The sequence below is a fragment of the Luteibacter sp. NPDC104163 genome (genome assembly GCF_055584245.1).
On record NZ_JBVJMK010000016.1, the window covers coordinates 1 to 57,671 of the forward strand.

At 66.1% G+C, this 57,671-nt stretch carries 50 protein-coding genes (1 of these 50 running past the window's edge); 38 read left to right on the top strand and 12 right to left on the bottom strand.

Annotated features, from left to right (window positions below; genetic code table 11):
* Positions 1 to 230: 230 nt before the first annotated feature.
* The 4 genes from ACZ6YI_RS16835 (at position 231) to glpK (ending at position 5,274) form a co-directional block, all read left to right on the top strand.
* Positions 231 to 1,004: a DeoR family transcriptional regulator gene (locus ACZ6YI_RS16835; protein ID WP_465779671.1), complete on the top strand. Its 774-nt coding sequence runs from the start codon at positions 231 to 233 to the stop codon at positions 1,002 to 1,004.
* 359 nt (positions 1,005 to 1,363) lie between these two features.
* Complete coding sequence (gene glpD, locus ACZ6YI_RS16840; RefSeq protein WP_465779672.1) at positions 1,364 to 2,878, top strand: glycerol-3-phosphate dehydrogenase; 1,515 nt, start codon at positions 1,364 to 1,366, stop codon at positions 2,876 to 2,878.
* A 42-nt stretch (positions 2,879 to 2,920) separates the two neighbouring features.
* Positions 2,921 to 3,760 (top strand): MIP/aquaporin family protein, encoded by an 840-nt coding sequence (locus ACZ6YI_RS16845; protein WP_440324110.1) that lies wholly within the window; start codon positions 2,921 to 2,923, stop codon positions 3,758 to 3,760.
* 11 nt (positions 3,761 to 3,771) lie between these two features.
* Positions 3,772 to 5,274: a glycerol kinase GlpK gene (gene glpK, locus ACZ6YI_RS16850; protein ID WP_465779673.1), complete on the top strand. Its 1,503-nt coding sequence runs from the start codon at positions 3,772 to 3,774 to the stop codon at positions 5,272 to 5,274.
* 115 nt (positions 5,275 to 5,389) lie between these two features.
* Here glpK and ACZ6YI_RS16855 read toward each other — a convergent pair whose 3' ends face one another.
* Both ACZ6YI_RS16855 and ACZ6YI_RS16860 read right to left on the bottom strand, forming a co-directional pair.
* Entirely contained in the window at positions 5,390 to 6,112 is a 723-nt protein-coding gene (locus ACZ6YI_RS16855) for a hypothetical protein (RefSeq protein WP_465779674.1), read from the bottom strand.
* Positions 6,113 to 6,293: 181 nt separating this feature from the next.
* Positions 6,294 to 7,229, bottom strand: a complete 936-nt coding sequence (locus tag ACZ6YI_RS16860; RefSeq protein ID WP_465779675.1) for a carbohydrate kinase family protein — start codon at positions 7,227 to 7,229, stop codon at positions 6,294 to 6,296.
* A 339-nt stretch (positions 7,230 to 7,568) separates the two neighbouring features.
* On the opposite strand from ACZ6YI_RS16860, the gene ACZ6YI_RS16865 reads away from it, so the two are divergent.
* The 15 genes from ACZ6YI_RS16865 (at position 7,569) to lpdA (ending at position 26,605) form a co-directional block, all read left to right on the top strand.
* The gene (locus ACZ6YI_RS16865; protein ID WP_045831253.1) at positions 7,569 to 8,615 is read left to right on the top strand and encodes a rod shape-determining protein; all 1,047 of its coding nucleotides are present in this window, start codon (positions 7,569 to 7,571) and stop codon (positions 8,613 to 8,615) included.
* A gap of 38 nt (positions 8,616 to 8,653) precedes the next feature.
* The gene (gene mreC, locus ACZ6YI_RS16870; RefSeq protein ID WP_465779676.1) at positions 8,654 to 9,673 is read left to right on the top strand and encodes a rod shape-determining protein MreC; all 1,020 of its coding nucleotides are present in this window, start codon (positions 8,654 to 8,656) and stop codon (positions 9,671 to 9,673) included.
* Positions 9,670 to 10,161 carry a rod shape-determining protein MreD gene (mreD, locus tag ACZ6YI_RS16875; RefSeq protein WP_465779677.1) on the top strand — a complete coding sequence of 164 codons (492 nt, stop codon included), beginning with the start codon at positions 9,670 to 9,672 and terminating at the stop codon, positions 10,159 to 10,161. Before mreC ends, mreD begins: the two co-directional genes overlap by 4 nt.
* The gene (gene mrdA, locus ACZ6YI_RS16880) at positions 10,158 to 12,173 is read left to right on the top strand and encodes a penicillin-binding protein 2 (protein ID WP_440326639.1); all 2,016 of its coding nucleotides are present in this window, start codon (positions 10,158 to 10,160) and stop codon (positions 12,171 to 12,173) included. The genes mreD and mrdA overlap by 4 nt, the downstream gene beginning before the upstream one ends.
* A gap of 26 nt (positions 12,174 to 12,199) precedes the next feature.
* On the top strand, positions 12,200 to 13,291 hold the full coding sequence (rodA, locus tag ACZ6YI_RS16885) for a rod shape-determining protein RodA (RefSeq protein ID WP_465779740.1): 1,092 nt from the start codon (positions 12,200 to 12,202) through the stop codon (positions 13,289 to 13,291).
* A gap of 197 nt (positions 13,292 to 13,488) precedes the next feature.
* Positions 13,489 to 14,475, top strand: a complete 987-nt coding sequence (gene mltB, locus ACZ6YI_RS16890) for a lytic murein transglycosylase B (protein ID WP_465779678.1) — start codon at positions 13,489 to 13,491, stop codon at positions 14,473 to 14,475.
* A 140-nt stretch (positions 14,476 to 14,615) separates the two neighbouring features.
* Positions 14,616 to 15,950, top strand: coding sequence for a septal ring lytic transglycosylase RlpA family protein (locus ACZ6YI_RS16895; protein ID WP_465779679.1), 1,335 nt, complete (start codon positions 14,616 to 14,618; stop codon positions 15,948 to 15,950).
* 42 nt (positions 15,951 to 15,992) lie between these two features.
* Complete coding sequence (locus ACZ6YI_RS16900) at positions 15,993 to 17,216, top strand: D-alanyl-D-alanine carboxypeptidase family protein (RefSeq protein WP_465779680.1); 1,224 nt, start codon at positions 15,993 to 15,995, stop codon at positions 17,214 to 17,216.
* A gap of 11 nt (positions 17,217 to 17,227) precedes the next feature.
* Complete coding sequence (locus ACZ6YI_RS16905) at positions 17,228 to 17,518, top strand: DUF493 family protein (RefSeq protein WP_440329814.1); 291 nt, start codon at positions 17,228 to 17,230, stop codon at positions 17,516 to 17,518.
* 159 nt (positions 17,519 to 17,677) lie between these two features.
* Positions 17,678 to 18,346: a lipoyl(octanoyl) transferase LipB gene (gene lipB, locus ACZ6YI_RS16910; protein WP_440329812.1), complete on the top strand. Its 669-nt coding sequence runs from the start codon at positions 17,678 to 17,680 to the stop codon at positions 18,344 to 18,346.
* 12 nt (positions 18,347 to 18,358) lie between these two features.
* Positions 18,359 to 19,360 carry a lipoyl synthase gene (gene lipA / locus ACZ6YI_RS16915; RefSeq protein WP_440329810.1) on the top strand — a complete coding sequence of 334 codons (1,002 nt, stop codon included), beginning with the start codon at positions 18,359 to 18,361 and terminating at the stop codon, positions 19,358 to 19,360.
* A gap of 25 nt (positions 19,361 to 19,385) precedes the next feature.
* On the top strand, positions 19,386 to 21,707 hold the full coding sequence (locus ACZ6YI_RS16920; RefSeq protein ID WP_465779681.1) for a carboxy terminal-processing peptidase: 2,322 nt from the start codon (positions 19,386 to 19,388) through the stop codon (positions 21,705 to 21,707).
* Positions 21,708 to 21,912: 205 nt separating this feature from the next.
* Positions 21,913 to 22,758: a mechanosensitive ion channel family protein gene (locus ACZ6YI_RS16925; RefSeq protein WP_465779682.1), complete on the top strand. Its 846-nt coding sequence runs from the start codon at positions 21,913 to 21,915 to the stop codon at positions 22,756 to 22,758.
* Positions 22,759 to 23,047: 289 nt separating this feature from the next.
* Entirely contained in the window at positions 23,048 to 24,733 is a 1,686-nt protein-coding gene (gene aceF, locus ACZ6YI_RS16930; RefSeq protein ID WP_465779683.1) for a dihydrolipoyllysine-residue acetyltransferase, read from the top strand.
* Positions 24,734 to 24,748: 15 nt separating this feature from the next.
* Positions 24,749 to 26,605, top strand: coding sequence for a dihydrolipoyl dehydrogenase (lpdA, locus tag ACZ6YI_RS16935; protein ID WP_465779684.1), 1,857 nt, complete (start codon positions 24,749 to 24,751; stop codon positions 26,603 to 26,605).
* 259 nt (positions 26,606 to 26,864) lie between these two features.
* Here the strand turns inward: lpdA and ACZ6YI_RS16940 are convergent, their stop codons facing one another.
* Complete coding sequence (locus tag ACZ6YI_RS16940) at positions 26,865 to 27,320, bottom strand: REP-associated tyrosine transposase (RefSeq protein ID WP_465779685.1); 456 nt, start codon at positions 27,318 to 27,320, stop codon at positions 26,865 to 26,867.
* 257 nt (positions 27,321 to 27,577) lie between these two features.
* Between ACZ6YI_RS16940 and ACZ6YI_RS16945 the strand changes: the two genes are divergently transcribed.
* Entirely contained in the window at positions 27,578 to 28,906 is a 1,329-nt protein-coding gene (locus ACZ6YI_RS16945) for an APC family permease (RefSeq protein ID WP_440328147.1), read from the top strand.
* A gap of 129 nt (positions 28,907 to 29,035) precedes the next feature.
* Positions 29,036 to 31,159: a beta-agarase gene (locus ACZ6YI_RS16950; RefSeq protein ID WP_465779686.1), complete on the top strand. Its 2,124-nt coding sequence runs from the start codon at positions 29,036 to 29,038 to the stop codon at positions 31,157 to 31,159.
* Here the strand turns inward: ACZ6YI_RS16950 and ACZ6YI_RS16955 are convergent.
* The 4 genes from ACZ6YI_RS16955 to ACZ6YI_RS16970 all read right to left on the bottom strand — a co-directional run bounded on the left by ACZ6YI_RS16955 (position 31,136) and on the right by ACZ6YI_RS16970 (position 33,361).
* The gene (locus ACZ6YI_RS16955; protein ID WP_440328151.1) at positions 31,136 to 31,318 is read right to left on the bottom strand and encodes a DUF2061 domain-containing protein; all 183 of its coding nucleotides are present in this window, start codon (positions 31,316 to 31,318) and stop codon (positions 31,136 to 31,138) included. The genes ACZ6YI_RS16950 and ACZ6YI_RS16955 overlap by 24 nt on opposite strands.
* 233 nt (positions 31,319 to 31,551) lie before the next feature.
* On the bottom strand, positions 31,552 to 31,959 hold the full coding sequence (locus ACZ6YI_RS16960; protein ID WP_440328152.1) for a hypothetical protein: 408 nt from the start codon (positions 31,957 to 31,959) through the stop codon (positions 31,552 to 31,554).
* Positions 31,960 to 31,961: 2 nt separating this feature from the next.
* A complete protein-coding gene (locus ACZ6YI_RS16965) occupies positions 31,962 to 32,429 on the bottom strand; it encodes an Mpo1 family 2-hydroxy fatty acid dioxygenase (RefSeq protein ID WP_440328154.1) in 468 nt (155 codons plus the stop codon).
* Between the two features lie 32 nt (positions 32,430 to 32,461).
* Positions 32,462 to 33,361, bottom strand: a complete 900-nt coding sequence (locus tag ACZ6YI_RS16970; RefSeq protein WP_465779687.1) for a phosphoribosylaminoimidazolesuccinocarboxamide synthase — start codon at positions 33,359 to 33,361, stop codon at positions 32,462 to 32,464.
* A 237-nt stretch (positions 33,362 to 33,598) separates the two neighbouring features.
* Between ACZ6YI_RS16970 and ACZ6YI_RS16975 the strand changes: the two genes are divergently transcribed.
* From ACZ6YI_RS16975 to ACZ6YI_RS17040, 14 genes are all read left to right on the top strand, one after another.
* The gene (locus tag ACZ6YI_RS16975) at positions 33,599 to 33,910 is read left to right on the top strand and encodes a c-type cytochrome (RefSeq protein WP_465779688.1); all 312 of its coding nucleotides are present in this window, start codon (positions 33,599 to 33,601) and stop codon (positions 33,908 to 33,910) included.
* Positions 33,907 to 34,707: a co-chaperone DjlA gene (djlA, locus tag ACZ6YI_RS16980; RefSeq protein ID WP_465779689.1), complete on the top strand. Its 801-nt coding sequence runs from the start codon at positions 33,907 to 33,909 to the stop codon at positions 34,705 to 34,707. Before ACZ6YI_RS16975 ends, djlA begins: the two co-directional genes overlap by 4 nt.
* A gap of 199 nt (positions 34,708 to 34,906) precedes the next feature.
* On the top strand, positions 34,907 to 35,581 hold the full coding sequence (gene rpe, locus ACZ6YI_RS16985) for a ribulose-phosphate 3-epimerase (RefSeq protein WP_247429811.1): 675 nt from the start codon (positions 34,907 to 34,909) through the stop codon (positions 35,579 to 35,581).
* 185 nt (positions 35,582 to 35,766) lie between these two features.
* On the top strand, positions 35,767 to 36,540 hold the full coding sequence (locus ACZ6YI_RS16990) for a hypothetical protein (RefSeq protein WP_465779690.1): 774 nt from the start codon (positions 35,767 to 35,769) through the stop codon (positions 36,538 to 36,540).
* Between the two features lie 22 nt (positions 36,541 to 36,562).
* Complete coding sequence (locus ACZ6YI_RS16995) at positions 36,563 to 37,333, top strand: hypothetical protein (protein WP_465779691.1); 771 nt, start codon at positions 36,563 to 36,565, stop codon at positions 37,331 to 37,333.
* Positions 37,334 to 37,360: 27 nt separating this feature from the next.
* A complete protein-coding gene (locus ACZ6YI_RS17000) occupies positions 37,361 to 38,134 on the top strand; it encodes a hypothetical protein (RefSeq protein ID WP_465779692.1) in 774 nt (257 codons plus the stop codon).
* A gap of 111 nt (positions 38,135 to 38,245) precedes the next feature.
* Positions 38,246 to 38,971, top strand: coding sequence for a hypothetical protein (locus tag ACZ6YI_RS17005; RefSeq protein WP_465779693.1), 726 nt, complete (start codon positions 38,246 to 38,248; stop codon positions 38,969 to 38,971).
* A 555-nt stretch (positions 38,972 to 39,526) separates the two neighbouring features.
* Positions 39,527 to 40,216 (top strand): proteobacterial dedicated sortase system response regulator, encoded by a 690-nt coding sequence (gene pdsR / locus ACZ6YI_RS17010; protein ID WP_440328424.1) that lies wholly within the window; start codon positions 39,527 to 39,529, stop codon positions 40,214 to 40,216.
* Positions 40,217 to 40,304: 88 nt separating this feature from the next.
* Positions 40,305 to 42,302: an ATP-binding protein gene (locus ACZ6YI_RS17015; RefSeq protein WP_465779694.1), complete on the top strand. Its 1,998-nt coding sequence runs from the start codon at positions 40,305 to 40,307 to the stop codon at positions 42,300 to 42,302.
* Positions 42,303 to 42,515: 213 nt separating this feature from the next.
* Positions 42,516 to 47,711 (top strand): autotransporter domain-containing protein, encoded by a 5,196-nt coding sequence (locus tag ACZ6YI_RS17020; RefSeq protein ID WP_465779695.1) that lies wholly within the window; start codon positions 42,516 to 42,518, stop codon positions 47,709 to 47,711.
* 160 nt (positions 47,712 to 47,871) lie between these two features.
* A complete protein-coding gene (gene trpE / locus ACZ6YI_RS17025; RefSeq protein WP_465779696.1) occupies positions 47,872 to 49,347 on the top strand; it encodes an anthranilate synthase component I in 1,476 nt (491 codons plus the stop codon).
* 137 nt (positions 49,348 to 49,484) lie between these two features.
* Positions 49,485 to 50,195 (top strand): SIMPL domain-containing protein, encoded by a 711-nt coding sequence (locus ACZ6YI_RS17030; RefSeq protein WP_465779697.1) that lies wholly within the window; start codon positions 49,485 to 49,487, stop codon positions 50,193 to 50,195.
* 38 nt (positions 50,196 to 50,233) lie between these two features.
* Positions 50,234 to 50,824 carry a hypothetical protein gene (locus tag ACZ6YI_RS17035; RefSeq protein ID WP_465779698.1) on the top strand — a complete coding sequence of 197 codons (591 nt, stop codon included), beginning with the start codon at positions 50,234 to 50,236 and terminating at the stop codon, positions 50,822 to 50,824.
* Positions 50,825 to 50,924: 100 nt separating this feature from the next.
* Complete coding sequence (locus tag ACZ6YI_RS17040) at positions 50,925 to 51,593, top strand: hypothetical protein (protein ID WP_465779699.1); 669 nt, start codon at positions 50,925 to 50,927, stop codon at positions 51,591 to 51,593.
* Positions 51,594 to 51,666: 73 nt separating this feature from the next.
* On the opposite strand, the gene ACZ6YI_RS17045 is transcribed toward ACZ6YI_RS17040, so the two are convergent.
* The 3 genes from ACZ6YI_RS17045 to ACZ6YI_RS17055 all read right to left on the bottom strand — a co-directional run bounded on the left by ACZ6YI_RS17045 (position 51,667) and on the right by ACZ6YI_RS17055 (position 53,467).
* Positions 51,667 to 52,446, bottom strand: coding sequence for a hypothetical protein (locus tag ACZ6YI_RS17045; protein ID WP_465779700.1), 780 nt, complete (start codon positions 52,444 to 52,446; stop codon positions 51,667 to 51,669).
* 1 nt (position 52,447) lies between these two features.
* A complete protein-coding gene (locus tag ACZ6YI_RS17050) occupies positions 52,448 to 52,807 on the bottom strand; it encodes a hypothetical protein (RefSeq protein ID WP_465779701.1) in 360 nt (119 codons plus the stop codon).
* 336 nt (positions 52,808 to 53,143) lie between these two features.
* Positions 53,144 to 53,467: a hypothetical protein gene (locus ACZ6YI_RS17055; protein WP_465779702.1), complete on the bottom strand. Its 324-nt coding sequence runs from the start codon at positions 53,465 to 53,467 to the stop codon at positions 53,144 to 53,146.
* Positions 53,468 to 53,623: 156 nt separating this feature from the next.
* Here ACZ6YI_RS17055 and ACZ6YI_RS17060 point away from each other — a divergent pair, with 156 nt between their 5' ends.
* From ACZ6YI_RS17060 to ACZ6YI_RS17070, 3 genes are all read left to right on the top strand, one after another.
* Positions 53,624 to 54,103, top strand: coding sequence for a DUF4019 domain-containing protein (locus ACZ6YI_RS17060; protein ID WP_440325250.1), 480 nt, complete (start codon positions 53,624 to 53,626; stop codon positions 54,101 to 54,103).
* A 151-nt stretch (positions 54,104 to 54,254) separates the two neighbouring features.
* On the top strand, positions 54,255 to 55,382 hold the full coding sequence (locus ACZ6YI_RS17065) for a hypothetical protein (protein ID WP_465779703.1): 1,128 nt from the start codon (positions 54,255 to 54,257) through the stop codon (positions 55,380 to 55,382).
* A 252-nt stretch (positions 55,383 to 55,634) separates the two neighbouring features.
* Positions 55,635 to 55,973 (top strand): hypothetical protein, encoded by a 339-nt coding sequence (locus ACZ6YI_RS17070; protein ID WP_465779704.1) that lies wholly within the window; start codon positions 55,635 to 55,637, stop codon positions 55,971 to 55,973.
* Positions 55,974 to 56,109: 136 nt separating this feature from the next.
* On the opposite strand, the gene ACZ6YI_RS17075 is transcribed toward ACZ6YI_RS17070, so the two are convergent.
* Both ACZ6YI_RS17075 and ACZ6YI_RS17080 read right to left on the bottom strand, forming a co-directional pair.
* A complete protein-coding gene (locus tag ACZ6YI_RS17075) occupies positions 56,110 to 57,486 on the bottom strand; it encodes a leucyl aminopeptidase family protein (protein WP_465779705.1) in 1,377 nt (458 codons plus the stop codon).
* Positions 57,487 to 57,552: 66 nt separating this feature from the next.
* Positions 57,553 to 57,671 carry the 3' end of an HAD family hydrolase gene (locus ACZ6YI_RS17080; RefSeq protein ID WP_465779706.1) on the bottom strand. 583 nt of this gene lie beyond the right edge of the window, so only the last 119 of its 702 coding nucleotides appear in the window; the start codon falls outside the window, past its right edge; it ends in the stop codon at positions 57,553 to 57,555.

Consider the following 57,671-nt stretch of genomic DNA (forward strand, 5'->3'; position numbering starts at 1 on the left):
CAGAAGTGAAACGCGCATGCGCCGATGGTAGTGTGGCTCAAGCCATGCAAGAGTAGGTCACCGCCAGGGGCTTTATCCCAAAAACCCGGTCTCATCTGAGACCGGGTTTTTTCTTGCCTGAAATTTGCCGAAAGCCCTGTGGGAGCGCGCTTGCGCGCGATGGGTGCTCGCGACACAAGCCATCGCGCGCAAGCGCGCTCCCACAAACACAATGGGCTACTCTTACGCCCATGAACACGGATCTACGCCTCAACCGACGCCAGGAAGAACTCATCGCGATCGTGCAGCGCGAAGGTTTCGTTGGTGTCGAAGAGCTGGCCACGCATTTCGACGTGGCCCCGCAGACCATTCGCCGCGACCTCAACTTCCTCGCCGATGGCGGCCTCATCCGCCGCTACCACGGCGGCGTAAGCGCGCCCAGCAGTGTCGAGAACGTTGCCTACTCGGCCCGACAAACCCTGCAGGCCGCGGAGAAGGACCGTATCGCCCACGCGATCGCGCGGCACATCCCCGATGGATCTTCGCTCTTCATCAACCTGGGCACGACCAACGAAGGGGTGGGGCGCGCGCTGCTCGAGCACCGCGACCTGCGCATCATCACCAACAACCTCAACATCGCCATCCTGCTCAGCGACAACCCCACCTTCGAGGTGATCGTCGCCGGCGGCGTCGTGCGTGGCCGGGATCATGGCGTGACGGGTGAGGCCACGATCGAGCTGATCCGGCAGTTCAAGGTCGACTACGGCATCATCGGTATCTCGGGCATCGAGCTCGACGGCACCCTGCTCGATTTCGACTTCCACGAAGTCCGCGTCGCCCAGACCATCATCGAGCACTCGCGTCAGGTCTTCCTCGGCGCCGACCACACCAAGATCGGCCGCAACGCCATGGTCCGCCTCGGCGACTTCTCCCGCGTGGACGCCTGGTTCACCGACAAGGCCCCACCCGAAGAGCTCGTACCCGTCCTGGAAACCGCCGGCACCCAGCTGCACATCGCCGGCTGACCTGGCCCTTGTGGGAGCGGGGGGGGGGGGGGGGGGGGGGGGGGTGGGGGGGCCCCCCCCCCCCCCCACCGCGCCCACCCCCGCTCCCACACAACAGCCCGCAAGGGTTACTCCGCGCAAGCTCCCACCCGCTCCCGCACGGTACGCTGCCCGGCGGAGCGGCGGGCGTTCTCGCTGCAGTGCAGCGTGCGATGTTCGTTTATGTTCGAATATGCTCCTTTGACGCAGGCGAGTGATGGCCCGTGGTGTGAAATGTTCGTAATTGCGCAACCATTGCGCGAGATTTCGTAAAAACGAACGTACCCGAACGCAGGGTACCCACCCCGGCTCGCTCGCCCCCAAGCTAAGCGGAGCGTGTGATGGTCGAGCAGGTCGATGTCCTGGTTATCGGTGGTGGCGTCAACGGCGTGGGTATCGCGCGCGACGCGGTAGGCCGCGGGCTGAGTGTCTGGCTGTGCGAACGGGACGACCTGGCCTCGCACACCTCCAGCGCCGCGACCAAGCTGATCCACGGTGGGCTGCGCTATCTCGAGCAGTTCGAATTTGCCCTCGTCGGCAAGGCGCTGGCCGAGCGCGAGGTGCTGCTGAGGGCGGCGCCACATATCATCTGGCCACTCCGCTTCGTCCTTCCCCACCAGCCCCACCTGCGCCCCGCGTGGATGATCCGCATCGGGCTGTTCCTCTACGACCACCTCGGCCGCGGCCGGCGCACCCTGCCGGGCTCGCGTCGCGTGCGCTTCGGCAAGCACGTCACGGGCGAGCCCATGCGCCCGGAATTCACACAGGGTTTCGTCTACTCCGATGCCTGGGTGCAGGACGCCCGCCTCGTGGTACTGAACGCCATGGATGCCGTCCACCGCGGTGCGAAGATCGAAACGCATACGAAGTGCATCAGCGCCCGGCGCGACGGCGATGGCTGGATCGCCGAGCTCGAGAAGCGCGACGGTACCCACCACTTCGTGCGCTCGCGTGCACTCGTCAACGCCGCGGGCCCGTGGGCCGCCAGCTTCCTGGATGAAGTGGCCCATGTGAAACACAGCCACACGCTGCGCCTGATCAAGGGCAGCCACATCGTGGTGCCGAAGATCTACGACCACCGCTACGCCTACATCTTCCAGCAGCCCGATCGGCGCATCGTCTTCGCCATCCCCTACGAGCGCGATTTCACGCTGATCGGCACCACCGATATCGAGTACAAGGCGGATCCCTCGCACCCCACCATCGATGCGGAAGAAACCCAGTACCTGTGCGAAGCGGTGAACCGTTACTTCAAGAAGCAGCTCACCCCGAAGGATGTGGTCTGGAGCTACAGCGGTGTGCGTCCCCTCCTGCAGGATGAAGCGGGCAGCGCCTCCGAGGTCACGCGTGACTATCTGCTCGACATCGACCAGACCGGCGGCGCACCCTTGCTCAACGTGTTCGGCGGCAAGCTCACCACGTTCCGCAAGCTATCCGAAGAAGCGATCGACAAGCTGGCACCGTTGCTCGGCAACGACACGCCGGCGTGGACCGCGGATGCGCGGCCGCTCCCCGGCGGTGGTGAACGCGACATCGATGCGTTGACGGATGACCTGCGCGCTACCCGCCCGTGGCTGCCGGAAACCTTCGCCTGGCGCCTTACCCACATGTACGGCACCCGTGCACGCGACCTCCTCGGCGAGGCCAACGGCATCGAGGCGCTGGGTACGCACTTCGGCTCGGACCTCTACCAGGCCGAAGTTGATTACCTGGTCCGCCACGAGTGGGCGACCGAGGCCGAGGACATCCTCTGGCGGCGTAGCAAGATCGGCCTGCGCGTCGGGCCGGACGATGTGCGTCGGCTTAGCGAATACCTGGAAAAACGCGTCCCGAAAGGGAATTCGACCACCCCGTAGCGCCCCCGCGCCACACCCACCATGAAACCGATGGAGAGACGGATCATGCGGCAACAGATTGGCGAACTCATATCAGAAGCGGTCGCGATGTTCATCATCATCGCGTTCGGCGACTCCGTGGCATGCATGTACGTGCTCTACGATCCGAGTCCCTACCTCAATGCCTACTGGGGCGTGTGTATCGCGTGGGGCCTTGCCGTCACCATCGCCATCTACGCCACCGCCTCGGTGTCCGGGACGCACGCCAATCCCGCGGTCACGCTGGCCTTGGCGCTGTTCCGCGACTTCTCGTGGAAGAAGGTGGTGCCGTACTGGGTCGCCCAGGTCATCGGCGCCTTCCTGGGTGCCGCGATCGTCTACGCCCTGTTCGGGCCCGTCATCGACCATTTCAACGAAACGCATAACCTGACGCGCGAAGCAGGCGGTGCCGCGGGCGTGTTCTTCACCCACCCGGGCCTGGCCGTCACGCCGATGCACGCGCTCTCGGATCAGATCATCCTGACCGCGTTCCTGCTGTTCGGCATCTTCGCCATCACCGAGCAGTACAACGAGACCGCGCCCGGCGCCAACAGCGGCGCGCTGATCATCGGCCTGCTGGTCGCCACCATCGGCGCGTCCATGGGCTACCTCGAAGCCTGGGCGATCAACCCCGCCCGTGACTTCGGCCCGCGCCTGTTCGCCTACTTCGCCGGCTGGGGTTCCTCGGCCCTGCCGTCGCCGGACAACTACTGGTGGGTGCCGATCGTCGGCCCGCTGATCGGCGGTGTCATCGGCGGTGGCGCGTACCAGCTGCTCATCCATCCCTTCCTGCCGGCCCGCCAGCGTGCGCTTGAAGAAGCGCGCCAGGCGGCTGGTCGCAACGCATCCAACCCCAACCGTTAACGAGGCCTGCCATGGACAAGAAATACATCCTGGCGATCGACCAGGGCACGACCAGCTCGCGCACCATCCTGTTCGATCACGACGGCAACATCGCCGGCACCGCGCAGCGTGAGTTCCCGCAGATCTTCCCGCAGCCGGGCTGGGTGGAGCACAACCCGCGCGAGATCATGACCAGCGTGCTCTCGACGATGACCGAAGTCATCAGCAGCTCCGGTATCGATGCGTCCTGCATCGAAGGCATCGGCATCACCAACCAGCGCGAAACCGCAGTGGTGTGGGACAAGGCCACGGGCCAGCCGATCTACAACGCCATCGTGTGGCAGTCCCGGCAGACCGCGGACATCTGCGAGCAGCTGAAGAAAGACGGCTACGACCAGATGGTCCGGGAGAAGACCGGCCTGCTGATCGATGCTTACTTCGCCGGCACCAAGGTCCGCTGGATCCTCGACCATGTCGAAGGCGCCCAGGAACGCGCGGAGAAGGGCGAACTGCTGTTCGGCACCATCGATACCTGGGTCATCTGGAACCTCACCGGCGGCAAGGTCCACGTCACCGACTACACCAACGCCTCGCGCACGCTTATCTACAACATCTACAAGCGCGAATGGGATGATGAGCTGCTGAAGATGCTCAACATTCCGCGTGCGATGCTGTCGGAGGTGAAGTCGTCCAGCGAGGTGTACGGCAACACGCTTGCAAAGCATTTCTTCGGACGCGAAGTGCCTATCGCCGGCATCGCCGGCGACCAGCAGGCGGCGCTGTTCGGCCAGGCCTGTTTCGAACCCGGCCTCGCGAAGAACACCTACGGCACCGGCTGCTTCATGCTGATGAACACCGGCGAGAAAGCAGTGCCATCGAAGAATGGCCTGCTCACCACCATCGCGTGGGGTCTCGACGGCAAGGTCGAATACGCGCTCGAAGGCAGCATCTTCGTCGCGGGTTCCGTCATCCAGTGGCTGCGTGATGGCCTGCGCATGCTCGGCAAGGCCTCCGACTCACAGCAGTATGCGGAACGCGCGAAGGACACCGATGGCGTGTACTTCGTGCCGGCATTCGTCGGCCTCGGTGCACCGTATTGGAAGAGCGACGTGCGCGGCGCGGTGTTCGGCCTGAGCCGCGGCACCACGAAGGAACAGTTCATCCGTGCGGCCCTCGAATCCATGGCCTACCAGACGCGCGACGTGCTCGAGGCGATGCAGAGTGACTCGGGCATCGAGCTGAAGGAGCTGCGCGCCGACGGTGGCGCCATCGCCAACGACTTCATGGCGCAGTTCCAGGCCGACATCCTCGACGTCACGCTACTCCGTCCGAAGGTGCAGGAAACCACCGCACAAGGCGCCGCCTACCTTGCGGGCCTGGCTGTCGGCTTCTGGAAGAGCAAGGAAGACATCGCCAAACGCTGGGCCGTCGACCACGAGTTCAAGCCGTCGATGACGAAGGAAACCCGCGACGACCTGTACGAAGGCTGGAAGCAGGCGGTCAACGCGACGATGGGCTTCAAACCCCGCAACTAAACGCCGCTGTTGTGGGAGCGCGCTTGCGCGCGATGGGTAGTGCGAGAGCCCCCATCGCGCGCAAGCGCGCTCCCACAAGTGGGTCCCACAAGCTGGTCCCACAAGTTGGTCGGCGTCAGGCCGAAACCTTCACCGTTTCCATCTCGGTCGTCTGGCGATAACCACGCACGCCCTTCGACGAATACTCTTCGATCACCGACTTCACCGCGCGCTTCGCCGACGGCACGTACCAGTAAGCGCGGTAGATCCGGCCAGAGGCCTGGTGCGGCGGCTGCGCCACGCTAAGCGTGCTCGTCGCTCCGTTCCCCGCCGTGCCGACGGAGCGGTTGCTCGACGAACTCATGCCGGTCGTCATGCCACTCCACGTTCCTTCGGCTTCCACTTTTAGCGCGTGGAACTTGCCCGCGGGCACTTCGATGTCTTCCCAGCCGACGACCACGTAGTGCGCCGTCCAGGTTTCGGTCGAGTACATCGGGTTCGGGTTGTTCGCGGAGTAGGTCACGTCCCACGACTTGCCTTCCTTCAGCGGGAAGGTGAAAGGCTTCTCGACTACCACCGGCTTGCCGCCCGTCTCGCGCGAATGGCTCCAGTCCGTTCCGACGAGCTCTTCAGTCGGCGGCGTGGTCGCCCCGGTGGGCGCCATGTCGATGTACATGGCGGTATCGCTGATCCGCTCCACCTTGCTGTCGATGTCGTGTCGCTCGAACTGCTGGCCCTTCTCGGTGGTAACACGATACGTCCACGCATCGCCGGCCCTGAGGTGCGGCGCGTCGACGCTTTCGGCGTGGATAGCGGGCACGACAAAGAGCAGGCCGAGCACAAGCGGCAAACGGTGCATAAATATTTTTCCCCTGGTGTGGTGGTCCATTCCCCGGGGTGAGTCTAGCGCTCGGTTGGGTGGGTGGAATAGGGGCGCAAGAAACTGCGATGTCGCGCCTGGAATCGCGCGCAGGCGCGCTCCCACATAAAACAAAAAAGGGGGCGGCGCATTGCTGCGCCGCCCCCTTTTTCAAGGCCTTTTAGGCGAGTTCGTAACCGAACTGGTCCTTGAACTCCGTGGCGAACTGCTCGTACGTGAAGTACTGGTTCTGCGTGCCCGGGTGCTCGACTTTCAGCGCGCCCATCAGCGATGCCATGCGGCCGACGGTCGGCCAGTCGTAGCCCTTCATGATGCCGAAGATCAGGCCGGCGCGATACGCATCGCCGCAGCCGGTCGGGTCGACGACCTGGCGCTCGCGTGCCGGCGGGATGGTGATGGTTTCACCGCCTGCGTGGATGATCGAACCGCGCGGGCCGACGGTGACGATGTACGCCTTCACCTTCGAAGCGATGGTTGCCGCATCCCAACCGGTGCGCTGCTGCAGCAGCTGCGACTCGTAGTCGTTGACGATGACGTAGGTGGCCTTCTCGATCATGGCGCGGAACTCATCGCCATTGAACAGCGGCATCGCCTGGCCCGGATCGAAGATGAAAGGCACGCCGCGCGCAGCGAACTCATCCACGTGCTGCAGCATGGCTTCGCGGCCATCCGGCGCAACGATACCGAACTGGTAATCCGGGATATCGCGCACGTGGTTGTCGTGCGCGTTCGACATGGCACCCGGGTGGAACGCCGTGATCTGGTTGTTATCCAGGTCGGTCGTGATGAAGCACTGCGGGGTGAACATGTCGTCGTACTGGCGCACGCCGTCGAGGCGGATGCCGTGCTTTTCCATGTGCGCGCGGTACGGTGCGAAATCCTGGCCGACGGTAGCGACCGGCATCGGCTCGCCGCCGAGCAGCTTGAGGTTGTACGCGATGTTGCCGGCGCAGCCGCCGAACTCGCGGCGCATCGCCGGAACCAGGAACGACACGTTCAGGATATGCACCTGATCGGGAATGATGTGGTTCTTGAACTGGTCCTGGAACACCATGATGGTGTCATAGGCAAGCGATCCGCAGATTACGGCAGTCATCGTGTAAGCAACCCAAATAAGTAAATGTAGGAGCGCGCTTGCGCGCGATGCCCTTAGCCTCGGACTTCTCGGCACCCTCAGGAGCATCGCGCGCAAGCGCGCTCCCACAGGTGTGGAATCCGGTCCGGGGGAGAGTCCCGGCAAACCGGCGGATAGTACCCAAAAACCCCCTCCCGGCGCGACTCCCTATTTGCGTACAGATTTACGGGATCGGTACAGCATCCGCTCTTATCATTCAGACTTACAAGGCTTTCTTAACTTCTCCGCCCTTGCGCCCCAAGGGGTCGCAATCTAGACTCCCGTGCTTACTTTTTCCGGCTATCGGGCGCCTGCCGCATCATGTTTAAGAAGTTCCGCGGTCTCTTTTCGAACGACATCTCCATCGATCTCGGCACGGCCAATACGCTCATTTATGTGCGTGGGCAGGGCATCGTCCTGAACGAGCCGTCGGTCGTCGCCATCCGCCAGGACCGTGGTCCGGGCGGCCCGCGCGCGGTTGCCGCGGTGGGTGGCGATGCCAAGCGCATGCTCGGCCGTACCCCGGGCAATATCGCCACGGTGCGCCCCATGAAGGACGGCGTCATTGCCGACTTCACCATGACCGAGGCGATGCTCCAGCATTTCATCAAGCAGGTGCACCGCTCGCGCATGCTGCGTCCGAGCCCGCGCGTGCTGGTCTGCGTGCCCTGCGGCTCGACGCAGGTCGAGCGCCGCGCCATCAAGGAATCGGCCGAAGGCGCCGGTGCCCGCGACGTCTTCCTGATCGAAGAGCCGATGGCCGCCGCGATCGGCGCCGGCATCCCGGTGCACGAGGCCCGTGGCTCCATGGTCCTCGATATCGGCGGCGGCACCTCCGAGGTGGCCGTCATCTCGCTCAACGGCATCGTCTACTCGCAGTCGGTCCGCGTGGGCGGCGATCGCTTCGACGAGGCCATCATCAACTACGTGCGCCGCAACCACGGCACCCTCATCGGTGAATCCACCGCCGAGCGGATCAAGCTGGAAATCGGTTGCGCCTTCCCGCAGAGCGAAGTCCGCGAGATCGAGATCTCCGGCCGTAACCTCGCCGAGGGCGTGCCGCGCATGTTCACGATCAACTCCAACGAGGTGCTCGAAGCCCTCCACGAGCCGCTCTCGGGCATCGTGGCGGCGGTGAAGGCGGCCCTCGAGCAGACCCCGCCGGAGCTCTGCTCCGACGTGGCCGAGCGCGGCATCGTGCTCACCGGTGGTGGCGCCCTGCTGCGCGACCTGGATCGCCTCATCTCCGAGGAAACCGGCCTGCACGTGGCCGTGGCCGACGACCCGCTCACCTGCGTGGCCCGCGGCGGCGGCAAGGCCCTCGAGATGATCGACCAGCACGGCAGCGACTTCTTCGCTTTCGAATGATGGACGCGCGCGCCGCGTCGGCCTGGGCGCGCTAATCCATGGCCCTTAATCGCGACGATAAGTCGCCGCTGTTCTCGCCCGGCGTGGCGGGCACCCTGCGGCTTATCGTTTACCTCGCGCTCGCCTGCGTGCTGATGGTCCTGGACCATCGCGGCGGCTGGCTGGCCAATGTCCGCTATGGGCTGTCGATCCTGGTGGAGCCGGTGTATCGCATCGCCGGCCTGCCGTCGCAGGGCTTCCAGGCGGCGACGGTGGCTTTCGCCGATCGCCAGCGCCTCACCGAGGCCAACCAGCGCCTGCGCGAGGACCTGCTGCTCGCCAACGCCAAGCTCAACCGCATGGCCTCCGTCGCCGAGCAGAACCAGCGCCTGAAGGAACTGCTGGATACCCAGCACAGCCTCTCCCTCAACGTGCAGCTCGCGCGCCTGATCGGCGTGGACCTCGGCGCGTTCCGTCATCGCATCGTGCTGAACGTCGGCGCCCGCGACCAGGTGAAGGTGGGGCAGGTGGTCATCGATGCGCGCGGGGTCATGGGCCAGGTCATCGAAGTGATGCCTACCACCTCCGTCGCCATGCTCATCACCGATCCGAACCACGCCATCCCGGTGACCATCGAGCGCACGGGCCTGCGTACCGTCGCCTACGGCTCGCGCGGCGGCGACATGCTCACGCTGCCGAACATCCCGGTCTCGGCCGATGTGCAGGCCGGCGACAAGCTGGTCACTTCGGGCCTGGGCGGGCGTTTCCCCACCGGTTTCCCGGTCGGCACCATCCGCGACGTGCAGCAGACCGCCTCCGGCACCTTCCTCTCGGCCAACGCCATGCCAGCGGCGGACCTCGACCGCAGCGAAGACGTGCTCCTGCTCCACGACCTGGCCGAACCCGCCGGGCCGCCCGAACTCGCCCCGAACGCCGGCCCGCCGGCCGACATGGCCCCGGATCCGAACGCACCGCCGGCCGCGCCCGCGCCCAACCCGACGCTGCCGAAGGTGACCGCGCCCACCGCCAGCGGCGCCCCTGCGCGCGCTTCCAGCAGCGCCACGGGGACGACGCCATGAACAAGACCCGCGTCCGCCAGCTCTGGTTCGCCGCCACGCTGCTGCTCTCGCTCGTGCTGATGCTGATCCCGCTGCCCGGCCCGCTCACGCCCTACAAGCCGTACTGGCCCGCGCTGGTGCTGCTGTACTGGTGCCTGCAGTCCGGTGATCGCGTGACCCTGGGCCTGGCCTTCTGCCTGGGCGTCGGCGCCGACCTGTTCGATGGCATGCTGCTCGGCGAGCACGCCCTGCGCCTCACCGCCATGGTGTTCATAGCGCTGCGCTTCCGCTCGCGCCTGCGCTTCTTCCCCATGTGGCAGCAGACCCTGGCCGTGCTGGGCTTCCTGCTCAACGACCGCGTGCTCCTGCTGCTCGTCCGCGTGCTCGGTGGCGATCCGCTGCCGCCGGCGGATTTCTGGATCTCGCCGTTCGTGGGCGCGGCGCTGTGGCCGTTCCTGTTCCTGATCCTCGATGACCTGCGCGCACGCCTGCGCATCCACGAGGCATGAGCCGGCGGCGCGCCTCCATCAAGGAAATGCGTGGTGAGGTGGCGTTGTTCCGCCGCCGCGCACTGGCCGGCTTTGCCCTGATCCTGCTCGGCCTGATCGCGGTGTGCACGCGCTACGTGTACCTGCAGGTCTACCACCACGATGAATTCGCGGCCCGCAGCGAGCAGAACCGGATCAAGCCGCGCGCGATCCCGCCGGCGCGTGGGCTCATCTACGACCGCAACGGCGTGCTGCTCGCCGACAACGTGCCGGCCTTCCGCCTGGAAGTGACTCCCGAGCAGGTCGGCGACATGGACAAGATGCTCGGTGAGCTGGGCGCGGTCGTGCCGCTCAGCGATGACGACATCAGCGTGTTCAAGAAGCAGGTGAAGCAGAGCCGCCGGTTCGAAGGCGTGCCGCTGAAGCTCAAGCTCACCGAGGACGAGATCGGCCGCTTCGCCGTGAACCGCTGGCGTTTCCCCGGCGTGGACGTGGTCCCGTACCTCACCCGCCGCTACACCATGGGCCCCGAGCTCGCGCACGTCATCGGCTACGTCAGCCGCATCGATGCCGACGATCTCGATCGCATGGATGACGAGGAAGAGGCCAGCTACAAGGGCACCACGCACATCGGCCGCATCGGCATCGAACGTTCTTACGAAAAGCTGCTACACGGCGCGCCGGGCTACGAGCTGGTCGAAGTGAACGCGGATGGACGCACCCAGGCCGTGCTCGACACCACGCCGCCGACGCCGGGCAAGAACATCTACCTCAGCATCGACGTGCGCCTGCAGAAGGCCGCGCTGCAGGCGATGGGCGACCGCGCGGGCGCAGCCATTGCCATCGATCCGCGCAACGGCCAGGTGCTGGCCTTCGCCAGCGTGCCGAACTACGACCCCAACCTGTTCGTCAACGGCATCAGCTCGGTCGACTACAAGGCGCTGACCACCGACCCCGACAAGCCGCTGTACAACCGCGCGCTGCGCGGCGTGTACCCGCCGGGCTCGACGGTGAAGCCGTTCCTGGCGCTGGGTGGCCTTGCCCTGGGTATTCGCAAGCCATCGGATACGGTGCTGTCGACCGGTGAGTTCTGTATCCCGGGGCAGAGCCGCTGCTATCGCGACGACAAGCGCGGCGGCGACGGCACGGTGAACATGGTCCACGCCATCGAGCTTTCGACGAATACGTACTTCTACCGGCTCGCGCTGGACATGGGCATCGACCGCCTGTCGTCCTGGATGTCGAAGTTCAGCTTCGGCCAGAAGACCGGCATCGACCTCGTGGGCGAAGTGGAGGGTGTCCTGCCGTCGCGTGAATGGAAGGCCGGGCGTAGCAAATCCGGTTGGTTCCCGGGCGAAACCATCATTGCGGGCATCGGCCAGGGCTACTGGGCGGTCACGCCGATCCAGCTGGCCCACGCCGTCGCCACGTTCGCGGGGCGCGGCGTGCCGTACGCGCCGCACCTGCTGCTCGATACGCAGGATGGCGTCGACAGCCCGCGCGTGCGGCAAGCCTTCCCGCCGACCGGCCCGTCGATCATCAAGAAGCCGGCGGACTGGGATACGGTGAACGAAGGCATGGTCGCAGTGATCAACTCGGGCAGGGGTACCGGTAAGAAGCTCCCGTTCGGGTTCCCGTACATCATCGCGGGCAAGAGCGGCACGGCCGAGCGCTTCTCGCGCAAATCCGATGCCTACGACACCAACAAGAACAAGGCCTACCTCGCCAGCCGCCACCGCGCGCTGTTCATCGCGTACACGCCGGCGGAAGATCCGAAGATCGCCGTGGCCGTGGTGCTCGAGGCCGGCGCATGGGGTGCGGAGGATTCCGGCCCCATCGCGCGCAAGATCCTCGACCAGTGGGTGGTGGATGAAGGTGGCCCGCGTCCGTCCGAGATGCCGCCGGGCCCGGTCGCGACCTCCGACGCGCCGCTGGAAGACGCACCGGCCGCTTCGGATTCGGTGCAGGGCGCCGCGCCTGCGCCGCCGACCAGCAGCGAACTGCCGCCCGATGACAACGGTGAGGACCAGTAACCGTGCTCGAGCAACTCACCGTCCGCATGAAGCGCTTCGGCCTGCGTCTCCTGACGCGGCCGCGGCTCGACCTGCCGCTGCTGCTGGCGCTGCTGCTGCTCGCCGGCGCGGGCCTCACCACGCTGTACAGCGCGGGTGGCGGCAACTATTCGCTGGTGGGTGGGCAGGCCGCGCGCTTCGTGCTCGGTGGCGTGCTGCTGCTGGTCATCTCGCGCATCCCGCCGCCGGTGCTCCGTTCCTGGACGCCGTGGCTCTATGCCGGCAGCACCGCGCTGCTGTTCGTGGTGGCCGCGCTGGGCGAGGGCAGGGGTGCCTATCGCTGGCTCGATCTCGGTTTCATGCGCTTCCAGCCCTCGGAGCTGCTGAAGCTCACCATGCCGATGATGGTGGCCTGGTACCTGCATCCGCGGCAGCTGCCGCCGGGCTGGAAGGACATCATCGTGGTCGGCCTGCTGATCGCCGTGCCGGCCGGCCTGATCGCGGAGCAGCCTGACCTCGGTACGGCGCTGCTGGTCGCTGGCGCGGGCGCCTTCGCCCTGTTCCTCTCGGGCATGGCCTGGTGGCGCATCGGCCTGCTGGTCGGCGGCGCGGGCGCGGCCATTCCAGTGGCCTGGCAGTTCCTCCACGAATACCAGCGCAACCGCGTGCGCACCCTGCTGGATCCGGAATCGGACCCGCTCGGCAATGGGTGGCACATCATCCAGTCGAAGATCGCCGTGGGCTCCGGCGGCGTGTTCGGCAAGGGCTGGCAGCACGGCACCCAGTCGCGCCTCGATTTCCTGCCCGAGCACACCACCGACTTCATCTTCGCGGTGTTCTCCGAGGAGTTCGGCCTGGTCGGCGTCATCGCCATCATGCTGCTCTACGCGTTCATCATCGGCCGCTGCCTGTGGATCGCGATGAATGCGCGCGATACCTACTCGCGTCTCCTGGCCGGTGCGATTGGTATGAGTTTTTTCGTATACGTCGCGGTCAATGGCGGCATGGTCGCGGGCATCCTGCCGGTGGTCGGCGTGCCGATGCCGCTGGTGAGCTACGGTGGCACGTCTGCGGTGTCGTTGCTGACGGGCTTCGGCGTGCTCATGTCGATCCACGCCAATCGAAAACTCCACGATTGATGGCTGAACACGCGCCCGAGCCAGCCCGGGATGCGCCACTTTCGCGTGTTACGCTTCGGCTCATGGATGATGCTCTGCCTGCGCACCGCGCACGACCCGCACGACACGTACAGCACCTCCCCGTGGGAGTGAGCTTGCGAACGATGGCTCTTCGCAAAGAGCGTCGCTCGCAAGCTCACTCCCACAAGTGGGGGGTGATGGCTCTTCTGCTTCCCCTGCTGCTTGCGTTTGGCGCGGCCACTGCCGCCACTGCCCCGGTGGAAACCCACCCCGGCCAGGCCGCGCTGGTGCGCGAGGTGGCGAAGGACACCGGCAAGAGCCCCTGGGCGCTGAACAAGCTGCTCAACGGGGCGAAGATGCAGCAAAGCATCATCGATGCGATGAACCGCCCGGCCGAGGGCAAGCCGTGGAGCGCCTACCGGCCGATCTTCCTCACCGAGGAGCGGATCAGCGCCGGCGCCGACTTCTACCGCACGCACGAAGCACTGCTCGACGGGATCAGCCGCAAATACGGCGTGCCGGCCGAATACATCGTGGCGATCGTCGGCGTGGAGACCTTCTACGGCCGCAACACCGGCAAGTACAAGGTGCTCGATGCGCTGACCACGCTGGCCTTCTACTACCCCAAGCGTGCGCCGTTCTTCCGCGAGCAGCTGAAGGTGCTGCTGGAACTGCCGTCGAACCACCTGGGCGGCCCGCTGGATACGCTCACCGGCTCGTATGCCGGCGCGCAGGGCTGGGGCCAGTTCATGCCCAGCTCCATCCGCGACTGGGGCGTGGATTACGACGGCGATGGCCGCATCGACATGAAGGGTTCGATGGGCGACATCTTTGCCAGCGTCGCGAACTACTTCAAGGAACACGGCTGGCAGACCGGCGGCCCGGTCGCCGCGCGCGCCCAGCCGGATCGCCGTGCGCAGGCGCCGGCGGTCCCGAAGGACTGGCGTCCGGTCGCGCCGGTGGAATCCTTCGTCGCCACCGGCTTCGCACCGGTGCAGCACCTGGATCCAGGCCGCGACGCGCAGCTGCTGCGTCTCGATGGCCCGGCGGGTGACGAATACTGGTTCACGTTCCAGAACTTCTACGTGATCACCACCTACAACCGCAGCCCCATGTACGCCCTCGCCGTCGACCAGCTCGCACGGGAAATCCGCGCGCGCGTGAAGGGACCCGGCGGGCGATGAACACGGGCACCGTGGGGGCGGTGGGAATCAGCTCATGTGGGAGCGCGCTTGCGCGCGATGGGTCTTGTCGCAAGCACCCATCGCGCGCAAGCGCGCTCCCACAGGTCGTTCGGTGGGTTGCGGTTCTCATCGTCGCCCTGGTGCTCTCCGCCTGCGGTGGCGGCCACAACACGCGCTCGCCCTCGGGTGGCAAGCGCGGCGGCGGTTCCGGCCGGCCTTACGACGACATCAGCCGCTCGCAGGGTTCGCGCTACGGCAGCAAGAACGACAGCGTTCCCACCGAGATGCCGGACTTCAGCAAGATCCCGGAGCCGGTGCCGAAGAACGAACCGCGCTCGCTCTACGGCAACAAGTCGCCGTACTCGGTGCTCGGCCAGACCTACAACGTGCTGCCCACGCCCAAGGGCTACGTGGAGCGCGGCATCGCCTCGTTCTACGGGAACAAGTTCCACGGCTACAAGACCTCGAACCTCGAGGAATACGACATGTACCAGTTCAGCGCGGCGCACAAGACGCTGCCGCTGCCGAGCTACGCGCGTGTCACCAACCTGCAGAACGGCAAGAGCGTGATCGTGCGCATCAACGATCGCGGGCCGTTCCATGAGAACCGCATCATCGATCTCTCGTTCGCCGCCGCCGTGAAGATCGGCGTGTGGCCGAGCGGCACCGGCCTCGTCGAAGTGCGCGCGATCGACCCGGGTGATCCGTCGTCGGTCGCCGCGCCGCCGTTCGTGCAGACCACGCCGAAACCTGCACCGGTGACGGCCCCGCCACCGCCCGCGCGTTCCTACGGGAGCACGCCGGCACCGGCGGCGCGTACGGTGGCGACGCCTGCGGCCGTGGCTACCGGGGCCGCCCTGGCCGCGGCCCCGCGCCCGGCACCGAACAGCACCACGGCCACGCCGGTCGCCGTTGGCAACCCTGAGGACGCCGGCCCCGTGCCGGGCATGACCGACGCCTCGGTGGCCGACGCCTTGCCGCCGGGCGCGAGCGGGCAGGGTGCCCGGCCGGCCACGTCGCCTGCTGGCGCTCCCACCGCCATGCGTGGCCCTTCGCCGGCCGTCGCGGGCCCCGTCGCCACGCGTGCCCCGTCGTCGGCTATCCCGGCCCCGGTAGGCAAAACGATTCCCGCCGCCAGGCCGCCAGTAGCCAGTGAGCCCGGCGCGGTGTCGGCCAGCGCCGCGTCCGCGCCGGCAAGCCCTGCCGCAGCGCCCTCGAGCCCCGCCGCCGTGCCCGGCAAACCCAGCATCTACCTCCAGGTCGGCGCGTTCTCCGATGTGGCCAACGCCAACCGCGTGGCCGATCAGTTGAACCGCGCGGGCCTTGGCCCTGTCAGTGTCATCGAGACCAGCCTGGGCGGCCGCAACGTCCGTCGCGTACGGGTGGGCCCGCTGGCCGATGTGGATACCGCTGACAAAGTGACCGACCAGATTGCCGGCATGGGCCTGCCCAGGCCCTCGGTCGCGGTAGACTGAGCCCCTTTTTTCCCGCTTGTTTTTGACTGGACCGCTGAAACGATGAAGCTTTTGCCCCGCTCCCTGTTCGCTTTCGCCGCCGCCGCGCTCGTCGCCGGCGTGTCCGTGGCGCAGCAGACGCCGCCGCGCCCGGTGGTGCCGCGCCCCGTCGTGCCCGAGGCCCCCGTGCCGCCGCCGCCGGATGTGGAAGGCAAGAGCTGGGTGCTGATGGACTACAACACCGGGCAGATCATCGCGTCGAAGGATCCGGACATGCAGGTCGAGCCGGCCTCGATCACCAAGGTCATGACCGATTACGTCGTGTCCGCGGAAGTGGCCAACGGCAAGATCCACATGACCGACCCGGTCACGATCAGCGAGAACGCATGGCGTGGCGGCGGTGCCAGCACCGACGGCTCCACCAGCTTCCTCAAGCTCAACAGCCAGGTGCCGCTGAAGGACCTGCTGTACGGCATGATCATCCAGTCGGGTAACGATGCCGCCATCGCGCTGGCCGAGCACACCGCGGGCTCCGAGCCGGCGTTCGCCAACCTGATGAACGCCTACGCCAAGCAGATCGGCATGGTGCACTCGAACTTCGAGAACGCGTCGGGCTACCCGGTCGCCAACCACTTCACCACGGCCCACGACATCGCGATCCTGTCGCGCGCGCTTATCCACGATTTCCCCGAGGATTACGCGATCTCGGCCGTGAAGGAGTTCGAGTGGAACGGCATCAAGCAGCACAACCGCAACCTGCTCCTGTGGCGCGATAACACCGTCGACGGCATCAAGACCGGCCACACCGCCGCCGCCGGCTACTGCCTTGCCGCCTCGGCGAAGCAGGGCGATGCGCGCATGATCGCGATCGTGATGGGCGCGAGCAGCGAGAAGGGCCGCGCCGATGCCGCGCTCTCCCTGCTGAACTACGGTTTCCGCTTCTACGAAAGCCACAAGCTGTACGACGCCAACAAGGCCCTCGCCACGCCCAAGCTGTGGAAGGGCGCCGAGAACACCCTGCCGCTGGGCACCACCGAGAACGTCATGATCTCGGTCAAGCGCGGCGACTACGACAAGCTCAAGGCCGACCTGGACATCCCGAACACCCTGATCGCCCCGTTCAAGAAGGGCCAGCAGGTGGGCACGCTGCGCGTCACGCTCGATGGCCAGCCGGTCACCACGGTGCCGCTCGTGGCCCTGAACGATGCCCCGGAAGGCGGGTTCTTCTCGCGCCTGTGGGACACCATCATGCTGTGGTTCCATAGCGACGACAGCGCCAAGAAGTAAGGAGAGCGCCGATGAAAGAGATCGACTTCACCCAGGCGAAGGCCGAGGGCAAGGGCTTCCAGTTCCCCGGCCAGTTCGAGATCACCGCCATCGGCAACGCGGGCGTGGACCTGAAGGCCCGCGTCCCGCAGATCCTGCACAACATCGGCCTGGAAGTGCTCCACGAGACCGTGACCTCCAAGCTCACCCCCGCCGGCAACTACGAGTCGGTCGCGGTCAGCTTCGTCGCACAGACCCGTGAGAAGTACATGGAGGCCCACGAGGCCCTCCGCGCCGACGCGGATATCCGCTTCACGCTGTAAGGCGGCAAAGCTCTTGTGGGAGCGCGCTTGCGCGCGATGGGTGGCTGCCGCAAGCCCCATCGCGCGCAAGCGCGCTCCCACAGTCCGTTCAGCTTCTCTTGTATCGTAGGCGTCCAACCCGCAGATACCCCGACATCCCCGTCTCCCCCTGAAAGCACCATGACCCTCCCCCTCAACGTACGCCGGCTGGGGCGCGTGCCCTACGAAACCGCCTGGAAGGCCATGAGCGCCTTCACGGATAACCGCACCGAAGACACCGCCGATGAGCTGTGGCTGCTGGAGCACGACCCGGTGTTCACGCTGGGGCAGGCGGGCCTGGACGAGCACGTGCTGTTCGCGGGCGATATCCCCGTGGTCCGCGTCGATCGCGGCGGCCAGGTGACCTACCACGGCCCGGGCCAGATCGTGGCCTACCCGTTGATGGACCTGCGCCGGGTGGGCGTGGGCGTCCGCGAGATGGTCTGCAAGATCGAGCAGGCCATCATCGATACCCTCGGCGAGTGGAATATCGGCGCCGCCCGGCGTGAAGGCGCCCCCGGCGTCTACACCGCCGACGCCAAGGTCGCCGCCCTCGGGCTGCGCGTCCGCCGCGGCTGCAGCTTCCACGGCCTGGCCTTCAACGTGGACATGGACCTGGAGCCCTTCCACCGCATCAATCCTTGCGGTTACAAGGGTTTGGAGGTCACCCAGGTGGTAGACTTGGGCGGTCCGTCGCGGTTGTCAGACGTGGAAGACGTCCTGGTGCAGGAATTCTGCAAGCAGTTCGGGTTCCACGAAGTCCCCTCTGAACCCGTCATCCCCGAACTCCCCGCCCGCGTTGCGGTCTGAGGTCGTAGCCAAATGAGCCAAACCGTCCCCACATCCCCCGCCCGCAGCATCCCCATCGCCGTCGTCGACAAGCCCGGCGAGAAGATGCTCGGTAACGACAAGATCGCGCTGAACCGCGCGGCTTTCGATACGGATGCGCCTACGCTGCGCAAGCCGAGCTGGATCCGCGTGCGCCTGCCCCAGGGCAACGCCGTGCAGCAGCTCAAGGCGCGCCTGCGTGAAAACTCGCTGGTCACCGTGTGCGAGGAAGCCTCCTGCCCGAACATCCACGAGTGCTTCAGCAAGGGCACCGCCACGTTCATGATCCTCGGCGAGGTCTGCACCCGCCGCTGCTCGTTCTGCGACGTGGCCCATGGCCGCCCGCTGGCGCCGGATCCGCTCGAGCCGGCACGCCTGGCCGAGACCATCCGCGACATGCGCCTGAAGTACGTCGTGATCACCTCGGTGGATCGCGATGACCTGCGCGACGGCGGCGCCGAACACTTCGCCGCCTGCATCCGTGCGGTGCGCCACGCCAGCCCGGATATCAAGATCGAGATCCTGACGCCCGATTTCCGCGGCAAGGGCCGCATGGAGCGCGCGCTGGAGGTCCTGAAGGATTTCCCGCCGGATGTCTTCAACCACAATTTGGAAACCGTGCCGCACCTTTACCGCGAAGTGCGCCCCGGTGCCGATTACCAGTGGTCGCTCGACCTGCTCAAGCGCTTCAAGGCGCAGCATCCGGATGTTCCGACCAAGTCCGGCATCATGCTGGGCCTGGGCGAGACGATGGAGCAGGTGCTCGAAACCATGCGCGATCTACGCGCCCATGACGTCGACATGATCACCATCGGCCAGTACCTGCAGCCGACGGCGCACCACCACCCGGTGGTCCGCTACTGGACGCCGGAAGAATACGAGGCGCTCCGCGTCGCCGGTGAAGAGATGGGCTTCGGCCATGTCGCTTCCGGCCCGTTGGTGCGATCCTCCTACCATGCCGACCTGATGGCCCACGCCGCCGGCGTCGTCGAATAAACGCTTAAGCACTCCGAGGCTTTACATGACCCTTCGCCCCGTGTCGCTCGCCCTCCTGCTGGCCCTTACCGCCACAGGGGCGTACGCCCAGAATGCCGCCCCACAGCAGCCTGGCGCGACACCGCCGGCGAAGAGCGCGGCGCCGCAACCGAAGGATGCTTCGGAGGCGGCGACCTCGCCGGAGCCGCAGCGCAAGGAATCCACCCTCCCGCTGAAGCCGACCTCGGCGGAAACGCAGGCCGCGCAGCTTTCCGCGCGCTTCCTCACCCGTTTCCACTACCAGGCACAGCCGCTCGACGACGCCATGTCGGCCAAGATCTTCAAGGCCTACTTCGACGACCTCGATAGCGAGAAGGTCTTCTTCACCCAGGAAGACATGGCCAAGTTCGAACCGCTGAAGACGCAGTTCGACGATGCCATCTGGAACCAGGACCTCAGCGGCCCGTTCTCGGTGTTCAACCTGTACATCACGCGCGCCGTCGATCGCATGAACTACGCGCGCGGCCTGCTGAAGAAGGGTTTCGACTTCAGCGGCAACGAGACCTTCAACTTCGATCGCAAGAAGGCCCCGGTCCCGAAGAACCAGGCCGAGCTCGACGAGGTGTGGCGCAAGCGCACCATGAACGACTGGCTGCGCCTGAAGCTGGCCGGCAAGAGCGACGACGACATCCGCAAGACGCTCGACAAGCGCTACGCGACCTACAACGGCCGCGTTCGCCAGCTCGATGACGAGGACGCCACCCAGGCGTTCATGACCGCCTACGCCAACTCCACCGACCCGCACACCGATTACCTCGGCCCCCGCGCGGCGGATGCGTTCGATATCGCCATGCGCCTGTCGCTGGAAGGTATCGGCGCGGTGCTGCAGGCACGCGACGATTACACGACCATCCGCGAGCTCGTCCCGGGCGGCCCGGCCATGAAGTCGGGCAAGCTCAAGCCGGGCGACCGCATCGTGGCCATCGGCCAGGGCGAAACCGGCCCGATGGTCGACGTGGTGGGCTGGCGCCAGGATGACGTGGTCAAGCTCATCCGCGGCAAGAAGGACACCACCGTCCGCATCGAAGTCCTGCCCGGCGATGCCGGCGTGGATGGCAAGCACGACATCGTGACCCTTGTACGCAAGAAGGTCACGATGGAAGAGCAGGCCGCCAAGTCGAAGGTCATCGACGTGAAGGATGGCGACGTCACGCGCAAGATCGGCGTGATCGAACTGCCGACCTTCTACCAGGATTTCGGCGCCCGCCGTAACGGCGATGCCAACTTCAAGAGCGCCACGCGCGATGTGTCCAAGCTGCTCACCGAGCTGAAGGCGCAGAAGGTCGAAGGCGTCATCATGGACCTGCGCAACAACGGCGGTGGTTCGCTCAACGAAGCCACCGAACTCACCGGCCTGTTCATCGATACCGGCCCGGTCGTGCAGGTGCGCGATGCGCGCGGCCAGGTCGAAGCCCAGGGCGACGACCAGCCGGGCATGTCGTGGGATGGCCCGATGGCCGTCATGGTCAACCGTGGCTCCGCGTCGGCGTCCGAGATTTTCGCGGCCGCCATCCAGGATTACGGCCGCGGCCTGATCATCGGCGAGCCGACCTTCGGCAAGGGCACCGTGCAGAACCTGGTCGACCTCGACCGCTTCGGCAAGGCGCAGACCGGCGAAGATGCGAAGTACGGCGAGCTCAAGATGACCATCGCCGAATTCATCCGCATCAACGGCGACAGCACGCAGCTGCATGGCGTCACGCCGGACGTGCAGTTCCCGCAGAACGGCGATGCCAAGGAATTCGGCGAGTCCACCTATGACAATGCGCTGCCGTGGCGGCACATCGATCCGGCCGATTACAAGCCGGTCGCCGATCTCAAGCCGATCATCGGTCCGCTCAACCAGAAGCACCAGGCACGCGTCGCGACCTCGCCGGCGTGGAAGCTGATGCTCGACGAACTGGCGCAGTACAAGCAGCTGCGCGACAAGACCGACATCTCGCTGAACTTCGCCGCCCGCCAGGCTGAACGCAAGCAGTTCGACGCCACGCAGGCCGATTTCCGCAACCGCCGCAAGGCGATCTTCGGCGGCGACGGCAACGCGGATGTCGATGACCAGAACACCGGCGACGACGGCCTCAATGCCAACGAGCGCAGCATCAAGAGCGACCTGAAGCAGGAAGCCGACGCGAAGAAGGCGAAGGACACCCCGCTCGATGAAGCCGCCCACATCGTCAGCGACGAGGTGGCGCTCATCAAGGGCGATGCGAAGGTCGCCTCCGAAGTGCTCCCCTACGGCGGCAAGAAGATCGACACCCCGCCGCAGACAGCCCAGGCCACCAAGCCCGAGCCCAACACACCGAAGTGATGCAGAAGGCCCCCTCAGCGGGGCCTTCTCTTTTATGCGGTTGCGTAAAGGCTCTTGTGGGAGCGCGCTTGCGCGCGATGGGTCTTGCCGCAATCCCATCGCGCGCAAGTGCGCTCCCACAAGAACAGGGCGTTTGAAACCGGGTCTTCACGGTTTCGTTGCTAGCCTCCCCCGCGATTCTTCGCTTCGGAAAGGCAGGCCTCGCATGCTCGACTTCCTCGATCACCTCGGCATCGACCACGCCACGCGGCTGGTCATCATCGGCTGGTGCATCCGCATCGGCATCGCGCTCGTCGCGCTGCTCATCGGGTTCTGGATCGCCGCCCGGGTCGCCAACGTCGGCAAACGCGCCCTCGAGCGCGCCCGCGTCGACGACACCCTGGCCGGGTTCCTGCGCAACGCCATCTACGGCCTGCTGATCGCCTTCGTCATCGTCCAGGTCATGGGCATGGCCGGGATCCCGACGGCCTCGTTCATCGCCGCGCTCGGTGCCGCCGGCCTGGCCATCGGCCTGGCGCTCAACAGCTCGCTGTCGAACCTCGCCTGGGGTGTGCTGCTGATCCTGTTCCGCCCATACCGCATCGGCGATTACGTGCTGATCGGCGGGGTCGAGGGCACCGTGGAGAGCATCAACCTGATGCACACCTACGTCATCACCCCTGACAACCGCGAGGCCGTGGTGCCCAACGCCAAGGTCGGCGGCGACGCCATCATCAACTTCAACCGCCGCGGCACCCGGCGGTTCGAGATCAAGGTGGGCATCGCCTACAGCGACGATATCAGCAAGGCCATGGACATCATCCGCGGGCTCCTCGACGCCGACCCGCGGATCATGAAGGACCCGGCCCCGGGCGTCTGGACCGACAGCCTCGGCGCCTCGAACGTCACCCTGGTGATCCGTGGCTGGTGCACCGTGGCCGACATGTACGGCGCCCAGACCAAGCTGCTGATGGACATCAAGGACCAGTTCGGCGGGGCGGGCATCACGATCCCGTCGTCGAGCACGGATATCCGGCTCCTGCCGGCCGAGGAGCCCAAGCCGGCCAGCTGATCGGGCGGCTCTTGTGGGAGTGAGCTTGCGAACGAGGCTCTTCCGCGGCCCATCGTTCGCAAGCTCACTCCCACAAAGGCGGCATCGCGCCCCCCTGTGGGAGCGCGCTTGCGCGCGATTGGGCTCCCATTACCGCCCCGCACAACAGAAATCGCCCCAAACAACCGTTTGAATCGTGGGAATCTCCTCCCGAGGGATTACAATCGACCGGTTGCGCCGCACCACGGCGCCCGACATTCCCCCGTTGGAGGGTTCGTCCGCCCTTCATCGCTGTTTTTGAGGAGGTTCCATGGCCGACGTCAAAGAAGCCCGCGTGCCCGATATCGGTGGCAAGCCGGTGCCCATCATCGAAATCATGGTCAAGGTCGGCGACACCGTCGAAAAAGACCAGAGCCTGGTCACGCTGGAGTCCGACAAGGCCACCATGGAAGTCCCGGCGCCGTTCGCCGGCGTCATCAAGGAAATCAAGGTCAAGGTCGGTGACGAGGTCAACGACAACGACGTGATCGCCCTGGTCGAAGCCGCGGGCGATGTCCCGGCCGCTCCGGCCCCGGCCCCGGCGGCCGCCGCGCCCGCCCCGGCACCCGCTGCTGCCGCCCCGGCTCCGGCCCCGGCCGCCGCCAAGGCTGCCGCGCCGTCGGCCTCCAAGGCCTCCGGCCCGGTCAACGTGAATGTCCCGGACATCGGCGGCAAGCCGGTGCCCATCATCGAGGTCATGGTCAAGGTCGGCGACAAGGTCGAGAAGGACCAGAGCCTCATGACCCTGGAATCCGACAAGGCCACGATGGACATCCCGGCCCCGGCCGCGGGCCTCATCAAGGAGCTGAAGGTCAAGGTCGGCGATGAAGTGAACGACGGCGACCTCATCGCCATCATGGAAGGCGAGGGTGGCGAAGCCGCCCCGGCGCCGGCCCCGGCCGCTGCTGCCCCGGCACCTGCGCCTGCGCCGGCACCCGCCGCTGCCGCCGCGCCGGCGCCTTCGAAGTCGGAAGTCCCGGCCGGTGGCGCCCCGCGCACCCCGCCGGTGTCGTTCGACGCCTCGGTGATCATGCCGGAGAACGCCCCCTACGCCAGCCCGGCCGTCCGCGCGTTCGCACGCGAGCTCGGCGTCGACGTGGCCCAGGTCAAGGGCAGCGGCCGCAGCGGCCGTATCCAGCGCGAAGACATCACCGGTTACGTCAAGAACGTGATGACCTCGGGCGCGGCTCCGGCCGCCGCCGGTGGCGCCGCAGGTGGCACCGGCCTCTCGCTGCTGCCGTGGCCCAAGGTCGACTTCTCGAAGTTCGGCGAAATCGAAGAGAAGCCGCTGGGCCGCATCCCGAAGATCTCGGCTGCCAACCTCGCGCGTAACTGGGCGGTCATCCCGCACGTCACCCAGTTCGAAGACGCCGACATCACCGAGATGGAAGCCTTCCGCAAGAAGCTCGGCGAAGAGAACAAGGACCTCAAGGTCACCCCGCTGGTCTTCCAGATCAAGGCTGTCGTCGCCGCGCTGAAGAAGTTCCCGACCTTCAACGCCTCGCTCGATGCCGCCGGCGAAACGCTGACGCTGAAGAAGTACTACAACGTCGGTATCGCCGTGGATACGCCGGATGGCCTCGTCGTCCCGGTCATCCGCGACGCCGACAAGAAGGGCCTGCTCGAGCTCGCCGCTGAACTCGGCGAGATCTCGAAGAAGGCGCGTGACAAGAAGCTCACCGCTGCCGACATGCAGGGCGGCTGCTTCTCCATCTCCTCGCTCGGCGGCATTGGTGGCACGGCGTTCACGCCGATCATCAACGCACCGGAAGTGGCGATCCTCGGCGTCTCCAAGGCGGCGATGAAGCCGGTGTGGAACGGCAAGGAATTCGCGCCGCGCCTCATGCTGCCGCTGTCGCTGTCGTACGACCACCGCGTCATCGACGGCGCGCTGGCCGCGCGCTTCGCCGTGTACCTGGCCCAGCAGCTTGGCGACATCCGTCGCCTGCTGCTCTGACGGGGGCGCACGCACATGGCAAACACCATTGAACTGAAGGTGCCCGACCTCGGCGGCTCGCACGATGTGCCGGTCATCGAGATCCTCGTGAAGGCCGGCGACACCGTCGAAAAGGACCAGAGCCTCATCACGCTCGAATCCGACAAGGCCACGATGGACGTGCCCGCCTCGCAGGCTGGCAAGGTCGTCGAGATCAAGGTCAAGGTTGGCGATATCGTCAACGATGGCACGGTGATCCTGACCGTCGAAGCGGCTGACGGTGCTGCTGCCGCCAAGCCGGCGGCCGACGCGAAGCCTGCCGCAGCGCCGGCACCCGCGCCTGCCGCTTCGGCTGAAAAGCCGGCGCCGGCGAAGGCTGCTGCCCAGGGCAGCACCGTGTCCGAATCGCCCGCGCACCCGGCCGCCGCTCCCGGCAACACCGGTGCTGCGCCGAAGGCCGCCGCCGAATCCGGCCGCAAGGCCGACATCGAGTGCCAGCTCGTCGTCCTCGGCTCCGGCCCGGGCGGCTACACCGCTGCGTTCCGCGGCGCGGACGTCGGCCTCGATACCGTCCTCGTCGAACGCTATGCATCGCTCGGCGGCGTCTGCCTCAACGTCGGTTGCATCCCGTCGAAGGCGCTGCTGCACGCCGCGGCCGTCATCGATGAAGCCGCCGCGATCGAAGCGCACGGCATCAGCTTCGGCAAGCCGAAGATCGACCTGGACAAGCTGCGCTCGTTCAAGGAAAAGGTCGTCGGCAAGCTCACCGGCGGTCTCGCCCAGATGGCGAAGGCCCGCAAGGTCCGCACCGTCACCGGCGTCGGCACCTTCGTGTCGCCGCACGAGCTGGAAGTGAAGACCGCCGATGGCGTGAAGCTCATTCGCTTCGAGAACGCGATCATCGCCGCCGGCTCGCAGTCGGTGAAGCTGCCGTCGTTCCCGTGGGATGACGAGCGCATCATCGATTCCACCGGCGCGCTTGAACTGCGCGATGTGCCGAAGACCATGCTCGTGGTCGGCGGCGGCATCATCGGCCTGGAAATGGCCACGGTTTACGCGGGCCTCGGCACGGAAGTCACCGTCGTCGAACTCGCCGACCAGCTGATCCCGGGTGCCGACGCGGACCTGATCAAGCCCCTGCAGCAGCGCATCGCCAAGCGCTACAAGGGCATCCACCTCACGACCAAGGTCGTCGAGGCGAAGGCCACGAAGAAGGGCATCGAAGTCACCTTCGATGGCGAAAGCATCCCGGAAACCAAGCTGTACGATCGCGTCCTCGTCTCCGTCGGCCGTTCGCCGAACGGTGGCAAGGTCGGCGCCGACAAGGCGGGCGTGCAGGTCACCGACCGCGGCTTCATCCCGGTCGATCGCCAGATGCGCACGAACGTGCCGCATATCTTCGCCATCGGCGACCTCGTGGGCCAGCCGATGCTGGCGCACAAGGCCACGCACGAAGCGAAGGTGGCTGCGGAAGTCGCCGCGGGCCAGAAGAGCTTCTTCGACGCACGCGTGATCCCGTCGGTGGCTTACACGGATCCGGAAATCGCCTGGGTGGGTATCACCGAGCGCGAGGCGAAGGAGAAGGGCCTGAAGATCGGCGTCGGCAAGTTCCCGTGGGCGGCTTCGGGCCGTGCCATCGGTATCGACCGCACCGAGGGCTTCACGAAGCTGCTGTTCGATGAAGAGACCCACCGCATCGTCGGCGCCGGCATCGTCGGCCCGCACGCGGGCGATCTGATCAGCGAACTGGCGCTCGCGATCGAAATGGGCTGCGAAGCCGGCGACATCGGCCGCACCGTCCACCCGCATCCCACGCTCGGCGAATCCGTCGGCATGGCCGCCGAGGTGTACGAAGGCACGATCACCGACCTTTACATCCCGAAGAAGAAATAAAGCGATACACGAGGGGGCCACCAGGCCCCCTTTTTTTTTCCAGCCTGGCTCGCCTTCGGCCTCGCGTTTGTTGATCGGTTCATTCGCTGACGCGAATGCATGCTTTTAGCGGCTTGCGCCGCCTGGCGCAGGGAGTCTTTCGGGGTCGTCGTAGGAGCCCACCCTGTGGGCGACATCTTTCGCGATCTCGTCGCAAGTCCTGCGGTTCTGTCGCGAACGGCGTCGCCCACAGGGTGGGCTCCTACGGCGCGACCTGGAGTCATAGCCACGCCGCGTTCCAGTAAGGATATTGTCCGGCACGGTCGACGAGGCCAGCGCGGATAGGGTTTGCGACGACGTAACGGGCGGCGGCGCGTACGTCCTCATCGGCACGCAGAGCGTGGTCATGGAAGCCTCTCTGCCAGAGTGGCGCTTTCCGCTCCCGGGCGCGAAATGCCTTGCGTACACGGGCCTTCATCCGGTTCATGACCTTCGACAGGTCGTCGTTACCGAGTTGAACCACAGCGTGGAAATGGTCAGGCATCAGCACCCACGCGAGGCACCGCGCGTCGCCCCAGGTCTTCTGCTCGTGGATGATGCGGCAGGCCATGCGTGCGTCGAGATAGCGGCGGAACACGGGCGCTCGATTCCAGGCGACACACGTGACGATATAGATGCGGCCAGGCTCGGAATGCCGCCCCAGCCGCAACGCGGCGTTCCCAGGTTTGATTGTCATGCCCGCCAGCGTGCCGCGGGACGGTCGCCCGCCATATCAGGCGACGCCGTCACCAAGCGTAGGAGCCCACCCTGTGGGCGACGCCGTTCGCGAGGTCCCAACAGGCCCTGTGGCCGTACCGCGAAAGATGTCGCCCACAGGGTTGGCTCCTACGGGGCAGCGGCGCGCTCGCTGCCGACCTTGGCGGACCTCGCGCCCACCAAATAATGACCTCGGTCATATCGCCATGCGGCGCCGGTTTATGGCATCGTCGGCTGATGCCCGCACCTCAGCCAGCTCACTACCTCCGTCGTCTTGGCACCTGGGATGCCGCGATGATCGTCATTGGCGGCGTAATCGGCGCGGGTATCTTCCGCACCCCGGCCGCCGTCGCCAAAAGCACCAGCTCCGGGATGGAAGTCGTCATCCTCTGGGCTGTTGGCGGCCTGCTGACCCTGGCCGGGGTGCTCTGTTACGCCGAACTCGGCGCGAGACGCCCCCAGGCCGGCGGCACCTACGTCTACCTGCGGGAAGCCTTCGGGCGGCTGCCAGCCTTCCTGTTCGGCTGGACCATGGCGCTGATCAACTACCCCGGCAGTGTCGCCGCGGTGGCTACCACCTTCGCCGATTACGCCACCCGGGCGGTCGGCCTGCCGCATGAGTGGGTGAAGCCGGTGGCGGTGGCGGCCATCAGCTTCATCGTCGCGGTGAACCTGTTCGGTATCCGCGCCGGTGCCTGGGTGCAGAACATCTTCACCGTGCTGAAGCTCGGCGCGGTGGCCATGCTTATTGCGGTGGGCCTCTATCTGGCGCGCGGCCACCTGGGCGTGGCGTTCGCGGAAGATCCGACCCACAACGTGCCCACCGGCATGCTCATCGGCGCGCTGCTGCCGGCGATGTTCGCCTACGGCGGCTTCCACTACCTCAACGACCTGGCCGGCGAAGTGCGTGATCCGCAACGGACCCTGCCGCGTGCGCTGGGCCTGGGAATGGCCAGCGTCGTCGTCTGCTACGTGCTGATCAACATCGCCTACATGGCCGGTCTGGGCCATGCCGGCCTCGCCGCGAGCACGGCGCCGGCCGCTGACCTCATGCGTCGCGTGTTCGGTGAATCCGGTGCCACGGTTATCGCGGTCGGCATCGCGTGCTCCACCTTCGGCTATTGCAGCATCGCCATTGCCGGCGGCGCACGCGTGCTGCAGGTGATGAGCGCCGATGGCATGTTCTTCAAGCCGATCGCGCGCATCGATGCGAAGACCGGTGCGCCGCAGATCGCGCTGCTGGCATTGGGTGCGTGGGCGATTGCGCTGATCCTCTCGGGCAGCTTCGAAGCACTGGTCGACTACACGACCGTGGGCGAGTGGCTGTCGCATGCGTTCGGCATCGCGACCATCTTCTGGTACCGGCGCAAGCTGAAGGACGAACCCTCGCCGTACCTCGTGCCGGGTTATCCGTGGGTGCCGTTGATCTTCACCACCACGGTGCTCTGCGTCATCGTCGCCACCGCCATCACCCAGCCGCAGAACGCCGGCATGAGCCTGCTGATCATCGCGATCGGCGTGCCGGTGTATTACCTGTGGCGCAAGCGGCTGGGTAACGCCGGCTAGCACCGGCGGTTGTGGGAGTGAGCTTGCGAGCGACGGGGCCGCGGAAGAGCATCGTTCGCAAGCTCACTCCCACAAGTCCCTTGCCCCCCCCGCTAGCGGCGTTCACATCGGCGGTGGCAAGCTTGGGCGATGAGCCTGACACTCGCTTTCCTGCTTGCTGGTTTGACGATGGACTTCGCGCCGCCGGTCGCGGATGTGGCCCACCCGAACGGGCAGGTCACCACCCGGGATGCGACGCTGGATCCCGCGCCGAAGCAGTCCAACGGCATGGAGTTCGGCGCGGTGACCTTCCACCCGGCGCCGGCGCCCGCCCTGGTCATCAGCGCACCCGCGGGCCAGCCGTGGCGCGCGTCCGCCAAGGGCTCACTTCACCTGACGGTGCAGAACGGCATGCCCTGGCCGGTCACGCTGATGGTCGACGTTGCGTCCGGGGACCAACACCTCAAGGCGACGGTCGGCTTGCCGCCAGGCCCGCCCTTGGACCTCAACGTGCCGTTGACCGCGACATCCCCGCGTACTTACGGCATGCAGGTGGGGCCACCGATGCCCATAGCCGGTAGCGGCTTGAGCAAACTCGTCGCGCTGACGACCGAGGGCACGATCAAGGAAAACCAGGTCACGTCCGTCACGTTCTCGATGCCCCAGCCTGGCGCCGCGCAGACCGTGTTGTTTGGCAAGGTTGGCTTCTTTGGGAGCACCAGCTTCGAGAGCCTCGCTTACACCAGAATCGTCGACAAGTACGGCCAGTTCACCCGCGCGACGTGGCCGGAGAAGATTGATTCGGATGCGGCGTTGAAGGCCAAAGCTATCGCGCCCAAGGGCGCTCCCACGGGGGATGCCGCGGGGCTGGATCAATTCGGCGGCCGTACCGACATGCCTGCCATGCAGGCCAGCGGGTTCTTTCGCGTGCAGAAGCAGGGCGAGCGCTGGTGGCTCGTTACGCCAGAAGGCCACGCGTTCTTCTCGCTCGGCGTGAATGCGGTGAACCACACCGATGGCCGCACCTACGTGCAAGGTCGCGAGTTCATGTTCGCCGACCCTGGCGCCGCAAACGGCAAGTACGGCGGCAACAGCGACAGCCGCAGCGATAACGGCTCGCAGCGCGATAACGCGATGAACCACGGGCGTTGGTGGGACGTGTATGCGAACAACATCGCGCGCACGCTCGGCGATGATTTCGATAACGCATGGCGCAAGCGCACGTTGGATCGCCTGAAGGCCTGGCGTTTCAACACGCTAGGTAACTGGAGCGATCCAGGCTTCGCCGGCGACAAGCGCATGGCCTACACCGTGCCGATCCTGATCCACGGTGACTTCAACACGGTGAGCACGGGCTACGACTACTGGGGCCGCATGCCGGATCCATTCGATCCGCGTTTTGCGAAGGCGGCGCAGCAAGCCGTGGCGAACGCAACGAAGGACAAGGCCAACGACCCCTGGCTGCTCGGCTACTTCGCCGACAACGAACTCGCCTGGGCAGGGCAGGGCCCACAAGGCCGCTGGGCACTGGCTACAGGCTCACTCGCCCAGGGCCCACAAAGCCCGGCGAAGCAGGCCTTCATCGCCTATCTGAAGAAGACCCACGGCGACGCCGCGACGTTCGCGAAGGCGTGGGGCCTGAACAACATCACCGACTGGAAGCAGGTGGAAGCCGAGGGCTTCAAGGCACCAGACCCGAGCGAGCCGCACCCTGCCATCGCCGCCGATTACATCGCCTTCCTCAAGCTCTACGCGGGCGAGTATTTCCGCACGGTGGCCGAGACGCTGACGAAAGCCGACCCGCACCACCTCTTCCTGGGCGGCCGACTCGCGGTGCGAACGCCGGAGGTCGAGGAAATGAGCGCGAAGTACACCGACGTGACCAGCATCAACACCTACACCGACCTGCCGGAACACGGCTTCGACGTGGCGGAGTTCAAGCGCTGGGATAAGCCGGTGATGCTCACCGAGTTCCACTTCGGCTCAAGCGACCGTGGCCCGTTCGGCAGCGGCGTGGCGGCGGTGGCGAACGAGGCAGAGCGCGGGAAGGCCTACGCGCGCTTCGTGGACGCCGCGGCGGCGTCGGGGATCATCGTGGGCACCCACTGGTTCCAGTACGTGGACCAGCCAGTCACCGGGCGGATCCTCGATGGCGAGAACGCCCACATCGGCCTGGTCGGCATCACCGACATCCCCTTCGAGGGGTTCACCCGCGCCGTGACCGACACCAACGCGAAGGTTGGCGGCGGCTCAGGCGGCGGGAGCCACCGCTAGGCCGGTCCGGGTTTCGGCCAGCACGTTACGGCCGAAAGCGAAGGCCAGCGGCTCGGCCACTCCAATCAGGGCGCTGAGCGCCACGTTCTGGTTAGCCGCGTAACTCATGGAGAAGGCGATGCTGAAATGCGTCGCCGCGAACTTGATCTTGCGGGCCATGGCCGCGTCCTTTAATGGGAATGACTCTCATTATGGGGATGAGGTGGGCCGTGTCCAAGTGATCGTTTGGATAGCTCCGATAGCCAGCGCCAATCGTGGGAGCGCGCTCGCGCGCTATAAGCCCAGCGGCCACTTACGACCCTGTGGGAGCGCGCTTGCGCGCGATGGGCGGTGCGGCAGCCCCGAATCGCGCGCAAGCGCGCTCCCACAACAGCTTGGGGGCCCAGGCGCGCTTAGCGGTGGATCGTGGTCCCGACCACCAGCGCCACTACCATCACCATGGCGACGGCCATGCACGCACTCGTCGGCTTCACCCGGCGGGCGTCGGTGCGGGGGACCAGGCGCCAGATCAGCCAGGCGCCGATGAGCATGTCGAGGACGAGCGCGGCGCGCATCCACGGCAGCACGAAGACCGACTGGCCGGCGGCCTGGCCGTGCTGGGCGGCGATGACCAGGCCGCCGGTGAGCACCGCGAACAGCGCCCAGAGCAGGCTGGCGAAGTAGGCCCGGTTGAACACGACCGAGGTCTTTTCCAGCCAGCGCAGCACGAAGAACACGATGACCGCAGGCACCACGGCCGCCGCGCTGGAGTAGATGACCCACCAGATGGCGGCGGAGAACAACGTCAGGAGTGTCTGCACGCTTAGTAGTCCACGCCCGCGCGGCGCAGGGCCTTGCTCATCAGCCACGCCGGGCCGATCAGCAGGTACTGCAGGTCGGTGAAGAAGGAGGGGCGGCGGCCTTCGATCTTGTGGCCGATGAACTGGCCGACCCAGGCCACCACGAACACGATCACCGCCAGCCAGAGCAGGCCGGTGGCGCCGAGGCCGTGGTAGAGCGTATCGGTGAGGAAGGCCAGCGCGATGAAGGCGCCGGCCATCGCAATGCCGATGACCCGCGAGAGCCGGTAGTAGTAGAAGCAGAACGCCAGGAACATGCCGACCACGGCCCACAGGCCGGGCTTGCCGAGCAGGGAGGGCACGGGGATGAGCCAGATGAAGGCGATCACGGTCCAGGTGATCGCCGGCACGCAGACCCAGTGGATCAGGCGGTTGGTCGCATTCTGGTGGTCCCGGCTGTAATTGCCGAACCACGTTGCCGCATCACGCATGGTGCCTCCTCCCCGTGGGCGCCAGGACCGCCTCAGTCGAGGCGGATGCCTGCGAGCTTGTCCAGGGCCTCAGCATACTTCGCCGCGGTGCCGGCGATCACGTCGTCGGGCACGGAGGGGGCCGGCGGCTCCTTGTTCCAGTGCGCCACGTTGAGCAGGTAATCGCGGACGAACTGCTTGTCGTAGCTATCCGGGCTGGTGCCGACCTTGTAGGTCTCCGCTGGCCAGAAGCGCGAGGAATCCGGGGTGAGCATCTCATCCATGATGTAGAGCTTGCCGTCTTCATCCGTGCCGAACTCGAACTTGGTGTCGGCGATGATGATCCCGCGGGTGGCGGCGTATTCGGCGGCGAACTTGTAGATCGTCAGCGTGGCCTCGCGGACGGCATTGGCCATCTCTTCGCCCACGGCCGCGACCACGGCATCGAAGCTCACGTTCTCGTCGTGGTCGCCCACGGCGGCCTTGGTCGACGGCGTGAAGATCGGTTCCGGCAGCTGCTCGGCCTGCTGCAGGCCCGGGGGCAGGGTGATCCCGCAGATGGCGCCGGTGGCCTGGTAGTCCTTCCAGCCCGAACCGATGATGTAACCGCGGGCGATCGCCTCGACCGGCACCGGCTTCAGGCGCTTCGTCACGACGGCGCGCTTCGCGTACAGCGCCACGTCTACTCCCGGCGGCAGCACCGAGGCCACGTCTTCACCGGTGAGGTGGTTCGGGATCAGGTGCTGCGTCTTCTCGAACCAGAAGTTCGAGATCTGGCAGAGCATCTCGCCCTTGCCCGGGATCGGGTTGGGGAGCACCGAATCGAACGCCGAAAGGCGGTCGGTCGCCACCATGAGCAGGCGGTTGCCGGGCAGGGCGTACACATCGCGCACCTTGCCGCGGTGGATGAGTTCCAGGCCGGGCAGGTCGGATTGGCTCAGGGTGGTCGGCACGGGCGGAGCTCCGGTGAGGCGGGGAAGCCGCCTATTCTACCGGGCCCGCTCCCTTGTGGGATCGCGGTTGTGGGGGGGGGGGGGGGGGGGGGGGGGGGGGGGGGGGGGGGCCCCCCCCCGCCCCCCCGCCCCCCCCCGCTCCCACAAGGCCACCCCAGCCACAGGGCCACACCCCCTCCCACAGGTCACGGGCGGCCACCTGCTAGAATTTACGGTTACAGCCCCAACAACTCTGCCATGCGCAAACTGACGACCGCGGCACTCGCCCTGGCCTTGACCACCCCCGTCCTCGCTGCCCCGCCCGCGAAACCGGTGCGGCTGGGCATGTGCGCCGCCTGCCATGGCGACACCGGCGTGGCGCAGACCCCCGATGCCCCCAACCTGGCCGGGCAGAAGGCGGTCTACCTGCGCTCGGCCCTGCATCAGTACCGCGACGGCCACCGCGATCATCCGGTCATGCGCGCCATGGCCGGCCCCCTTTCCGAAGCGGATATCGACCAGCTCGCCCAGTGGTTCGCCGCACAGACCCCCGCCAAGGGCGCTCCATGAACTTCACCGGCGCATTCATCGGCTTCGTGCTGACCTTCATGGCCACCCACAGCATGCAGCTTGGCCTGCTGGGTGCCGCGATCGGCCTCATGTTCGATCTCACCCGCCAGCAGGGCCGTGGCCGCACGCCGCCGCAGGGTGGTTACCTCGAACCGCTGTTCGCCCTGATGGGCGCCGTGGCCAAGGCCGATGGGCGCATTTCCGAAGCGGAAATCGCCATCGCCGAGCGTTTCATGGCGCGCAAGAACCTGGACCAGGAGCAGCGCCGCCGGGCCATCGATGCGTTCAACCAGGGCAAGCAGCCGGAATACGACCCCACGGGCGTGATCGAGGAGCTGCGCCGCTGGGTCGGCCACCGACGCGACCATGCCTTCCCGATCCTCGATGAAGTGATCGAAACGGTCGTCGCCGAGGGCGTGCCCTCGCCGGAAAAGATGGCGATCCTGCGCCAGCTCGCCTTCGCCCTGCGCATCAGCGACATGGAGCTCATGGCGATCATGGCCATGAAGGGCTACGCCTGGAACGGCGGTGGCGGCGGCCGGCGCCCGGGTGGCAACGGTAGCGGTTACGTGCCGCCGCACCGCAATACCCAGGGCCCCGATCCGTACACCGTGCTCGGCATCCAGCGCGATGCAGACGAGCGCACCACCAAGCGCGCCTACCGCAAGCTCATTTCCGAACACCACCCCGACCGCCTCGGCGATCTCCCCGAAGACATGCGCCGCCGCGCCGAAGCCCGCGCGAGCGAGATCAACGCGGCGTATGAGCGGATCAAGTCGGAGCGGGGATTTAAATGACGCGTCCGCAGGACGCCGCTACCCTGTAGGAGCGCGACTTTGTGGGAGCGCGCTTGCGCGCGATGGGTCCGCGACGGAGCATCGTTCGCAAGCTCACTCCCACAAGAGCTTTTCCACAAGAGCTTTCCTTCTAGCAAGATCCTTTGCACAAGCTCATTCCAACGCCTAAGCAGCCCGTCCACCCAACACGGTAACGACCATGGCCAAGCAGTCCCCCGTCATCGCCCCCTCCATCCTTTCGGCTGATTTCGCCCGCCTGGGCGAGGACACCCGCAAGGTGCTCGATGCGGGTGCGCAGTGGGTGCATTTCGATGTCATGGATAACCACTACGTGCCCAACCTCACCATCGGCCCGATGGTGCTGAAGGCACTACGCGATTACGGCATTACCGAGCACATTGACGTGCACCTGATGGTGAAGCCGGTCGACCGCATCGTCCCGGATTTCGCCAAGGCTGGCGCGCGCAGCATCAGCTTCCACCCGGAAGCCAGCGAGCACGTCGATCGCACCATCCAGCTGATCCAGGGCGAAGGCTGCGAAGCCGGCCTGGTGTTCAACCCGGCCACGCCGCTCAACTGGCTGGATTACGTGCTCGACAAGATTGACATGGTCCTGATCATGTCGGTGAACCCGGGTTTCGGCGGCCAGAAGTTCATCCCCTCCGCGCTGGACAAGATCCGCCACGTCCGCGAGCGCATCGACGCCAGCGGCCGGAAGATTCGCCTGGAAGTCGATGGCGGGGTGAACGCCGACAATATCGGCCAGATCGCCGCGGCCGGTGCTGATACCTTCGTGGCCGGTTCGGCCATCTTTACGGCCCCGGATTACGCCGACGTCATCCGCCGGATGCATGCGGCGATTGATAAGGGCTGAGGTAGCCGGGATCGCGCGCAAGCGCGCTCCCACAGGGGGGAGGGGGTCAACCGGCCGCAGGATTTTGTAGTTGACCCTGACGCATAAACAAATTTTCACGACTACAAAGCAAACTCGGTAGTACTGTAATCTTTGCCTTAACCCCAGGCACGGGGACCAGTGTCGGCAGTCGGAAGGAGTCGGTCATGTCTATGCGTCGTACGGCGGCGGCCGCCGCGTTCGTGTTCCTGTCGGGTAGCGCCCTTGCCGCCCAGGCCCCTTCACCCTCGGCTGATTCGAGCGCTGCCCTGAAAGCCGCGCCGGCGTACTGCCCCCCGGTCGTCGAGACCTTGCTCCCCGGCGAGTACTACTTCTGCATCGGCAGCCAGGCCTTCGCGAAGGGCGACACCCTCGCGGCCAAGGCGCGGATGCAGGATGCCGCCCGCTGGGCGAGCAAGCCGGCCCAGTACATCCTCGGCCTGATGTACCTCAACGGCGATACCGGTGAGCGCGACCCCGCCAAGGGCGTCGCCTGGCTCGCCATCTCCGCCGAGCGGCACGACGCGGCCTACGAGCGCGCGTTCCTCGCCGAGTTCGCCAAGCTCAACACCGAGCAGCGCAAGCAGGCCAACGCCTACTGGCGCGACCTCAAGAAGGACTACGCCGATGACGTCGCTGGCCGCCGCGCCGAGCGCCGCTTCAACGCCGGCATGAAGGATATGCGCGATGCCGATTTCGCCGGCAACGATGTATTCCTCGATGGCATCAGCCCGCCGCAGGGCGGTGAATCCGGCACCTACGAAGGGGGCGGCGGAAACCATGGCTCCCGTGTCGGTGGTGGCCAGCGTGCGTTCGCCTTCATCCGCAAGATGGACAAGATGCACGACGACTACTTCCACGGCATGGTCGGCCACGTGACGGTGGGCGAAGTGACCTACGGTGGCACGGTCGGCGAACTCGCCTCGGCGCCTTCGCACTGAGCCCGACGAACCGGAGATACGCATGAAGACGTCGAAGTCCCTGCTTTTCATCGGTGCCTGCATCGCAGCGGGCTTCGCGTCCAGTGCATCGGCCGGCCAGAAGCCCCAGCCGCTCCCCGACCAGAAGGCCCATGACATCAGCGAAGCGCTGAAGCTCTGTCCTTCCTCGCTCGAGCGGTTCCTTCCGGGCGACTATTACTACTGCGACGCCGCCCGCGACTTCTGGTCCGGCAACGACAGCGGCGCCCGCGAGAGCCTGAAGGATGCCGCCGCGTGGGCCAACAAGCCCGCACAGTACGCGCTCGGCATCATGTATTTCAACGGCGACCACGCCCAGCAGAACCGGGCGCTCGGCCTGGCCTGGCTGGCGCTCGCCGCCGAGCGGCACAACCCCGAGTTCGAGCCGGCGTTCGTCGATGCCTATAAGCGTGTCAGCCCGGAAGAGATGGCCCAGGCCAATGTGTACTGGACCGAGCTGAAGACGAAATATGCCGACAAGGTGGCCGCGCCACGGGCGAAGAACCGCTTCGACCGTGCCTTCAATGACATCGCCTGGGCCGTGAACTTCGGCGGCTCCATCTTCATCGATGGCGTTGCCGGCCTGCGCATGTCCGATGGCATCAATGGCGGCGATGCCGCCTACGGTGCCAGTGGCTTCAGCGTGGGTCGCTTCCTGCAGGGGCGCGAAGCCGTCGCCCTGGCCGGGTGGCAATCCAATGTGTTCGTGGGCGATGCCCAGCTGGTCCCGATCGAAGAAGTCGTCAGCCGTAGCAGGAAGCAAGACGTCGAGTAAGCCGTCCCACACAACGAGGAGTCCGTGATGTCCGTACGTCGCATGGTTGTCGCACTTGCTCTCTGCCTTGCGGCAGCGGGCTCCGTCCAGGCCCGGGATACCTCGGGCGATGCACAGCTGAAAAAGATCGTCCTCTACTGCCCCCTGAGCCTGGAGCGCATGCTCCCCGGCCAGTACTACTTCTGCGCAGGCGCCACCCAGTTCGGGCTGGGCCATGGCCGCGCCGCCCGGGCCCGCATGGAAGATGCCGCCCACTGGGCGAGCAAACCCGCGCAGTACGTGCTGGGCGTGATGTACATCAACGGTGATTTCGGCATGCGTGATCCCGCCCGCGGCGTCGCGTGGCTGGCGCTCGCCTCCGAGCGTCACGACAAGGCCTACGAAAGCACCTTCATCGCCGAATACAGCAAGCTCACGGCCGATGAGCGCGCACAGGCGGATGCCGACTGGCGCGAACTGCGTGACGAGTACAGCGATGCGGTCGCGGGCAAGCGGGCGCAGCGCCGTTTCGACCTCGGCATGCACGATATTCGTGAGGCCGAGTTCTTCGGCGGCACGATCTTCCTGGATGGCATCACGCCGCCGTCGGGTTTCGCCGATGGCCTGTTCAACGGCGCCGGCGGCACCGGCGTTCCGTCGCGCGTCGGCGGCCAGCGCGCCTTCGGCCTCACGCGTGCCCTGGAGAAGGTGGGCCAGGACTACTTCCACGGCATGGTCGGCACCGTCACCGTCGGCGAAGTGGAAAACCCGGTTCCGCTAGGCCAGGTAGCCGCCGCCCCGCCGCCGCCCACCCGCAACTAACCTGTGGGAGCGCGCTTGCGCGCGATGGGTGCTCGCGGCAACACCCATCGCGCGCAAGCGCGCTCCCACAAGAGAAAAAGCGAAGTCATCTCCCCCCACGGAGTACACCGCATGAACGGAAGGCTCATCGTCGCCCTGACCCTCGGCACCCTCGCACTCGCCGGCTGCAACAAAGCCACCCGCCCGCAGCCACTACCGGGCCAGGAAAACGAAGTCGCCTACATGCTGCAGGGCTGCGCCCAGGGCCTCGAGCGGATCCTTCCCGGCGATTACTACTTCTGCGAAGCGGGCTCGAACTACTGGGCCGGCCGCTTCAGCATGGCGCGCGACGCTCTGGATAGCGCGGCCCGCTGGGCGAGCAAGCCCGCCCAGCATGCCCTCGGCATCATGTACTTCAACGGCGACCACGCGCCGATGAACCGCCCGCTGGGCGTCGCCTGGCTAGCCCTCGCGGCCGAGCGGCACGAGCCGGATTTCGAACAGGTCTTTGTCGCCGCTTACCAGTCACTCAGCCCCGCGGAGCGGAAGCAGGCGGATGCGTACTGGAACGACATGAAGCCGATCTACGCCGACGCCCGGGCGGCGGATCGCGCCCAGAAGCGTTTCGATCGCGAGATGCACCAACTGGAAACGGCCACCGCGTTCGGCGGCGATATGTACATCAGTGGCCTCACGGTTGGAAACGTGCGTGGCGTGACCCTGCTACAGCGGCTCCGCAACGAAGGCACCAACTACTTCGCCGGCTACGAAACCCACGTATGGGTAGGCGACGCCCAGCTGGTGCCACTGGGCCAGGTGGCCCAGCCAAAGCAGGCCGAACCGAAGACCTCTAATTAGCCCACGAAAAATCTCCCCGGGCCGGGGGCCTGGGGAGTGAAGGAGCGTCCACACCGGAGCTCGAGGGGAAACGGTAGGTCGGTTAAACCGGTTGCCAGTTGGGATCGGGTTCCGGCATGCCAGCGGCGGGCGCGCTTCCGTGCGGGCCCGCCGCGCCAAGGCCTTCCATGGCCGGTTCCACGAAGTCGTCAAAAAGGTCCATGGGAAAGCCTCCCTTGGTGAGTGCGGTCAGTGCAGCCCGCAGAGCAGGCCCAGCAACAGGGCCCCTAGAGCCAGCGTAACGCGCAAAGGCTCAAAATTGCGTTCCAGTTCAGTGTTATCAGCGTCGGTTTTCATTTTCTTATCCATGGTGCCAGTACAGCGCCTGCCGGGGCGGCAGGCGCGGCTCCCGTGGGGCAATCCACAGGCTGTTTGTGGCAAAACAAGGGCAAACGCGGCGTGTAGGCCGGGGATCGGCACGTCCACGGGCAAAACACGGGCAATCGCGGGCAAGCGCTTGCGCGGCGAGGTCGGCCATTGCACGCTGCGCACGCCAACCCAAATCACGGAACCCCCATGGGCCGCAGCATCGCCATTGTCGAAGACGAACCCCTCATCCGCGCCAACTACGTGGAGGCGCTCAACCGCTTCGGCTACGAGACCCGCGGCTATGGCTCACGCGCCGAGGCGTCCAACGCCTTCGCCATGCGCCTGCCCGAGCTGGTCATCATCGATATCGGCCTGGGCGATGAGCCGGAGGGCGGCTTCGACCTGTGCCGCGAGCTGCGTGCCAAGAGCGCCACGCTGCCGCTGATCTTCCTGACCGCGCGCGATTCCGATTTCGACGTCATCAGCGGCCTGCGCCTCGGCGCCGACGATTACCTGTCGAAGGACACCAGCCTGCACCAGCTGGCCGCGCGCATCGCCGCGCTGTTCCGCCGCATCGAATCGCTGAAGACGCCCACCGCCAGCGAGAACGTGATCGAACACGGCCCGCTGCGCCTGGAAAGCGAGCGCATGCGCATCACCTGGAACGGCACCGAGATCCCGCTCACCGTCACCGAGTTCTGGATGGTCCACACGCTGGTCCGTTTCCCCGGCCACGTGAAGAACCGCGACCAGCTCATGCGCGAAGCCGAGCTCGTCGTGGACGACGCCACCATCACCTCGCACATCAAGCGCATCCGCAAGAAGTTCGTCGCGCTGGCGCCGGATTTCGACGCGATCGAAACCGTCCACGGCGTCGGTTACCGCTGGACGCCGTAACAGCGAGCTGTTGTGGGAGCGCGCTCGCGCGCGATGGGTGCTTGCCTCAACCCCCATCGCGTGCAAGCACGCTCCCACACGACCCACCATGACCCTCCGCCAGAAACTCCTCCTCGTCGCCCTCTGCACCCTGGCCCTCCCCGTGGCCGGGTGGCTGTACGTCCGGCAGATGGAAACCCTCCTCCGCGAAGGCCAGGCCCAGGCGCTGGTGGCGTCGGCGCGTGCGCTCGCGCGAAGCCTGGTCGTCGTGGAAGCGCCGCTGCCGCCCGCCGGCAGCGCGTGGTACGTGCAACAGGCCAACGTGCCCATCACCATCGATGGCTACGCGGATGACTGGGCATCGCTGAGCCCGTGGGCGCAGCCGCTTGGCCGCAATGCCAAGGTGATGTTCGCGGAAGACGAGCGCTGGCTGTATTTCACGATCGACGTGCGCGCGCCACGGCGCAACCGGGCGGATGCCGCCGACCGCCTCGCGCTCAGCGCGGATCACCTGATCCTGTCGATCGCCAGCAACGAAGACGCCCAACGCTACCTGCTCGCCAGCGCCGCGCCAGGTGCCACCACGGCCATCGCGCTCGACCCGGAAGCCGGCGTGTTGCCCGATCGCCTCAACGCCCAATGGCAGGAGGACGGCGGCGGCTTCCGCGCGGAGCTGAAGCTGCCGCGCGGCCTGCGCCTCGATCGCGTCGGCGTGGGCGTGCACCTCGCCGCCGATGGCAACGCCGAACCGCTAAGCGCCGATACCCGGCCGCTGCTCGAATTCTCGCCCGCGCTTTCCCAGGAGCTGGCGCGGCTCGCCCCCGATGGCGTGCGCGTACGCGTCCTCTCGCCGGACGCGTGGCTGATGGCCCAGACCGGCCGCCTCGCGTTGCCCGACACGCCGGCCAGCGGCCAGGCGGGCTGGTTTGCCTCGCTCGTCTACCGCTCGCTGCTGGCCACGCGCCTGGACGACAACGCTGCGTGGACGGAAGACGCCCCGAAGATCGATCTGCCCGAAGTCCGCGAAGCGCTCTCCGGGAAGCCAGCCACGGCATGGCGCGCAGGCGAGGCACGCGGCAGCGTGGTGCTCGCCGCGGCGATGCCGATCACCCAGGGCGGCAAACTCCACGGCGTGGTCCTGCTCGAGCAGCCCAGCCGCGCGGTACCGCTGCTCGCCAACCGCGCGCTGTTCGGCCTGCTGCTCACCAGCTTCGCCGTGCTGCTCATCGCCGGTGGCGTGCTGCTGCTGTTCGCCACGCGCCTCACCTTCCGCCTGCGCCGCCTGCGCAACGCGGCCGAGCGCGCGCAGGACAACGACGGCAAGCTCGATGGCCCGTTCCCGCTGATCGATGCCACGGACGAACTCGGCGACCTCGCGCGCAGCTTCTCGCGCCTGTTCGACGTGGTCGGCGGCTACACCGATTACCTGCGCACGCTGGCCTCGAAGCTCTCGCACGAACTGCAGACGCCACTCGCCATCGTCAAATCCTCGCTGGACAACCTCGACCACGCCGGCCTGCCGCCGGAAGCCGAGCCTTACCTCGCGCGCGCCCGCGATGGCGTGACGCGACTCAGTGCGCTCGTCCGTGCGATGAGCGAAGCGAGCCGGATGGAACGTGCCATCGCCGCGGCGGAAGCGGAGGACGTGAACCTTGCGGACGTCGTGCGTGGCTGCGCGGAAGGCTATCGCTCGCTCGCCGGCAATCGGCACATCGACGTCGAGCTCCCTGAGGCACCGGTCGTCATGCACGTCTCGCCGGAGCTCATCGCGCAGGCGCTCGACAAGCTGTTCGACAACGCGCTCTCGTTCACGCCATCGGGTGGCTGGCTGCGCATGTCACTACGCGTCACCGCCGACGGCGCGGACGTCGAACTTGCTAACCAGGGCCCACCGCTGCCGGAAGCGATGCAGGGCAGGTTGTTCGATTCGCTGGTGAGCCTGCGCGACAAGGCGACACCGGGTGAGGCACCGCATCTTGGGCTCGGCTTGTACGTGGTCCGCCTGGTCGCCGAGCGGCACCAGGGCAGTGCGAGTGCGCGCAACATCGACGATGGTGTGGCGTTCACGCTGCATTTGAAGGGTCTGCCGCGGCAGCGACTCGGTTAATTACGCACTTTCGGAAAAAACTTCACATCCGTGAAACGCGCGAGCGGCCTTCACGCGCCGTGGCATGTGCGTTGCAAACGTTTCCGCGAGGCGCGCACAGGCCTCGTGCGTATCGCACCTCCCACTTAGCTCGGTTCGGCGTGTTGCGACGCCGATAGGCCTTATGCGCCAAAAACCGACTTTTTGCGTCACCCGGATGGAATTAATTTTCGAATGAATCGTATTTATCGTCTCGTCTTCAACCGCGCGCTGGGTGTCACCCAGGCCGTGCCGGAAATCGCCACGCGTCACGTCGGTGGCACCAGTGCACGCAGCCCCGCGGTGCGTCCGCGCCAGGCCATGCTCGCGCTGTGCATCGGTGGCGCGTTGCTATTCGCATCCCATGGCGCATTCGCCATGCAGTCGGCGCCTGCATACAGCAACGAAGGCTCGCCGTGGTTCATCGATGGCGGCGTCGGCGGATCCGGCTCCGGCACGAATGGCGGCGGCGCGGGCGGTGGCCACGGTGGTCCTGAGAACTACGCGCAGGGCAACAGCAATGGCGTGAACGGCAGCGCCGGCATGAGCGCGCCGGGCGGCTTTGGTGGCGAGGGTGGCGAAGCCGGCCTCATGCTTGATTCGCAGAACTGGCACGCCAACGACGTCACCATGGGTATGGATGGCGGCAACGGCGTGGGCCTTGGCGGCGGTGGTGGCGGTGGCGCGGCGATCTTCGTGCCGGGCGCAAACGATGGCACCACGACGTACGTCGGCGTCTACGACGCGACCATGACCGGCGGTAACGGCGGCGCGGGCGGCGATGGTGAGCTCGAACTTGCCAGCGGCGGTGGCGGTGGCGGCGGTGGTGGCGCGGGCCTGGCGCTCGGCGACTTCGTCGATGCGACGGTCACGGCGACCATCGTCGGTGGCACGGGTGGCGTGGGCGGCCTGGGCGGTGGCGGCGGTGGCGGTGGCGCCGGCGTGCTGATGAGCGGCAGCCATAACTACATGATGAACCGCGGCAGCCTCATCGGTGGCGGCGGCGCGCCGCAGGGCGAGGAGGCTTTCGCCGGCCAGGGTGGCGTTGGCCTGATGGTCAACGGCAACAGCAACAGCATCGTGAACTACGGCACCATCGCCGGTGGTTGGGATGGTTACCACGAGGCGCAGAACGACGCCGTGGTGATGGCGGGTGACGACAACAGCCTCGTCCTCGTCGAAGGCAGCGACACCACGGGCGCGATCCGTTCGCTCGGCTCCAACAACTCGCTGTCCGTCGCGGGCGTGGGCACGACCAGCTCGGAGATCGACGGTTTCAGCCAGATCAATGCCTACGCGGCGGATGGCTCGGCCTGGACCTTCACCAACTCGGTGTTCGGCCGCGGCAACACCGTCTTCGATATCGCCGCCAACAACCGCATCAACATCGATGGCGTGTTCTACGGCGGTTCCGTGCAGCCGGCCCTGCGCTCGGTGGATGCCGGCATCACCAAGACCGGTGAGGGCGTGCTCGAAATCCAGCGCAGCAAGTACCGCGGCACCACCAACGTGCAGGGCGGCGTGCTCATCCTGCACAACGGCCCGACGGGCAACTATGCGATCGGGATCGGCGGCACGCTCGACCTGGCTGGTACGGAACTGACCATGACCGGCCTCGTCGGCGCCGGCTTCATCGTCGGCAGCCCCAACCTCACCCTGGACCAGGAAGGCGATAACACCTTCGGCGGCAACATCATCGTCGATAACTTCACCAAGCTGCAGGGCGGCACCCTGACCGTGCTCGGCACGCTCAGCGCGAACACCGCGATCGAGGGCGTGTTGCAGATCGGCGAGGGCGGCACCTACGGTGATCTCGATGGCAATGTCAGCAATGCCAGCGAAGCCCCGGCAAGCCTTGCCTTCGACCGCGCCGATACCGTGGTCTACAAGGGTGATGCCTCGGTGCAGCAGCTGGCGCAGATCGGCAGCGGCACCCTGGTGCTCGCCGGCAACAACAGCACCCAGCTGATCGATGTGAACTACGGCACGCTGCTCGCCGGTTCGCAGGGTGCGCTCGGCCACGCCACGGTCTCGCTGTTCGATGGCTCCACCTTCGCCTTTGGCGGTAACCAGGCGTTCGCCAATACCTTCGTCCTGCGTGGCAATACCGCGTTCAACGTGGCCGAAGGCGATACCGGCACCCTGCAGGGTGAACTGGCCGACGGCATCAGCGCCGCCAGCCTGTACAAGAACGGCCACGGCACCCTGGTGATCGATGGCGAGCTCGAGGCGAAGGGCCTTACGGTCCTCAACGAGGGCACGCTCGTCGTCGGCTCGGCCGCGGGCAGCGAAGCGAAGATCGATGGCGGCGTGGTGACCAGCGCCGGGACCACGATCGGTGGCTTTGGCACGATCGGCGCCGGCCTCTCCGTGATCGGCGGCACCGTGGCCCCGGGCATGAACCAGATCGGCGTGCTCAACGTCGGCAGCCTGGGCCTCATGAACGCCCACGTGGCGATCGACATCGGCGCGCCCGGTACCAGCGATCGCATCGATGTGGCCGGCAACGCCAACTTCAGCAACAGCGTCGTCGATGTGAACAACCTCGGCGGCATGGGCCTCGGCGTCTACCGCATCCTGACCGTCGGTGGCACCGCGTCCGCCACCAACCAGCTATCGCTGGGCGAAACGCCCACCGGCAGCAACCTCACCCTGCGTTACCTCGCCGACGCCAATGCCTTCGATCTGATCAACCAGGGCAACCTTACCCTGAACTACTGGAACGCCGATGGCCTGGCCTCCGCCACGCACGCTGGCGGCGGTACGGGCATCTGGTCGAAGCAGGCCGCGACGTTCTCCGACGCGCAGGGTCAGCAGACCGGCGCCATGAACCCGCAGCCGGGCTTCGCGATCTTCGGTGGCGCGGCGGGTAACGTCACGGTCATCGGCGATGCCGGCGACGTGGCCGCGACGGGCATGCAGTTCATGACCGATGGTTACCACCTGCGTGGTGCGGTGCTGAAGCTGGTCGGTGACGAAGGTGCGGCGCCGGTCATCCGCGTGGGCGATGGCAGCGCGGCGGGTGCCGCGATGACCGCCACCATCGATAACAGCCTCATGGGCAGCGATGGCCTGCGCAAGACCGATACCGGCACCCTGGTGCTCACCGGTGCCAACACCTTCACCGGTGGCGTCACCGTCAACGGCGGTACGCTCGCGGTGGGGGCCGATGCCAACCTCGGCGACGCGTCCAACGTGGTCACCCTGGATGGCGGCACGCTGCACTTCACCGGTGGCGAGATCACCCTGCGCAACTACCTGCTCGGTGGCGACAACGGCACGATCAATGTCGATATCGCTTACAGCGTCGGCGGCACGGTCGGCGGCAAGGGTGCCCTGCGCAAGGCTGGCAACGGCACGCTGACCCTGTCGGGCGATAACAGCTTCACCGGCGGTACCTGGCTCGATGCCGGCAAGCTGGTCGCCGACAGCGACCACGCGATCGGCAGCGGCGACCTGCACATGGCCGAAAACACCGTGCTCGGCTTCGCGAAGGATGGCGTGAAGTTCGCCAACCGCATCATCGTCAACGGCGATCCGACCATCGACGTGGCCACCGGCACCACCGCCACCGTCAGCGGCGCGATCGTCGATGGCGCCACGCCGGGCGATATCGTCAAGACCGGTACGGGCACGCTGCGCCTCACCGCCGCCAACACCTACACCGGTGGCACGGCGGTGTCGCAGGGCAACCTCATCGTGGGTGATGGCGCCACCGCGGGCTCGATCGTCGGCAACGTCGCGATCAAGAGCGCCGGTACGCTCGCCTTCGATCGCAGCGACGCGATCAGCTTTGCCGGCGCGATCAGCGGCGAAGGCACGGTGGTGAAGCTCGGCGGCAACACGCTGACCCTCACCGGCGATAGCAGCGCTTTCACCGGCACCACCCAGGTTGCGGGCGGCGTGCTGAACCTCACCGGCAGCCTCGGCGGCTCGCTGGTGCTGGCGCAGAACGCCGTGCTCACCGGCGCGGGCAAGCTCGGCCAGGTCACGGTCAACAGCGGTACGAGCATGACCCCGGGCGGCGATGCGGCGATCGGTCGTTTCGACGTGGCCGGCAACCTCGCCTTCGCCAACGGTTCCACCTATGTGGTCAACACCGCGCCGGATGGCACCAGCGATACGGTGACTGCCACCGGCAGCGCCACCCTCGGCGGCGCCACCGTGCGTTCGCTGCAGGGCACGGGCAACTACCTGCCGCAGACGCGTTACACGATCCTCACCGCCAACGGCGGCGTGCAGGGCACCTTCGGCACGCTCACGTCGGATCTGGCGTTCCTTACGCCGACGCTGAGCTACGACGCCAACCACGTCTACCTCGACCTGCTGCGCAACGACACCAGCTTCCGTTCGCTGGCGGTCAATGCCAACCAGGCGGCCACGGCCGATGCGATCGAATCGCAGGGTTCGGGCGTGTCGGTGTACGACGCGGTGGTCGCCCTGCAGGCGGCGGACGTGCCGCCGGCGCTCGGCCAGCTCGCGGGTGTCTCGCTGGCATCCGCACGCACGGCCATGGTCGACGATGCACGCCAGGTCCGCGAGACGGTGCAGCGTCACCTGCTCGGCACGGGCGAAGGCCAGTCGGCCAACGGCGCGTGGGCTTCGGCCTGGGGCCACTGGGGTGATCGTGATGGCAGCGCCGGCGTGGATCGCCTGCGCAGCAACGGCGGCGGCCTGCTGGTCGGCGCCGATCGCGAGATCAGCGGCGTGACGCTTGGCGGCACGGTGGGCACGGGTAACCTCACCGCACGCAGCGGCAACGATAGCGTGCAGGGTCACTCGCGCGTGGCGGGCCTCTACGCCGCCGGTGCGGCCGGTGCGTTTGAATGGCAGGCCGGTGCGATGTACGGCTGGAACCGTCTGGAAAGCCACCGCCGCGTCGGCGTCGATGGTCTCGCCGGCAATGCGTCGGCGCGCTATGACGCGACCACCGCGCAGGCCTACCTGGATGGCGGCTACCGCTTCACCTTCGCGCAGGGCTCGCTGATGCCCTTCGTGAACGTGGCGCGCGTGCAGCTGAAGCAGGATGCGATCCATGAGCGCAACAGCGATGCGGCGCTCGATGTGCAGGGCCAGGACGATGGCGTGACCGTCGGCAGCGCCGGTCTGCGCGGCACGCTGGCGCTCGGCGAGGGCATCTCGGCCCACGCCACGCTGGCCTACCAGCAGGCCTGGGGCGATGTGCGTCCGTACGACACGCAGCGCTTCGCCGTGGGTGGTGATGCCTTCACCGTCGCCGGTGCGCCGCTGGCACGCCACGCGGGCCTCGCCGATGCGGGCTTTACCTTCGCCGTGGCACGCAACACCACGGTCAGCGCGAGCTACCACGGCCTCTTCGGTGGCGGCGCGAAGGACCAGGGCGCGCGGATGGCGCTCGAGGTGAAGTGGTAAACCGCGGTTAGGCGGTGAAAGTAGAAGGGGGCGCCAGCGATGGCGTCCCCTTTTTTTTCGGGCGGGCTCCTACGGGAGGGGCAACCGGGATGGGCGGGTAGGGCACTCAGCCCCATTGGCCCTACAATCGATGGTCACCCCCGGTCAGCCCCGAGACCCCATGATTTCCCGCGAACAGTTCGATGCCTACGCCGCCCAGGGCTTTACCCGTATCCCCTTGGTGCGCGAGGTGTTTTCCGATCTCGATACCCCGCTGTCGGTCTACCTGAAGCTGGCCGATGGCCCGTATACCTTCCTGTTCGAATCGGTCGAGGGTGGGGCGACCTGGGGCCGCCATTCCATGATCGGCCTGCCGGCGCGCCGGGTGTACCGCCTGCGCGGGCATGAGCTGGAGGTGGAGGAGAACGGCGAGGTCGTCGAGACCCGCCACCTCGAGGATCCGCTCGCCGAGATCGAGGTGCTGCGCAAGCAGTACGAGGTGCCGAAGCTGCCGGGCCTGCCGGACTTCACCGGCGGCCTCGTGGGTTACTTCGGGTTCGAGACGATCGGCTATATCGAAGAGCGCCTGGCGCAGTGGGACAAGAAGGATGAGCTGGGCACGCCCGACGTGCTGCTCATGCTCGCCGATGAGCTGGCCGTGTTCGACAACCTCAAGGGCCGCCTGTACCTCATCGTCCACGCTGACCCGTCGCGCCCGCAGGCCTACGCCGAAGCCGTGCGCCGCCTCGATGCGCTGACCTTCCGCCTGCGCCAGGGTGGCGTCAGCTACCCGCAGATGCTGCAGCCGGCCGCGCTCGACGAATCCGATTTCAAATCCTCGTTTACCCGCGAGGAATACGAGAACATGGTCCGCACCGCGCAGGAATACATCCGCGCGGGCGATATCTTCCAGGTGGTGCCGTCGCAGCGCCTGAGCATCGGCTTCAACGCCCGTCCGGTCGACGTGTACCGCGCCCTGCGCGCGATGAACCCATCGCCATACATGTTCTTCATCGACATCGGCCCCACGCAGATCGTCGGCTCCTCGCCGGAGATCCTCGTTCGCCTGAAGAACGGCCGCGTCGTGCTGCGTCCCATCGCCGGCACGCGCCGCCGTGGCAAGGATGAAGCCGAGGACATCGCACTCGAGACCGAGCTGCTCGCCGATCCGAAGGAACGCGCCGAGCACCTCATGCTCATCGACCTCGGCCGTAATGACGTAGGCCGCGTGAGCCAGACGGGTACCGTCGAACTCGCCGAGTCGTTCGTGGTGGAGCGCTACTCCCACGTCATGCACATCGTTTCGCAGGTCGAAGGCGACATCAAGGACGGCATGTCCTACATGGACGTGATCAAGGCGACCTTCCCGGCCGGCACCGTCAGTGGTGCGCCGAAGATCCGCGCGCTGGAAATCATCCAGGAACTCGAACCCTTCAAGCGCAACATCTACGCCGGCGCCATCGGCTGGCTCGGCTGGTGGGGCGATGCGGATACCGCGATCGCGATCCGCACCGCCGTCATCCAGGACGGCCGCCTGCACGTACAGGCCGGCGGCGGCGTCGTCTACGACTCCGACCCGGCCGCCGAGTGGGAAGAAACGATGAACAAAGGCAGGGCCCTATTCCGCGCAGTAGCCCAAGCCGCCAAGGGCCTATAAACACGCTGTTGTGGGAGCGCGCTTGCGCGCGATGGACGTTGCCGTAACCCCATCGCGCGCAAGCGCGCTCCCACAGATGGAAGAAGCAAGAACGCAGTGCAGCAGTCCAACATGACCACCAGGGAGTCCGGTAATTCATGAAAGCTCGCATCGTTGCTATCTCGTTCGCCACCATTCCCATGCTGGCATTTGCGCAAACCGCACCGCATATCGATGTCGCCGGCCATGCCGAGCGGCTGGTGCAGCCGGATCGTTTCAGTATCAACATCAAGGTCGAGGCCTCGGACCCCAAGCCGGCGAAGGCGCGGGCCCAGGTGGAAGAGCTTATGGCCAAGGTTATGGCCGGCTTCCGCGCCAACCACGCGCTCCCTGAGTCCCTTGATGCCTCAACGTTCTCGATCGGGCCCCATACCATTTACGTGGACGACAGGCCGGTCTATGACGGCTCAGAGGTGACCCGGACCGCGTCCGCCACCTTTACGCGCATCGACGACCTGCGCCATTTCATCGACAGCCTCGATAGTGCTGGCGAAGAATTGCAGGTCGTCAGTACATCCATGTCCCGAAGTGACCGGACGGCGATTGACTCCGAACTCCGCGAGGAAGCGATGCGTGATACCCAGCGCAATGCACAGCGGATCGCCAAGGCCTACGGTGTGAAGCTCGGTGCGCTATACACGGTCTCCGACCAACCCAACGCGCGCAACGGTGGCTACTCTGCCGATTCACTCGATAGCGTCGTCGTTTCAGCAAACAAGATCGCGCCATCCATCGATCTGGAAGTTGGCAGCCTGAAGAAGGAAAGCAGCATCTACGCGACGTTCCTGCTAGATACCGCCAAACCTTGATCGTCTCGATGACGCCGCTGCTGCTGATTTAGCCCAACGTGACCCACTACCTGTGCTTTCCTGTCATGGCCGCCCTGGCCTTACGCCAGGGCGGGCTGCTATCCAGTCCTGCGCAGCTGGCGACGGCGCAGGAGGCGTTGCTTAAAAAGCGCGGGCGATGCGCGTTCTGCCGGAAGTGCCGCATCGGCTTCTATCTCGCGCAGGCCTGCTTTCGGAAAGATCCCTACGCGATCGCGGCGTTCTTCTGGCTGGCTGAGCGGGAAGGCGTTGTCGTCCGTGATGCCCAGACCACCCAGCCCGTGGACGAGGCACTGGCGTGGATCGGTAGCGAGGCACGGGTAGCCACTGCCCTCCGAGGTGGCGTGCCTGAATTGATTCGGCGCTGGCGCAGACACGAAGCGGTCAGCGAGGACGAACTGAAGCGTGGATTCAAGGACAGCCGCCTTGTCTGGCCCATGCTTTTGATGAAGGCATCGCTGATCGACGCAAAAGACGATGCGATGCGAGCCAGGCAAGCCTTCGAAATAGCCTACAAAGCGACGCCAGCGTGGTTGCCGGAAAGCGCGGCCATCCGTGACAAGCTCAATGAGCTAATGAACATGTCCGTCGAAGATGAGCCACCCGTGTAGGTCGGCGTTCGCCTGAGATCCCGCTTGGCCGCTATTTTGCCGGGGAGTATCCTTGGTGAGCTGGTCCCAGTGAATATAAGAACCCCGCGGGTGTTTTGAGATGGTCACCAAGAAAATCATTGCCGCCGGTTCCATCGCTGTCATGGCGACGGTGTCATCGCCTTCGGAAGCGCGCACGCCGTTTACCAACGACGTCGCCTCGCGCACCCAGGTGCTGGCGCTGCTGGAATCGCTCAACGCCGACCTGCTCAGCCATCCCAGTGCCACGCTCACCCTTGAGCGTTGGTGTGGCGAGCATGGGCTGGCGCCGGAGGCGAAGATCGTGGCGCACCGGGTGAAGGGTCAGGACAAGCCGCTCGCGGCTGAAGACCGCGCGGCCCTGGGGATCAGTGCTGACGAGCCGGTGCGCTACCGTCGCGTCCAACTCGCCTGCGGCAAGCTCGTGCTGTCGGAGGCGGACAACTGGTATGTCCCGGCCCGGCTCACGCCCGAAATGAACCAGGTGCTCGACTCCACAGACGAGCCGTTTGGGAAGGTCGTGCAGCCCCTGCATTTCCGCCGCCAGACCATGAGCGCCGACCTGCTCTGGTCGCCGCTGCCGAAGGGTTGGGAAATGGACGCGCCGTTGCCTGCGGCGGGGCAGGGGCCTCTGGCCATTCCCCATGACGTCCTTCGTCACCGTGCCGTCCTGTACAACGAGGCCAACCAGCCCTTCAGCCTGGTGGTCGAAACCTATACCGCCGACGTATTGGCGTTCGGCAAGCGCTGAAGCTCGGCCAGCAGTTGTGGGAGCGCGCTTGCGCGCGATCGCGCGCAAGCGCGCTCCCACAGGGTTGCTTCAATCAGTGGCCGATGTTGTTGGCCACCTCCATGATCCATGCCTCATTAGCTTTGATCGCCGAGGCGTCGAGCGGCCGGAGCTCCAGCTTGTAGGACGTCGTGTCGGTTACCCAGGCAATGGAGACAACCGCGCCGCCGGTGCTATCGCGAGCCGTCTTCAACGTGGCGGGAAAGCCAGCCACCTCGGTGTTCAGCCATTCGCGAATCAGCGTAATCGACGTGCCCGATTCCCGGTGCTCGGCTTCACTTAGTTGCACATCACCCAGCCCCGCAACAGACCACGCTCGGGTGACGCCGCTCCATAGCCCTTCGTGCAGCTTGCCGCTCGGGTAGACCTCGCTCAAACGGACGGTGGCAAGCGCGGTCTGCGATACCGAGACGGGTTCGTACCGAAGGGATGGCCGGGCCAACTCGATCGACGGGTAGGTCTTGTCGAGCCAACGGTCGATGCGGCTCCTTGCCGGGCTTCCAGAGGCGCGCGCATTGAGAGCTGGCGCCTCAGACGAGAGAAAACTTCCTTGCTCGGCCTGCATCTGCACGTCGCGCCGGATACGTGCGGCGAGTTCACCCGTGTATGGGGATGCATCAAGCGGGACGATATGCACGCCCGGTTGGGTCGAAACGCGGCGAAGGTCCAGGCCCGATTCCAGGGCTTTCGCCCGGCTTTGATCGGACACGAGGGAAGAGGCGGGAGCAACCGTTGAAATGGGAGACACACGCTCCGCATTTACCGGTGCGGTGCCCGCGATGAACAGGGTGAGCGCTGCAGTTCCTATCGTCATATCACCACTCCTTCAGATTGCAGTCGGTCGCCATCGTCCGCTCAAAGGTGAGCTCGGACATGTTGTCGCCAAAAATGTGGAGCCCGCGAACGGTGTTCTTATTGCTATCGCCAACGTCACCGGCATATGAGCGCCAGGTTTGGGCCCAGTCCGTGGTGATGTCGTGGCCCGCAATGGCGCCGAAGCCAACGTGGTTACTCATGGTGTACATGTGGTGGCTAGCCATGGCCGGGCGGTCATACGTAACCGATTCGTTCACGACGCCCACAATGCAGTTCGCGCGGCTCAGTGATTTCACACCCGCCACGGATTCCGCGCTGATCAGCAATCCCGCCAGGGCAAGTAAAACTTTTCCCTTCATGTCTGGTCCTCAGATCGCCCGTCATTGAGCGAATAGAAGGCTATAAATCGGGTGGGCTTTCGATTAGCGGCGGTGGGATCCTCTTTGCGTGAGCACTTGGCGACGCAAGATGTAGGGTAGGGAGATGGATATCGATGCCCTATGTAGGGCTCCCGCCCGCGATGACCGAATCGGGTAGCCCAGCCTGGTGGTCAAGACCTATACCGCCGACGTAGGAGGCCACCCGTTAGGCGACGCCGTTCGCCCGAGAGCATCAGCTCTTGTGGCTGTTTCGCGAAAGGTGTCGCCCACAGGGTGGGCTCCTACGGAGTGGAGCGCGAGGTGCGACGCTCGCGGTCAGTGGAGCTCGTTCATCAGGCGGAGATAATCGTCGACGGTCCAGAGATTGACCTTCTCGCCTTTTCTCTTGTGTCGCTTAAGGCCGTCTTCGATATCGAACGCCAACATCGCAAGGCCGGAATCCCACGCGTGAAGCCAGTCAGGCTTCAGTTCGTGATCGAAGCGATCCGTGATCCTCAACTTCCCCGCCGGGATCTCTACTTCCTGCGCGACATGGGTGAGCAGCTCATCGAACCGCTCGAAGTCCATCACGTCCCCATAGTTCGCACCATCGTAGAGTTCTCGTAGCGATAGGGTCTCGCGATCTGACGGGAAGGCCATCGGAACTCCTGGTAGGAACACACGCCGCGTAGGTGGGTGGCGCCGACGTCATGGTATCCGGTCCCCGGGTGGCCGAATCGGGTAGCCCTTCTGGCCGAATTGCCGCATCCCCCCGGGGCGCCCAAGCTGGTGGCGTACCCTCGGGGGAGTTTCCCAATGAGCGCCACGGCACCTGTTCGAAAAGCCCCGGTCGCCCGGCCGGCGGCGAGCCCCCTGGGCGCGATGCTTACCGTGGCCAATGCGCCGCGGATCGGGCCGCAGCCGAAGTCCCTGGACAAGGCCCTGGCCTCCGCCCAGCACTGGGTGCAGCTTTCCGATGCCCGCCGGCCCGATGCCATGTGGCTGGAGGCCGGGGCGATGATGCAGCGGATGGTGCCGCGGGCCGACTGGGTGCGGTACCTGCGGAAGATCCGACTAGACCGTGGCGTGCTCGTCGGGCGCGAGTGGTTCGAGATGGCCCGCGTCCGGGACCCGGTCGGCTTGCCCGCCGGTGATTACCTCAACGTGATCTTCCTTGCCCATTACGCCAAGGCGGTGCTGTTCGAGACCGTGTCGCTGGCGCCAGGGAAGGAAGGCTGGTTGCCCGTGGGTTATGTGATCCGGCCGGTGCAGCGCGAGATCTCGTTCGTGCAGTGACGGGGCACCACGCCCCTTATCCCCGTTGACACCCTTGCCAACCCCTTAATAGATTTCGCGAACGCCGGCGAGTGTGCCGGTGCACGGGGAAGCGATGAGCGTGCCGGGACATGCCAGCCCACCTTGGATCTCATCCGAGGGTGGCCCTCTGGTGTTGATGCATCGATCTCTATTGGGAACGTGGAATGGCTCGTCCGGCAACGGACGCGGCCACGGATTAATTCGAACCCTCCTTTGCGTCGCCTGCTGTATGGCGAATATGGCTCAGGGAACTGAAATTGCCGCTGTGAGTCAGGATGCTCAGGGTCGTGGGAATTCGCCCGTCGAAGCACAGTCGAAAGACGTCGTCGATGCCTTGGTGCGGTATCAGCTCGTATCGCGACAACATGACAGCGATAACCCCGCCTCCTTCTGGGTGGCCTGGCCAGCCGGTGGCTATAGGCTCGACCCGTTACGTGGGACGGGCGTCGGCATGTTTGCGTTCCGCGGCGAGCGGCCCGGTGCCAGGTCGTATGGCATCACGCTGAAGGCCTCAGCGGCGCCCTGCGTCAAGCTGCCGACTGCACCGCGTATGACCTTCGCCCTTGATGGCGTACGTATGTCGTTCGAGGGGAGGTGTGTGGGCGATCTGCTCGTCTATCTCCCCGTGGGGGCCGCAGGCAAGGCATTGCTGGAACGTCGTGTGGAGAAGGGTGGGCAGATGGAAGTGAGGACCAGGGACCTCACGGCGACGTTCGATCTCTCCGGACTTCCGGTGCTAAAGACGATGTTCGAGGCTGAGGACGCTGCTGCAGCTTCCAGCGAACATGCGCACGTCAATGCAGTCATTGACGCCATCGATAACTATCAACGCGAGGTGAGGGATCACAAGGAAATCGCGCGGGTCGCTCACTGGCGCGCATGGTCGGATCGTGGGTATGGACTCGACCCATCTTCCGGAAGTGGCTTGATGCTTGTTGCACTTTGGGAGGGGCGGGCAGGAGACGTCTCGTACGCGATCGTTGCGACCGAAGCGACAGTGCCATGCTCGTCGCGTCTACCGGTGTCGCATCGAGAGTTCCTGCTCGATGGGGTAAGAATGTTACTCAATGGATCTTGTGTAGGTGGCCAATGGGCGTATCGCCCCATGCCCGGGCCAGACGCTAACTGGCTGACGCGTCGTCTTGGCCAGGGCGGTGAGTTGATCGTTCGCGGTGCGAAGACAAGGGTGACATTCGACCTCGCAGGCGTCCCGACACTCAAATCCATATTGAAGGCCGAGGCGGCGGCGTCGCATTAGCGGCGGACGATTTCCCGGGAATCGCCCGATCTCGCTGCTCGACCGAACCGCTTACCCCCTCCGGCCGAATTGCCGCCGCCGGCGGGCCCGCGCAATCTGGGCTCGCAGGGACCACGCAACGGCCCCAGGGGCTTGGTGGGCATGGTCAGGATGCGGCTTTCGGGGTGTGGGCAGTTCTGGTGGGATGTCGGGACCGGCGCGGTCGTGCCGCGCCACGTCTATACTCCCGGGCAGGCCAACAGGGACCCTGCCATGAGCGAACACGACACGCCCGTCCGCGAATACACGCGCCCGCCGATGCTGCGTGGCGTGGATCCGCAGCGCATGAACTGGCTTTGGCAGCTGATCCTGCAGGCGACCGACCTGAAGCCGGAAGAGGTGCGTGCGGCGCTTGTTGCGATTGGCGTCGGTGCCACTGATAAGCGCATCGCGAGCTGGGGCGTCAGCGATCGGGATGAAAGCTATTTTCCGCTGAGCATTGCGGAGCTCGAGCGCAATTTGCGCGCGGTGGTCGCTGTGAAGCAGAAGCGTGCCGAGGCGGAGGCGAAGCAGGCTTCGGATGCGCCGGCTCCTGACGAGCCGGCGGCCTGAGAAGGCGGAGACCTGCAGGAATCTGATTTTGTGGGAGTGAGCTTGCGAACGATGGGCCCGCGGAAGAGCATCGCTCGCAAGCTCACTCCCACAAGAACAGGTCCCACAACAGCAGGTCCCACAAGAGCAGGGGGCTTCAGGAATAGCGGTTCGACAGGAACTTGAAGAAGGCGCGGAGGCCCTGGGCTTCGCCGCCGCGTGGGTGTGCGGGGCGGTCGCCGTCGTTCCAGGCGTAGGTGTCGAGGTGCATCCAGTTCTGGCTTTCCGGCACGAAGCGCTCGAGGTACAGCGCCGCGGTGATCGCACCCGCATGGCGTGACGGGCCGGCGTTGGCGAAGTCGGCGATGTACGACTCGAGCATGCGGCGGTACGGGCGCCACAGGGGCAGGCGCCACATCGGGTCGTCGACGGATTCCGCCGCGCCGATCACTTCATCGGCGAGCTGGTCGCGGTTGGTGAACAGCGCCGGCAGCTCGGGGCCGAGCGCCACGCGTGCGGCGCCGGTGAGCGTCGCGAAATCCACGATCAGGTCGGGCGACTGCTCCACCGCGAAGGCGAGCGCATCGCACAGCACCAGGCGGCCTTCGGCATCGGTGTTGTCCACTTCCACCGTGTGGCCCGCGCGGGTGCGAATGACTTCGCCCGGGCGCATGGCATTACCGGCGATCGCGTTCTCCACCGCAGGCACCAGCAGGGTGAGGCGCACCGGCAGGCGCGCCTTCATCACCAGGCCGGCGAGGGCGATGGCGTGGGCGGCGCCGCCCATGTCCTTCTTCATCCAGCGCATGCCATCGGACGGCTTGATGTCCAGGCCGCCGGTGTCGAAGCAGACGCCCTTGCCGACGATCACCAGCTTCGGGTTGGAATTCTTGCCCCAGGTCAGCTCGATGAGGCGCGGCTCGCGATGGCTCGCACGGCCCACCGCGTGGATCGTCGGGAAGTTGTTCGCGAGCAGTTCCTCGCCGACCCACTCACGCACCTTCGCCTTGTGCTCGTTCGCGTGCGCATGGATGGCCGCGGAAAGATCCGCCGGGCCCATGTCCTCGGTCGGCGTGTTCACCAGGTCGCGCACTTCGAACACCGCTTCCATCAGCGGCTGCACCGCGCGCAGCGTCGCCGGTTCGACCAGCAGCTGCGCGACCGGACGGCCGGCCTTGCGGTAACGCTCGAAACGGTACGCACCCATCGCCCAACCCAGCGCGACCAGTTCGCGGTCTTCCACGATCGAATCTTCGGCGAGCTGGTAGATGCCTTCCGGCAGGCGCTGCGGCAGGCCGCCGAGCACGGAGAACGGTTCCTTGCGGTCCACGCCCACGATCACGCGCGAGAGCGCGCCGGCGTTATTCGGAAGGACGGCGACGGAGCCGGCTGTCGGACGGAAACCCAGCGATGCCAGCCACTGCCGGTGCTGCGCACCTAGCTTCTGCTCCATGGCGGGCATCGAAGCCGCATCCACGAGTTCGATGGTGGTGACGGAGCGCTTGCCGGATTTCCGGTCGATCAGTGGCGACATCAGGCCTCCCGTGCCTCGCGGCAGTTGTTGGCCGCGTCAATGACTGGTTGATATTCCGACCATATTCTAGCCGTCCAGGCGGGAAGAATCGTCAAGCCAATCGGCAAGGCCGTGCATATCCGCAAATTCGAGGTCCGGCGCCGGGCCGTGAGACCACTTTTCACCCGTTCGGTTGAGCCAGACCG

Coding starts and splice junctions, on each gene's coding strand:
- ACZ6YI_RS16835 (WP_465779671.1), top strand. CDS start 231: ATGAACACGGATCTACGCCTCAACCGACGCCAGGAAGAACTCATCGCG.
- glpD (WP_465779672.1), top strand. CDS start 1,364: ATGGTCGAGCAGGTCGATGTCCTGGTTATCGGTGGTGGCGTCAACGGC.
- glpK (WP_465779673.1), top strand. CDS start 3,772: ATGGACAAGAAATACATCCTGGCGATCGACCAGGGCACGACCAGCTCG.
- ACZ6YI_RS16855 (WP_465779674.1), bottom strand. CDS start 6,112: ATGCACCGTTTGCCGCTTGTGCTCGGCCTGCTCTTTGTCGTGCCCGCT.
- ACZ6YI_RS16860 (WP_465779675.1), bottom strand. CDS start 7,229: ATGACTGCCGTAATCTGCGGATCGCTTGCCTATGACACCATCATGGTG.
- ACZ6YI_RS16865 (WP_045831253.1), top strand. CDS start 7,569: ATGTTTAAGAAGTTCCGCGGTCTCTTTTCGAACGACATCTCCATCGAT.
- mreC (WP_465779676.1), top strand. CDS start 8,654: ATGGCCCTTAATCGCGACGATAAGTCGCCGCTGTTCTCGCCCGGCGTG.
- mreD (WP_465779677.1), top strand. CDS start 9,670: ATGAACAAGACCCGCGTCCGCCAGCTCTGGTTCGCCGCCACGCTGCTG.
- mrdA (WP_440326639.1), top strand. CDS start 10,158: ATGAGCCGGCGGCGCGCCTCCATCAAGGAAATGCGTGGTGAGGTGGCG.
- rodA (WP_465779740.1), top strand. CDS start 12,200: ATGAAGCGCTTCGGCCTGCGTCTCCTGACGCGGCCGCGGCTCGACCTG.
- mltB (WP_465779678.1), top strand. CDS start 13,489: ATGGCTCTTCTGCTTCCCCTGCTGCTTGCGTTTGGCGCGGCCACTGCC.
- ACZ6YI_RS16900 (WP_465779680.1), top strand. CDS start 15,993: ATGAAGCTTTTGCCCCGCTCCCTGTTCGCTTTCGCCGCCGCCGCGCTC.
- ACZ6YI_RS16905 (WP_440329814.1), top strand. CDS start 17,228: ATGAAAGAGATCGACTTCACCCAGGCGAAGGCCGAGGGCAAGGGCTTC.
- lipB (WP_440329812.1), top strand. CDS start 17,678: ATGACCCTCCCCCTCAACGTACGCCGGCTGGGGCGCGTGCCCTACGAA.
- lipA (WP_440329810.1), top strand. CDS start 18,359: ATGAGCCAAACCGTCCCCACATCCCCCGCCCGCAGCATCCCCATCGCC.
- ACZ6YI_RS16920 (WP_465779681.1), top strand. CDS start 19,386: ATGACCCTTCGCCCCGTGTCGCTCGCCCTCCTGCTGGCCCTTACCGCC.
- ACZ6YI_RS16925 (WP_465779682.1), top strand. CDS start 21,913: ATGCTCGACTTCCTCGATCACCTCGGCATCGACCACGCCACGCGGCTG.
- aceF (WP_465779683.1), top strand. CDS start 23,048: ATGGCCGACGTCAAAGAAGCCCGCGTGCCCGATATCGGTGGCAAGCCG.
- lpdA (WP_465779684.1), top strand. CDS start 24,749: ATGGCAAACACCATTGAACTGAAGGTGCCCGACCTCGGCGGCTCGCAC.
- ACZ6YI_RS16940 (WP_465779685.1), bottom strand. CDS start 27,320: ATGACAATCAAACCTGGGAACGCCGCGTTGCGGCTGGGGCGGCATTCC.
- ACZ6YI_RS16945 (WP_440328147.1), top strand. CDS start 27,578: ATGCCCGCACCTCAGCCAGCTCACTACCTCCGTCGTCTTGGCACCTGG.
- ACZ6YI_RS16950 (WP_465779686.1), top strand. CDS start 29,036: ATGAGCCTGACACTCGCTTTCCTGCTTGCTGGTTTGACGATGGACTTC.
- ACZ6YI_RS16955 (WP_440328151.1), bottom strand. CDS start 31,318: ATGGCCCGCAAGATCAAGTTCGCGGCGACGCATTTCAGCATCGCCTTC.
- ACZ6YI_RS16965 (WP_440328154.1), bottom strand. CDS start 32,429: ATGCGTGATGCGGCAACGTGGTTCGGCAATTACAGCCGGGACCACCAG.
- ACZ6YI_RS16975 (WP_465779688.1), top strand. CDS start 33,599: ATGCGCAAACTGACGACCGCGGCACTCGCCCTGGCCTTGACCACCCCC.
- djlA (WP_465779689.1), top strand. CDS start 33,907: ATGAACTTCACCGGCGCATTCATCGGCTTCGTGCTGACCTTCATGGCC.
- rpe (WP_247429811.1), top strand. CDS start 34,907: ATGGCCAAGCAGTCCCCCGTCATCGCCCCCTCCATCCTTTCGGCTGAT.
- ACZ6YI_RS16990 (WP_465779690.1), top strand. CDS start 35,767: ATGTCTATGCGTCGTACGGCGGCGGCCGCCGCGTTCGTGTTCCTGTCG.
- ACZ6YI_RS16995 (WP_465779691.1), top strand. CDS start 36,563: ATGAAGACGTCGAAGTCCCTGCTTTTCATCGGTGCCTGCATCGCAGCG.
- ACZ6YI_RS17000 (WP_465779692.1), top strand. CDS start 37,361: ATGTCCGTACGTCGCATGGTTGTCGCACTTGCTCTCTGCCTTGCGGCA.
- ACZ6YI_RS17005 (WP_465779693.1), top strand. CDS start 38,246: ATGAACGGAAGGCTCATCGTCGCCCTGACCCTCGGCACCCTCGCACTC.
- pdsR (WP_440328424.1), top strand. CDS start 39,527: ATGGGCCGCAGCATCGCCATTGTCGAAGACGAACCCCTCATCCGCGCC.
- ACZ6YI_RS17015 (WP_465779694.1), top strand. CDS start 40,305: ATGACCCTCCGCCAGAAACTCCTCCTCGTCGCCCTCTGCACCCTGGCC.
- ACZ6YI_RS17020 (WP_465779695.1), top strand. CDS start 42,516: ATGAATCGTATTTATCGTCTCGTCTTCAACCGCGCGCTGGGTGTCACC.
- trpE (WP_465779696.1), top strand. CDS start 47,872: ATGATTTCCCGCGAACAGTTCGATGCCTACGCCGCCCAGGGCTTTACC.
- ACZ6YI_RS17030 (WP_465779697.1), top strand. CDS start 49,485: ATGAAAGCTCGCATCGTTGCTATCTCGTTCGCCACCATTCCCATGCTG.
- ACZ6YI_RS17040 (WP_465779699.1), top strand. CDS start 50,925: ATGGTCACCAAGAAAATCATTGCCGCCGGTTCCATCGCTGTCATGGCG.
- ACZ6YI_RS17045 (WP_465779700.1), bottom strand. CDS start 52,446: ATGACGATAGGAACTGCAGCGCTCACCCTGTTCATCGCGGGCACCGCA.
- ACZ6YI_RS17050 (WP_465779701.1), bottom strand. CDS start 52,807: ATGAAGGGAAAAGTTTTACTTGCCCTGGCGGGATTGCTGATCAGCGCG.
- ACZ6YI_RS17055 (WP_465779702.1), bottom strand. CDS start 53,467: ATGGCCTTCCCGTCAGATCGCGAGACCCTATCGCTACGAGAACTCTAC.
- ACZ6YI_RS17060 (WP_440325250.1), top strand. CDS start 53,624: ATGAGCGCCACGGCACCTGTTCGAAAAGCCCCGGTCGCCCGGCCGGCG.
- ACZ6YI_RS17070 (WP_465779704.1), top strand. CDS start 55,635: ATGAGCGAACACGACACGCCCGTCCGCGAATACACGCGCCCGCCGATG.
- ACZ6YI_RS17075 (WP_465779705.1), bottom strand. CDS start 57,486: ATGTCGCCACTGATCGACCGGAAATCCGGCAAGCGCTCCGTCACCACC.